We start from the raw sequence: 50,642 nt of genomic DNA on the forward strand, positions 1-50,642 counted from the left end.
GAAAGACAGGGGCTGTGGTCGGCCTGCCACAGGGACGTTCTTCATTTGGCCCTCCTCAGTTGTCTCTCCGCGTGATCCCGCGGCTCTCTCAAGGAGACTATCCGTGACGTGTCGTGGCGGCGAGCGATTTTCCGGTGGCGGCGGATCCGGCGAAATCACGCCACTGCCACCGCGGGCGCCGATTACCACTACCGGCCCTGTATTCGACAGGATGGGTGCCATGACCGAGATCCGCACCCCCCGCCTCATCCTCCGCCGCTGGCACGACGACGACCTCGCCCCCATGGCGGAGATCAATGCGGACCCGCAGGTCATGCACTGGATCGGTGACGGTTCGGTCCTCGACCTGGACCAGACGGCGGAGGCCATCGAGCGGTGGGAGGAGGAGTGGGACGAGGAGGGCTTCGGCCTCTTCGCCGTCGAACTGCTGGCCTCGGGCGAACTGGCCGGTTGTGTGGGGTTGTCCGTGCCCGAGTTCCTGCCGGAGGTGCTGCCCGACGTGGAGATCAGCTGGCGGCTCGGCCAGTCGTTCTGGGGCCAGGGATACGCCTCCGAAGCCGCCCAGGCCGCCTTGGACTTCGCCCTGACGGACCGCGGCCTCGACCGCGTCATCAGCATCAACCGGATGGGCAACGAAGCCTCCGAGAATGTGACGCGCAAGCTCGGTATGGTCCCCGAGCGCGAGACGGTCCACCCGGTGTACGGCTTCCCGCTGAGCGTTCACGTCATCGATCTGACCGAGTTCCAGGCCTGAATGGCGGCCGGGCCTTGTCATCCGTAAACCTTGGGCCTACAGCGACAGGCACCTCGTGCGGGCGGCTCGCGCGAGCGCGTCGGGGAAGCGGGCGCCCGGCGTGAGCCGGGTGCTCACTCCTCCTCGATGGCGCGTCCGTCCAGCGGCCGTGTCGCCGGGCCCTGGAGCACACTGCCGTCGGTGTCGAAGCGGGAACCGTGGCAGGGGCATTCCCAGGTGCGCTCGACGGCGTTGAAGGCCACCAGGCAGCCCAGGTGCGTGCAGCGCGCGGAGACGGCTCGCAGCGTGCCGTCGTCGTGCCGGTAGACCGCGCACCTCTCGCCTCCCGTCCGTACGAGGGCGCCCGTTCCCGGCGTGATCTCCTCGACGGAGTCCACGTGGGTGGGCCGCAGCCGGTCGCCGACGAAGTGACGGCCGACGACCGCCTGGTGCTTGAGGAACCCGGGTGCCTCGCGGACGGTGCTCCACAGCCGCCGGGGATCGTAGAGGTGCGCCCACGAGGGGGCGCCGTCGGAGATGAGGTCGGCGATGAGGCGGCCGGCCATGACGCCGCCGCTCATGCCCCAGCCGCCGAAGCCCGTGGCCACATAGGTGTGGCGGGCGCCCGGATGGAACGGGCCGACCAGCGGCACGGTGTCCGTGGAGTCGTTGTCCTGGGCCGCCCAGTGGTGGACGATCTCCGCGCCGGCGAAGTGCGCGCGGGTCCAGTCGGCGAGCGCCTCGTACCGCTGGGCGATGTCTCCGGTGCCCGGTGTGAAGCTCTCGCCGGTGACGATCAGCAACCGTTGCCCGTCGCCGTAGGGTGCGGTGCGCACCGATCGTTTGTTGTCCTCCTCCGTGATGTACATTCCGCCCGGATCGTCTCCGGCGGGGATCACGGCCGCCACGACCAGCTCGCGGCGTGGGGAGAGCCGGGTGAACAGCAGGGCGCGGTCGAAGACGGGGTAGTGGGTGGCCACCACCACGTCCCGGGCGGTGACCACGGTGTCGTTCTCCGTGGTCACGCGGCACGGTGTGCCCTCGGTCAGACCGGTGACCCGGGTGTGTTCGTAGAGATGGCCACCCCGCTCCCGCAGGTCCTCGGCGAGTGCGAGGAGATATTTGCGGGGGTGGAACTGGGCCTGGTTCTCGACCCGGACGGCGCCGGCGACGGGAAAGGGCAGTTCTGTCTCCTCGACGTAGGAGGCCGCCAGCCCTGCTTCCCGGGCGGCTTCGGCTTCCGCTTGTACCGCCTTCTGCCCGGCGGGATCGGTCACATAGGTGAAGGCGGGCCGGCGCTCCAGGTCGCAGTCCACGCCGAGCGCGGAGGCGACCTCGGCGACCCGTTCGACCGCCTCCTGCTGGGAGCGCGCGTACAGCCGCGCTCCCTGCGCTCCCCGGGTGCGGCGCAGCCTGTCGTAGACGAGGGTGTGCAGGGCCGACACCTTGGCGGTGGTGTACCCGGTGACCCCCGCGGCGATGCGGTCGGCCTCAAGCACCGCCACGGAACGACCGGCCTCGATGAGTTCCCACGCGGTGCTCAGCCCCGCGATACCGCCGCCGATCACCGCGACGTCCACCTCGGTGTCGGCGGTGAGGGTGGGGAGGGGCGTGGCGGGTGCGGTGGCCATCCAGTAGGACTCGGCCTGTCCGGGAAGTGCGGCGGCGGGGCCATGAGGGCGCGACATATCAGCCGGGTTCCCGTGATCGGGCGACTGAACCCCCGGAGTACCGGCATGTGGCCCGGATGGCCGCACCCGCGGTGGCGCGAGGCGACGCGTGGACGGCCTCCGGCCCGGCCCGGCCTACGCCGTTCGCGTCAGTGCGCCGTGCGGACGGATCAGCCTTCGACACCCGTGGCGGTGTGCGGCGCGCCGACGGGCTTTGATTCGGGTGAGCCGCGCTGGCGGAGATAGATGGAGAGAACAGCCATGGAGGCGACCGCCAGCAGTTCGGATTGCCAGTTCTGCAGGGTGCGGCTCCAGAACTCCGCGCGGGCCAGATATTCACCCCAGCTGACGGGCACCTGCAGCCGGCGCAGCTGTTGTTCGTTGTAGGCGGCTGTTCCGGTGACGGACTGGGCGAACCAGGACAGCAGGAAGATCACGCCCATGACCAGTCCGAGCGAGCGGGCGTACACGGCTTGGCGCCAGCCCCGTGCCGACGCCCAGCGGGGGGAGTCGGCCCGGGCGTGCTCGCCGGTCATCTGGTCGTGGTCGGATTCGGGACCGGCCTTGCCGGTCTCCTTCGATTCGGGTGAGCCGCGCTGGACGAGCCAGACGGTGACGAAGATGTAGAGGAAGAACTGCAGGTATTCCGACTGCCAGTTCTCGGTGACGTCGACGGCGAAGTCGGAGGACGTCAGATAGTCGGGGAAGCTGACCGGTGCCAGGCCGTCGGTGATGAGCAGGCTGTTGAATTCGGCACGGCCGGCCACGGCCTGGCCGGCGATCGCCAGCACGAAGGCGGCGCCGAAGCCGAGGCTGAGCCCGTTGTCGTGGAGGAAGCGCCCGATACGGCCCCTGTTCTTCTGTGTCGCTTTTTCGTGCTGCCCCGCGGCTCGGTTCATCGGTGCATCAGTCCCAGTGCGGTGAAGTACGCCAGGCCCGCGACGATCACCAGCAGGCACGAGCCGAACATCGCCTTCATGAAGGTGTCACCTGCCTTTGACGACGCACTGGTAGGGCTGGTCGGAGCGCGGCTCGCACCCGGCGGCGGTCACCTTCCATCCGGTGGGGAAGCGGGCCAGGAAGAGGGTGTCGTGCTCGAGGACCGCTCGGGCCTGGTCGCCGTAGACGTCCACGTGCCGGACAGCGCCGGCCACGGGCAGTTCCTGCCGGTCGAGTGCCTGCTCGCACGGGCGCTGTGCCGACTCCTCCAGCTCTTCGCGGGTGCCGGCGGCGAGGGCGTCGCACAATGGCGTCTGCTGTGCGGCCTGCAGGGCCTGCTCGAAGCGGACGGCCGCCGCTCGGACGTCGTCACGCCGTTCGGGCAGTGTGCCGCAGCCGGCCGTGGTGGCCAGGAGTGCCGCTGCGAGGACAGCGCCTGTCCGGCGCCGGGCGCTGGATCGCGCATCGTGGCGCCCTTGCGGCCCGTGGGCGGTCTTCGTGTCCTTGTCGACGGCCGCCCACACCCGGGGCCACCGTCCGTTCACGGCAACATCACTCGCGTAACACTAAAAGGCGTCGCCGCGCATTCAGGACATTTGCACGGCGACACCAGAAATGGTGATTCAGGGGCGGGCGAGGAATGCTGGGGAGTGAGGGTTCCGGGTGTGTGACGGCGCCCGGGCCCTCACCCCCTTGCGCGGTCCGGCGGGCCCCTCAGCACCGGTCTTCGTAGTGAGCCAGCGCCAGGCCCAGAGCGAACGGAAATTGCCTTTCCAGGGTGCGCAGCCGACGCCTGCCGCGCATCTCGGGCGCGGACCGGGCGCCGGTCGTCGCTTGCTCTGCGCCGGCGGAGACCGCCGGTCGTCTCACCCGACGCCGCGAGGGCGGAACTGGACGCTGATCCGGGGGCCGACGGGCTTGGCGGTCTTGGGGATCGAGTGGTCCCAGGTGCGCTGGCAGGTGCCGCCCATGACGATGAGGTCACCGTGCCCGAGCGGCTGCCTCACGTGCGGGGCACCGCCGTCGCGCGGCCGCAGCACCAGGGGGCGCGGCTCGCCTATGGAGAGAATCGCGACCATCGTGTTCTCCCGGGCGCCGCGGCCGATGCGGTCGCCGTGCCAGGCCACGCTGTCGTGGCCGTCACGGTAGTAGCACAGGCCGAGGGTGCGGAACGGCTCGCCGAGTTCCACGGCGTAGTGTGCGCTCAGCGCGTCCCGCGCCGCCGCCAGAACGGGGTGCGGCGGTTCGTCGCCCTCCCCGTAGTGGGCGAGGAGCCGTGGAACGTCCACCACGTTGTCGTACATGTGACGCCGCTCGGCGCGCCAGGGAACCGCGTCCACCAGCGCTTCGAAGAGGATGTCGGACCCGCTCAGCCAGCCGGGCAGGACGTCGATCCAGGCCCCGTGCGTGAGCGTCCTCCGGCGTGCCTCGTCCAGCGGGCGCCCGAGGCCGGCGACGTCCGCCACGTCGAAGAGTGAGCCCTGAAGCTGGCCTTCCATGACTTCAGTGTACGCCGAATATCGAACACATAAACGAATACATGGGGCGGTCCGGCGCGAGCGAACGCCTTGCCGGTTCCCTGTCGCCAGGGTCGGAAGGCAGACATCCGTTCGCGGCCGGCCGGCCCGTCCTCCTTGAATGCCCGGGGCTCACGTGACGGCGGGGCCCGCGTCCTCGGTTCCGGAGAGCTCCTTGAGGAAACGGTGGCACTGAGCCGCCCGGCGGGAGTCCTCCTCCATCACGGTCCGGAAGAACTCGGCGATCTCCTTCTTCTCCGCGTTCTCCGCGTCCCGGACGTACTGGCCGTAGTCGTGCCCGGCCTTGAGTGCGTGGTACTGCACGGAAATGAGGTCGTACACGACGTCACTGAAGCCGGTTTCACCGGTTGCCATGGCGTCTCCTTCCTGCGTCGGTCTCCGGCCCCGAGTACCCAGGCCCGGCTCTGTAACACAGCGCATGCGCACAAGGGCCGAACGGAACGCCGTCCGGCCCGCCCTCAGGGCGAGCCGACGGGCAGGGTCCACTCGTTGACGAGCCGCCTGGCACGCCCGGCGTCGTCGGCGAAGACCAGCACCTGGAGCCGCCACGGCGACCGGATGCGGCCGCGCCGCCGGCGGGCACAGGGTGCGACCGTCGACCGGATCCCGCAGGTGTCGAGGAACCGGCGGACCTCGTCGGCCGCGGTCACCGTGGCCACCCGCGCCACCGGCACCAGCAGTCCGTACGGGTAGGGGCGACGGCCTTTCCCGAACGCCGGCGAACGGATACCGAGACGGGACAGATATCTCACGCGTACCGCCCTTGGGAGGAGACCGACGGGTCAGTGGTGGCCTTCGGTCACCCGATGGGGCTCGGTGCTGCCATGAGCCGCGGTGATCCGCCGGTACTCGTCCGGGGTGGGCTTCAGGATCTGGCCTCCGTCCCCGAAGTAGGCCCTGGACAGACGGGCACGGAGCCGGTCCGACCAGGTGATTTTGCGGCGGATACCGTTCTCGTCCACCGCCGGGGGAAGCGCGTACGGCCTGGGCTGGTCGTGTGCCGTGAAGTAGTAGAGGTCGGCCTGCGTCAGCGGCTCGTGGATCTCCAGGTATTCGCCGTGGGGCTTGCGCAGGATGACGCCGGATTCACGCCCGTGCAGGACCTTCTCCCGGTCCCGGCGCTGGAGGCCGAGACACCACCTCTTGGTGATGACGAAGACCAGTACGGGCAGGACGAAGAACCCGACCCGGACCACCCAGGTGATCGCGTTGAGCGACAGGTGGAAGTGCGTCGCGAAGAGGTCGTTGCCGCCTCCGACCAGCAGGAGCGCGTATTCGGAGATCCAGGCGGCTCCGAACGCGGTGCGGGAGGGATTGTCGCGCGGGCGCTCGGTGATGTGGTGTTCACGCTTGTCGCCGGTGAGCCACGCTTCGAAGAAGGGATATCCCCACAGGACGAGCAGGATCAGCGGGAAGATCAGCAGGGGGATGAACACCCCGAGCACGAGGGTGTGCCCCAGGAAGTTGACCTCCCAGCCCGGCATGATGCGGATCAGGCCCTCGGAGAATCCCATGTACCAGTCGGGCTGGGCATCGGTGGTCACCTCGTCCGGCCGGTACGGCCCGTACGCCCAGATCGGGTTGACCTGCGCGACGGCGGAGAAGACGGCCAGCACACCGGTGACGAGAAAGAAGAAGCCGCCCGCCTTGGCCATGTAGACCGGCATCAGGGGCATGCCCACGACGTTCTTGTTGTTCCTGCCCGGACCGAAACCCTGAGTGTGCTTGTGGTAGAAGACCAGGATCAGGTGAGCCACCAGCAGGGCCGCCATGATGCCGGGGATCAGCAGCACATGGACGGTGAACAGCCGTGGCACCCAGATGGACCCGGGGTACTCACCGCCGAAGATGAACATCACCAGATAGGTGCCGACGATCGGCACGGACAGGATCGCGCCCTCCATGAACCGCATGCCCGTGCCGGAGAGCAGGTCGTCGGGCAGCGAGTAGCCCATGAAGCCGTCGAACATGCCGAGGATCAACAGGCCCGCGCCGAAGAGCCAGTTGAGCTCGCGGGGCTTGCGGAAGGCGCCGGTGAAGAAGACGCGCATCATGTGCACCAGCATCGCCATGATGAAGACGAGCGCCGCCCAGTGGTGCAGCTGACGGAGCAGCAGGCCACCGCGGATGTCGAAGCTGATGTCGAGCGTCGACTTGTACGCGTCGGACATCAGGATGCCGTCGAGCGGTGTGTAGGAGCCGTGGTAGACGACCTCGTTCATGCTGGGCTTGAAGAACAGCGTCAGATAGACGCCGGTCAGGATGATGATGACGAACGAGTAGAGGGCTACCTCCCCCAGCATGAAGGACCAGTGGTCGGGAAAGATCTTCCTCAGGTTCGCCTTGGCGAGTGAGAAGAGCCCGACGCGGCCGTCGGCCCAGGTCGCGAGCTTTTCACCCCCTGACGCCCGGGCGGTGGGGCCTGGCCCGGCCGTGGGGGTGTGTTGCGTGTTGGTCATGCGCTAGCGCTCCCGGCCCTGGAAGGGCAGCATGTCCCGGCCTGCCCCTTTGTCCTACAAAGATCGCCATCTCTGGCATTATGGGCCCCATCTTCCCCACACTTCATCCCGGGATGCGTGATTTGCGGGGAGTGTCGGACAAGGAAGAGCGGGTGGCAGGCCGCATCCTGAAAAGTCGTACCGACGGGCCGGGCGGCCGGGGCCCGCCGACCCTCGCCGGGAGAGCCGCTCAGTGATTCCGTTCCCCTCGGACCGTGTCCGAGGGGAGGTGAACGTCCAGGAGACAGATGTCGTCGCGCCGTTCGTACCGCAGCAAAGAGCTCAACAGCGGGCCGAGGGACCCGACGCCGTCGCTGCCGAGCGATCGCGTCGCGGCGTCGGCCAGCCGGGTGAAGCCCTCGTCCAGGTGCTCGCAGGGCCGTTCGACGAGGCCGTCGGTGTAGAGCAGCAGGTGATCGCCCGGCTCGAGCCGGCACCGGAATTCCCCGTACGAGGGGCTCAGGGTCGCACCGAGCAGGAGGCCCTCGGGCTGGGACAGGTACTGCGCCTCGCCCTGTCGCAGCAGCAACAACGGTGGGTGTCCCGCCTGGGCCCAGGTCAGGCACCGGTCGGCGGGATCGTAGCGGGCCAGGACCATCGTGGCGGTGCTGCTGTGGGCCTCGTGGGTGTGCAGGAGCAGGGCGTTGAGCCGTTCCAGCGCGCCGGTCAGGGACGATCCCGTGATCACCATCCCCTTGGCGGTGAAACGCAGCTGAGCCATCGTGGCCACCGCGTCGAGCCCATGGCCGGCGACATCGCCGACCGCGAACAGCACGTTCCCGTCGGGCAGTTCGATCGCGCTGTACCAGTCACCGCCGACATTGAGGTCGTCGTCGGAGGGCAGATAGGCGACGTCGACGCGCAGGTCGGCAAGTTTCAGCGACTGCTCGGGCAGTGGCAGGAGCGCGTGCTGCAGGCGCGCGGCGACCGTGCGCTCGGCCCGCAGCACACCCTGCTGCGCGAGGACCGCCTGCTCGCTCTCGATCAGGGCCAGTTCCGCGCGGCGCTGGGCGGTGAGGTCCTGGAAGAAGCCGTGCGCCTCGACCGGCGTGCCGTCGGCGTCGGTGACCGCTTCGGCCACGACGCGCAGATGCCTGACGCCCGACGCCGTGGTGATCCTGAAGGGTTTGTCGATGGGCTGTCCGTGGCGGAGGAGTCTTTGGACCGCCTGAGCGAGGGCCGGGAGGTCATCGGGCAGCAGATGGCCGGGAAGCTCCTCGAGCGTCATCGGGCCGCGTGCGGGGTCACGGTCAAAAATGGCGAAGACCTGGGGCGACCAGGTGATGGTGTCGGTGACCAGGTCCCAGTCCGCCCAGCCGAGGTTGCCCAGCCGCTGCACATCCGCCAGCCGCTGCTCCTGCCGGGCCATGACGTCGTGGCGGACCCAGGAGACCACCAGGGCGTCGCCCAGTTTCGCGGCCCGGACGGAGAACGTGGACGTCCGCGGAACACCGGCGACCACTTCCTCGTACGCGAAGGGCTCGCCCTCATAGGGCTCCCCCGTCGTGAGGACGTCGAGGTAGCCCTGCCAGAGCGGGGTACCGGCCAGCGTGGGGTAGCACTCGAGGATCCGCAGGCCCACGAGCTGCCGGCCGCGGCGCCCGGCGACGTCGACGGACTCCGGTGCGGCCGCGTCGACGCGGTAGTCCTCCACTTCACCCGCAGGCGTGCGCAAGGGAGTGAGCAGGACCACGGGTCCCGGCAGGACGTCGAAGACCGCCTGGGTCATCTCCGCTGTCCGGTCGGCCGCGCGCTCGCGGGGCAGGTCGAAGGCGCACAGTCGCCCGGCGCAGAGCGGGGCCACCGCCTGCAGGAGCTCCCGGACGCCGGGGGCGAAGGGTGCGTCCACCGTGCGGAACACGCCGATCGCCGTGGTGACCACGCCGCCCGTGACCACCGGGATCCAGGCGCGGGAGGGCCATCGCTCGGGCGGGTCGCCGATCAGGAGGTAGCGCTCCTTGTCGCCTTCGAAGTCCTCCAGCCAGAGGGCTTCACCGGTGCGGATGGCTTCCAGGGCGGCGATACCGCTCACCGGCGGCACGTGGCGCCACTGGGCGGCCACGGTCGCTCCCACACCGGCCTGCCCCACGAGCTCCAGTCCCCCGGCGGGCGGGCTCGAATAGATCATCACCGCGTCGATGTCCGCGGCCCCGCAAAGGTGTTCCAGCAGGCACCGGGCCAGCTCCTGCCGGGTCGCGGCAGCGGTCAGGGCCTCGCCCAGCCTGCTGAGGACGTCCGCCGTCCGGTCCGGGACGGCGGGCGAGCCGCCCCTTCGCGGGCCCGGCACGGTGCGCAGGGTGTACTGCCCGGAGTCGAACACCGAACCCCTCGCAGGCGGCACGACCGGTTCGGCGGGCCGGTCCGCCGCGGAGGCAGGGTGGAGCTGGATGTCGCCGAGAGCTATCCAGCACTCCTCCGTCAGCGTGCGGCCGGCCACCTGCGCGCGCCGCGCCAGCTCCTCGTACGCGACGGCCGCCGAACTGCCCGACCGGGCCATGACGACGCCCTTCGCCCGCTCCAGGACCGAAGTGGTCGAGGCCAGACGTTCAAGCCGTTCGTTCTCCGCCCGCAGCCGGGCCACGACTCGGGCCAGGGCGACGACGTCAGGCACGCCGCCGGGCTCCTCGCGATCGGCACACTCCCTCGTCACGCCCCTGAGCATGGCACAGGGCCCACCCGGCCAGGGACCCTGCTCGGCGATCTCGCCCGGTAGGTCGGCGCAGGCTTGACACACACCCGCAGGGGCCGTTAAGGCGAGCCAGGCCGCGATCGGCCGGACGGGCGTCGTCTTCCTGGACGGCGCCGGCCGGCAATACCGTGTGCCCTTGGGGGGCACCTCGTAGCGGGGAGGAACACCGCATGAACCGTCAAGAACTGTGCCGGCGCTTCGCGGCGCTGACCACTGCCCACCTGGCGGACGCCTGTCTACGGGCCCGGGTCCCGGTACGCTGCGCGCCCTCGCGGCTGCACGCCGTGGTACCGGGCGGTCGCCTGGCCGGGCGCGTGTGTCCCACGCGGCATGCCGGCAGCGTCGACGTCTTCCTGGAGGCGCTCGAAGGGGCCGCCCCCGGTGACGTGCTGGTGGTCGACAACGGCGGACGGCTCGACGAGGCATGCGTGGGCGATCTCGTGGTTCTGGAGGCCCGCAACGCCGGGCTGGACGGCATCGTCATCTGGGGGCTGCATCGCGACACCGCCGATGTACGAGCGGTCGGGCTTCCTGTCTTCAGCCTGGGGTCGCTCCCGGCGGGCCCGCAACGCCTCGACGGTCGTTCCCAGGACGCCCTGGAGTCCGCCACCGTGGGCGAGTGGCCGGTGGGCCGCGAGGATGTGGTCCTGGGCGATGACGACGGTGTGCTCTTCGTGCCGGCCGCGCGCGCCGATGAGCTCTTCACCCTTGCGGAGACGATCCGCGACACCGAACGGCGCCAGGCCGAGCGGATCCGTGCCGGTGTCTCGCTGCGCAGCCAGGTGCAGTTCGACGCCTACCTCGCCCGGCGCGACCGGACACCCTCGCTGAGTTTCCGTGATCACCTGCGAGCCGTCGGCGGGGCCGTCGAGGAGTAGCCCCGCCTCATCACGGAGTCCGGACGGGTGTGCTGCCCCTACGGCAAGTCGTACATCACCGTGTTGGTCGCCAGCTCGTCCGGGGTGATCTCGGTGGTCCAGCCTCCCGGCGGCTCCTGGTACGGGCTGCAGGTCCCGCACGCGGCGCAGGTCCACCGGCCGTGCAAGCCGTCCACGGTCGATCCGCAGCCGCTGCACGTGTCCGTGGTGTAGTACGGCTCACCCGGGTTCGAACGGTGCTGGCTCATGCCACCCAGACTGCCACGGGCGCGGCCGGCAAGGGACCGTCGTGCCGGGCAAGTTGGCCGCTGCCGCACGGCACTCGGGACGGTGGCGTACCGGGCGGGGTGGCCAAGCGGTCCTGAGCCGGGGAGATGCAGCTGAGGCCCCTGTGCGATCGTGTGGCCCGGTGATCGGACAGCGGGATCGGGGAGAGAACGGCAGTGGTATTCGGCAGGAACAGGGCCCCGGAAGCCCCGATCGATCCCGTGCCCTGGGAGCAGGCCGACCGCTTCACTGTCGGCGCGGTCGACCGGCCGGCGACGCTGCGGCGCAAGGCGGTGACCGGGCCGCGCGCCGTACGCGTCCCGTGCGGCAGCCAGTTGAAGAGGTTCTTCGCGCCGAGCGCCCTCGTCCTACCCGCTGACGCATCCGCACCGCCGTCGGCTGCGGGCTTCCGGCTGGACCAGGACGGGACGGCGGGGCACCTGATCTGCTCCGTCGACGCGCCGCAGGACGGGAACGGCGAGCGCCGCTACCGGGTGCGGGACGACCGGGGCGAGGAGATCGGCAGCGTCTGCCGGGGCCAGGTACAAAAGCGCCTGGTCCAGCACCCCTGGCGCATCGAGCAGCCCGGCCTGCCGCCGGTCGTGGCGCGCTACCACTGGGCGAAGGGCACGCCGAAGGAGATCATCGAACGAGGGGTGGGCAACGTCCTCGGCAGCGTCGCCGACTCCCTGCTCAGCTTCGGCGCGGAGGGCGGTGACTCCTCGCCCCGGCCGGTGACCTGGCGGGCGGCCGGGACGGCCGTGATGACGTGCGAATGGGGTGACGACTACGGCTACAAGGCGTACACGCTCCTGTCCGCGATACTGGACCGCCGGCTCGCGTTCGCTCTCGCCGTGCTGCGGGACGAGTGAGGTCACCGCCGCACGAGCTGCTACTGGGGGAACTTTCGTTCCCCGCGAGTCCTCGCCGCGTCCCGTCCCGGGGCTACCTGGGCCTCCGCGTGCTCCGCTGGTCCCGCGAGGTCAGTTCCTCCTCTGCCCGGCCGGCGGCCACGACGGTGTGTAGCAGTGACTCCACCTCGGCCGGGGTGGTGTGCGGGTTGAGCAGCGTGAGCTTGAGCCGTACCCGGCCGGGGCCCTGTCCGGGGAGTTCGGTGCGCCCGATGACGGCACGGCCTTCGCGCAGCAGGCGGCGGCGCAGCGCTGCGTTGAGGTGGTCCGCTTCGGCGGGTGTGCCGGAGGCCGGCCGGTAGCGGAAGACGGTGGTGGTGAGCACGGGGGTGGTGTGCAGCTCGAGCCGTGGATGTGCCGTGACCGTCGCGGCGGCGTGGTGGGCGAGGTCGTGGCAGGTGTCCACCAGCCGGCCGAGTCCGGACCGGCCCAGGGCCGCCAGGGTTGCCGTGATCTTGAAGGCGTCGGGGCGGCGGGTGGTGCGCAGGGAGAGGCCCAGCAGGCTGGGGTAACCGGCTTCCTCGTCGTCGGCGGGGTTGAGGTAGACGGCCCGCCGGGCCAGCGGGGCGTAGGTCTCGGCCCGCCGGGCCAGGAAGACTCCGGCGGGGGCGGGCTGCCAGCCCAGTTTGTGCCAGTCGAGGGAGAGGGAGTCCGCGCGCTCGATGCCGGCGAGCAGGGGGGCGAGCCGGTCGGAGAGCAGGGCCCCGCCACCGTAGGCGGCGTCCACGTGCAGCCAGATCCCGTACTGCGCGGCGAGGTCGGCGATGCGGGGCAGGGGGTCGATGCCGCCGGTGTCGGTGGTGCCCGCCGTGGCCACGATCGCTACCGGCGTCTCGCCTTGTGCGGCCGACCGTTTGAGCTGTTCCTCCAGTGCCCCGGCATCCATCCGCAGGTCGTGGTCGACGGGAACGCCGGTGACCGCCTGCTCACCCAGGCCGAGCACGGCGGCCGCCCGCTGGACCGAGAAGTGCGCGGCAGCGGAGGTGAAGATGCGGGGCGTCAGGTCGCGGGGAAGGCCGGCCAGTTCCGTCGGGCGTCCGCCCGCCCGGCCGAGGGCGTGGTCCCGGGCGAGCATCAGGCCCATCAGGTTGGATTCGGTGCCGCCGGAGGTGAGCACCCCGGCCGAGAGCGCCGGGTCGTAGCCGGCCATCGTGGCGAGGTCCCGTACCAGAGCGGTCTCCAGCTCGGTGGCGGCGGGCGCCTGGTCCCAGGAGTCCTGGGAGGGGTTGAGGGCGCTGACGGCGAGGTCCGCGGCGACCGCCACGGCCAGCGGCGGGCAGTGCAGGTGTGCCGCGCAGCCGGGATCGGCGGGGTCGGCGCTGCCTTGCGCGAGCAGGGTCGTGAGCGAGCGCAGAACGGCCGCACCGGGGCCGGCGGGTTCCTCACGCGCGCCGCCGGCCTCGGCGAGGGCGGTGGCCGTGAGTGCGGCGAGGTCCGCGGGGCCGCCGGCGGGCAGGGGTCCGTCGCGGCGTACGGCGCCTTCGGACAGGCCCTCCAGCACGGCGTCCAGCAGCGGCCGCAGGGCGTGCGGGCCTTTGACACCGCCGGACAGGGCCGGGGCCGTGCCGCGGGGCGTGTCGTGGGTGATGTGCTGCTTCACGCCCGCCCGCCCGCCAGGTCCGTACCGGCTTCCGCGATGGCGTCCGTGAGGCGGTCCAGTACGGACTCGGCCTGCTCGTCCGTGATGGTCAGGGGCGGCAGCAGGCGGAGCACGGCGTCGTGGCGGCCGCCGAGTTCGACGATCAGGCCGCGGCTGAGGCAGGCGGCGCGGACCCGGGCGGCGAGCTCCGGGGCCGGTGGGTGGGCACCGCAGCCGTCCGGCTCGCCGCCCGGGTCCACGAGCTCGACGCCGATCATCAGTCCACGCCCGCGCACGTCGCCGATCACCGGCAGTTCGGTGCGCAGTCTCTCCAGGCGGGTGGTCATCCGGGCGCCGACGAGCGCCGCCCGTGCGGCGAGGCCGTCGGCGGCGATGTGGCGCAGGGTCGCGGCGCCGGCCGCCATCGCGAGGGTGTTGCCGCGGAACGTGCCGGTGTGCGCGCCGGGCTGCCAGCCGTCGTAGTCCTCGCGGTAGACCACCACCGCCAGCGGCAGGCTGCCGCCGATGGCCTTCGAGAGCACCATCGCATCCGGGACGATGCCGCTGTGCTCCACCGCCCACATCGCGCCGGTGCGCCCGGCTCCGGTCTGCACCTCGTCCACCACCAGCGGGATGCCGCGCTCGGCCGTGATCCGCCGCATCTCGCGCAGCCATCCGTCCGGTGCCGGGATCACCCCGCCTTCACCCTGGACGGCCTCCAGGATCATCGCGGCGGGTGGCAGCACCCCGCCCGAGGGGTCGTCCAGCAGCCGTTCGGCATACGTCGCCGACAGCTGGGCCCCGCGCTCGCCGCCCACTCCGAAGGGGCACCGGTAGGCGTAGGGGTACGGCAGCCTGGTCACCTCTCCCCCGCTGGGCAGCGGCGCCTTCACCGCCACGTTCCCGGTCACCGCGAGGGCACCCGCCGTCATGCCGTGGTACGCCCCGGTGAAGGCGAGCACGCCGCGCCGGCCGGTCGCGGTCTGCATCAGCTTCAGCGCCGCCTCGACGGCGTCGGTTCCGGCGGGCCCGCAGAAGTGCACCCGGGCCCGGTCGCCGAACCCCTGCGGCAGGCTCTCGAAGAGGGCGCTGGTGAATTCGTCCTTCTCCGCCGTGGCGAGGTCGAGCATGTGCAGGGGGGCGCCGCTGTCGAGCGTCCGGCGGATCGCTTCGAGCACCACCGGATGGTTGTGCCCCAGAGCGAGCGTCCCGGCACCGGAGAGACAGTCCAGGTACCGCCGGCCGTCCGCGCCCTCCACCGTCATGCCGTGGGCGCGTACCGGCACGATCGGGAACGTCCGGGCGTAGGTACGGGCGGAGGACTCACGGCTGCGCTGACGGTGCAGGACGGCGTCCCTTGCGTCGAGGGCGTTGCCGGTGGCGAGGGTCATCGCGTAACTCCTGTGGATCCGGGCGAGCGAGGCGGCCCGATGTGCCGAGGGGCGAGAGGAGCGGGGGGGTGGGCCGGGGCTCGAGGGACGGTCAGCCGAGGTGCTGGTGGGCCCGCTCGGCGAGGTGGGCCGGGACGTCGATGCCCTTGGCCAGGTCAGGGTCGGCCTCCAGGGCGCCCCACGTCTGATGGAGCGGCAGTATGCCTGCCCAGACGTCGAGTTCGGCGTCCGGGCCGTCCCCGTCGTCGGGGGGTCCGGTGCGCACCTTCACCGAGGCCTCCTCCAGCGACAGTGCGAGCAGGGCGGTCGCGGCGAGCTCCTTGCGGTTGGGGAGGCGGGCGTATCCCCACTGGCCCGGGGTGACGTGCTCGGTGAGGCAGCGCAGTCCGGCGAGCTTCTCCTGCGGGTCCGTCACGATTCGCGGCACGCCGTAGACCATGGCGCTGCGGTAGTTGACGCCGTGTTCGAAGACGGACCGGGCCAGCACCAGGCCGTCGACGTGGGTGACCGTCAGGCAGACGGTGGCCTGCGGCGAGGCGGCCAGGCTCCGGCTGGCGACGGAGCCGTGGAAGTACAACGTGCCCGCGTCGGTCCCGTACACGGTCGGCACGACCATGGGTACGTCGTCCACCACCACGCCCAGGTGGCACACGAATCCGGCCTTGAGGATCGCGTCGAGGTCGGTCCTGCTCAGGCTGCCCTGTTCGTGCAGGCGGCGGTGGCGGGTGCGTTCGGTCTGGGGGAGGACTTCGGGCAGCACGGGGTCCGGCGTCTGCTCGGTCATATCGTGTCTTTCTCATCGGTGCGGCCCGGCTGGGCCCGCTGTCACGCTCGCGGCCGCCGGGAATGCGGGGCTACGGCATGTTCGAACACGATTCGTCAGCCTGCCTGACCCCCGAGACGTTTGGCAAGCGATGTCTTCATCACGGGGCAGCGGTTGTCACGGGACCCTTGGTGAACTCACCAAATGCCAAAGGATTGCTTGCCATTCGACCTCCCAGTGGGCAAAAGTGTTCGAGCGGGCCGGCCCATGACCAGCGCCTACTCCGCCGAGGACTTCTCGCCCCGGCGCGCCACCCGGCTGCTGTGCGAGCCGGTCCGCTGCGCCCAGGACTTCGCGGCGGCGCAGAGCCGTACCCGCGACGGCGGGCGGACCGGCGCCGCGCTCGCCGCCGAGGCCGCCGCCGCCCGTACCCTCGCCCAGCTGACCTGCCCGGTCATGCCCGAGTTCGCGGGTCTGCTGTGGACGGCGCTCGGTGAGGCGGGCACCCCGCGCTTCTCGACCGGTACCCGGGACGTCCGGACGTCTGACTGGCGGGCGGCGACTCCGGTCACGGGTTCAAACGCGGCCCGGCGTGGGGGGAGTTCGTCTGTGAGGTCATCGAGGGCCGGCGCGCGGCACCGGCACGATTCGCTCTCAGGTGAGGCGCGCCGCCTTGTCGCCGCGGCGGGCCGGGCCGGCGGCGGCGTCGCGCCTGCTTGTCGTTTCCGTCCGCGAGCGCTCAGACGCCGGCCCCACCGGCTTCGAGGGCATCGGCCCGCTCCTGCTCGGCGAGCCGCTCCATCGCATCCGCCCACGTGATCGGCAGCCGGTCCGCAGTGGCCTGCCAGAACGTGAACGTCGAGCCCCGCATGGTGGGCCCCAGGCCCTTCATGGCACTGCGGTGCGGCTCGGTCCGGGCGAAGGCGTAGACGGCGTCACGGTCCTGCCACGCGGAGAGCGTGTAGAAGACGCGCTGGAACGGACGGGCGATGAGCGAGGCGCCGTAGGCTCCTGGCGCTCGGCGCACCTGGCCCCACACGGAGAGAGAGTTCCAGAAGAAGCGCGGTACGTCCTTGAAGGAGCGCACCTCGAAACGGGACGCCATCACGTAGACCTCGGCGCCCGGCGGGGCCTGGTTCGGAATCGTCCAGGGGAGTGTGGGCATTGCTACGCTCGCCTCCATCGTTAGGTAGTGGCACTATCTAGATTAGAGAGTGCCACTACCTAATCCCGAAGGGAAGCGGGGACCAATGCGAATTTCCGAGTTGAGCCGGCGCAGCGGAGTGCCGATCCAGACCATCAAGTACTACCTGCGCGAGGGCCTGCTGCCTCCCGGCCGGTCGACGTCCGCCACCCAGGCCGAGTACGACGAGGCGCACGTGCGGCGGTTGCGGCTGATCCGTGCCCTGGTCGGCGTGCGGGGGCTCACGGTCAGCGCCACCAAGGAGGTGCTGGCCGCCGTCCGCGAGCAGGGCGGCGATGTGCACCAGGTACTCGGCCTCGTCCTCGGTGCCCGGCCGGCCGTCCCTGCGGGTGAGGAGGGGCAGGCGGAGCCCGAGGAGGCCGGCTCGGACGCCGAGGGCGGTGCCGGCTCGGAGACGGAGGCCGATGCCCTGCTGGCGGAAGCGGGCTGGCAGGTCTCACCGCACTCCCCCGCCAAAGCCGTGATCAACCAGACCCTCGAAACCCTGCGTTCGGTCGGGGTGGACTACCCCTGGCAGGCGCTGGTCCCCTACGCGGAGCTGGCCGAGCGGACGGCCGCCCTGGACCTCGACCAGTTGGAGGGCATGGACGATCCTCTCGAACAGGCTGAACGCGCCATGCTCCTGACGATCCTGCTGGAGCCGGCGCTGCTGGCCCTGCGCCGCCTCGCGCAGGAGGACGCGTCAGCCAGACGGTACGGCGGCTGAGGGGCCGGTCCCGGCGCACGGCAGGGCGCACCGCCTCCTCCCAGCGGCGGCAGGTCACCCGCCGAGCGGCCGGTCGTGCGTGGGTGAGCGATCACCCGACGATCATCGCTGCAGCAGGGACTGATCCGGTCCCTCGCCTGTGAACGCAGGCGTCGCAGAGACCGGACCGGCCTGTTCAGGCGACGACAACAGGTTCGCCGCTCAGCGTGACACCGGCCCGGCGCAGCTCCTCGAGCGCGGTGCGCGTGGTGTCGGCGGCGACGCCGGCGGTGTAGTCGAGCAGGACCCGCACCGTGAAGCCCGCGCGCACTCCGTCCAGCGCGGTGGCCTTCACGCAGTGATCGGTCGCGATGCCGACGACGTCGATGTCGGCGATGTCGCGGGCCTTCAGCCAGGCGGACAGTGCCGTGCCGTCCTGGGCCGAGCCCTCGAAACCGCTCTTCGAGGCGGAGTGCGCGCCCTTGAAGAAGACCTCGTCGACGTGCCCGGAGTCGACGGCGGGCGCGAAGTCCGGATGGAACTCGCCTCCCTCACTGCCGACGACGCAATGCACGGGGAACGAGTCCTGGAAGTCGGGGTGCTCGGAGAAGTGGCCGCCCGGGTCGATGTGGTGGTCACGGGTGGCGACGACGACGGCGTACTGCCCGTCGCCGCGCCGGAGCAGCTCGGCGATGGCGGCGGCCCGGTCCGCGCCGCCCTTCACCGGAATACTGCCGCCCTCGCAGAAGTCCTTCTGCACATCGACGATGATCAGTGCACGACGCACGGAAAAGCCCTTCCCTCGGGGGAACCCTCTCCCCGATGATCACCCTTCCGCCGAGGGAAGGGTGCGCCACTCGCCGGTCATTCACCCGACCGGCGCGGCGGCGACGAGCGCGGCGCCGGCTGGGAGGGCAACGACGGCTCGTAGGAGTGGATGCGGTGAAAACGTGCAGGCCACAGGCTTGACGGTTCGGGCGGATCGGCCCGGACCAGCGCCGTCGGGGCGTGGGTACCTCTGTACGGGGAAGGGCCGTCTCCCCCGCTACGGGCTCGGGGAGACGGCCCTGGCACGGGAGCCGTAGTTCCCAGGCCCTGGCACGGGAGCCGTAGTTCCCGGTGGCTGCTTGGCCGTGAGGTGGATGCCGCCCTTTAGTGCGCGGTGTGTGCCGCGTCGAGGAGGCGACGCAGGCGCAGGCTGTTCGGGGCGACGGCGGTGGCCAGCGCGGCAGGGCCGGCAAGTGGTGCCAGCACGCCCTGGCCGTCTTCCGGAGCGTCGCCGAGTAGGTGGATGGCGGGAGGCTTGTCCTCGAAGGCCGGGTCGACGAGGAGGAGTTGCCCGGTCGCGCGGTGGCCGGCGAGGACGGCCGGGCTGTCCCAGCCGGGTGTGTCCGGGCCGTATTCGGCCTGTTGGTCCAGCAGGGTGCGCCCGCCGCGTCGGACGGTCAGGCGGGTGGTCACATGGCCCGGGGGCTCGCCGGTGCGCCCGAGGATTTGTTCCTCGCGCAGGACGAGCCGTGCGGTGGGGGCGAGGTCGACGGTCCAGCTCTGGCGCAGATTGCTGCCGGCCGCGCAGATCAGCGGTTGGGGCAGCCAGTGGAGCTGCGCCTGTTCTTCTACGGTCAGGTGCACGTCGTAGGTGGCGTGTTCGGGGGTCGGGCCCCGCAGGGCGAGGGTCGCGGCGGCGGAGGTGACGTGCAGCGCGGCGCCGCGCTGGGCGATGGCTTCGATCCGCAGCCGGTCGCCGCCGAGCGGGGCGATCATGGCGCCGATGATGCACACCCGCGCCTGGCTGCCGTGCGGGCGCAGGCCCCGCAGGTCGAAGGGTCCGTCGCTGCTGAGGACGGGCAGGATGGTGGTGTCGCCCCGGGCGGCTGCCACGACGCGGGCGGTGGCATGCACGCCTGCGGCGGCCTGCTGGGGGGCGGATGGGGTGTGCCCGGTGGCGAGGATCATGCGGGGACCGTGGACCAGTCGGTGAGGCGTGCGCGGACCCAGTCGGCGACCGGCTGGACGCCGTCCTCGGTCTTGAGGGTGGTGAAGGCGACGGGGAGCCGGCCGCGCTGGGCCTTGGCGTCGCGGGCCATGTTCTCCAGGTCGGAGCCGACGTACGGGGCGAGGTCGGTCTTGTTGATGACGAGGAGGTCGGCGGTGGTGACGCCGGGGCCGCCCTTGCGGGGGATGTCGTCGCCGCCGGCCACGTCGATGATGAAGATCTGGTGGTCGACCAGGCCCCTGGAGAAGGTGGCGGTGAGGTTGTCGCCGCCGGACTCCACGAGGACCAGGTCGAGGCCGCCGCCGATGGTGTCCTGGAGGTCCTCGACGGCTTCGAGGTTGGCGGAGATGTCGTCGCGGATGGCGGTGTGCGGGCACGCGCCGGTCTCCACCGCGGCGATCCGCTCGGGCGGCAGTACCGCCTCGCGGAGCAGGAATTCGGCGTCCTCGCGGGTGTAGATGTCGTTGGTGACCACCGCGATGGACAGCTCGTCGCGCAGCGCTCGGCACAGGGCGGCGACGGTGGCGGTCTTGCCCGAGCCGACCGGCCCGCCCAGGCCGATGCGCAGGGCACGCCGGGTGCCGTCCGGGAGCTGGGGATCGGCACTGTGGGTGTGGCGCTGGGGATACGTCTCCGCGTGGTCGAGGTGCATCAAGGCTCAGTTCTCTCGCAGTGTTACGTGATGGTCGTCAGTGTGGTGGCGGTCAGGAGGCGAACAGGCGTACCGGCCAGGCCGCGTGCTGCTGCGCGGTGATGTCCAGCAGCGGCGCGCCGGCGGCGGGCAGCGCACTGATCCCCTCCTCGGGGACGCGTTCGGCAGCGGCGGTGGCCGCGGCGGCCACCTGGTCGAGGTCGCCGGCGAGGCGGGCGAGGACCGCGGTGGCATCGAAGGGGTCCAGGCTCAGCAGCCGGACCACCGCCGTGGCCGGCCCGCTGACCGTTTCGTACGCCACCGCATACGCGGCATCCAGCGGTGCCAGCCCGGCCGACCGCGCCGCAAGCCCCAGCACAACCGGCTGGTGCGCGCCCCGCGGGCGGCTGGCGGCCAGCGCATCCAGCTCGGCCGAGGGCCACGTCGCGCGGGCGGCCCGCATCATCTGCCGCCCCAGCCTGCGGGCCGTCTCCCGCAGCGCCGGCACCGGTGTACGGGCATCAGCAGCCTCCTCCAGCACCAGCGGATCGTGACCCGCGGCGGCCGCGGCGGCCAACGCCGCCGCGACCAGGCCCGCGGTATGCAGCCGCCCCCGGCAGAAACCCTCCAACGAGCGGGCATCCCGGATACGGCCCGCGGCCACGGCCGGTTCGGCTCCACCGGAGTGCGCGTGCCCTCCGGCGGGGAACCGGCCATCGGCCAGGACGAACAGCGCAGCGCGATTCATCTTCCGCACGTCACCCTTTCCTCACTCCTCTACGGCGCACCGTTCACCGCTCGCCTTCCGCGCCACGCCGTGGCCCTCTTCCGGGACGTCAGCAACCTTCAGAAAAGGAAGTACCGCTGCGCCATGGGCAGCCGTTCCGGAGGAGTCGGAGGAGAAGGAGGAACGATCGGATGGAGCGGAGGGTTATAGGGATTGTTCCGGTCATCCGGTTCGAAGGGATGGGGACGCTGGTATTCCGGAAAATCCCGATGGCCCGGATGGATCTCACTCTCTTTGGTCCGATCGACCTGGTAGATGTCGTCAAGGCCTGGGACGTCCGTCTCCACGTCCACCACCCCCGCGCCGCCGACGGCCACATTGAACGTGTCGGGGCCGACCTCGACCGTGGGTCGGAGCGTGTTCTCCTCCATGCGGTCCTTGCCGACGCCGCGTGTGTTCGTGATGGCCATGAACTTCTTGCCCAGCTTCAGGCGCTTCTCCAGCCCGTCGATGGCCCGTTTGTTCACGAAGTTGAACGAGGTGGAGCGGGGCGCCAGGCCCGTGGCGCCCCACACGGCGCGGGGCAGGACCGGCTGCGGGGTGGTGATGGAGGCGTTGGCGTCGCCCAGCTGCGCGTAGACGATCTGCCCGCCCTTGATGACCCGATGCGGCTTGACCCCGAAGAACTTCGGCTCCCACAGCACCAGGTCGGCCAGTTTGCGGGTCTTCACGGACCCGATGTACTTATCGATGCCGTGGGCGATCGCCGGGTTGACCGTGTACTTCGCGACGTACCGCCGGGCACGGTGGTTGTCGGCCTCCTTGGCGCCCGCCGGCAGGTTGTCCTTGTCCTCCTGCAGACGGCCCCGGCGAACGCTCATGACGTGCGCGGTCTGCCAGGTGCGTGTGATCATCTCGCCGATGCGGCCCATGGCGTGGGAGTCCGACGACATGATCGAGATGGCGCCCAGGTCGTGCAGGAGGTCCTCGGCGGCCATCGTGGAGGGCCGGATCCGCGACTCCGCGAAGGCCGCATCCTCCGGGATCTCCGGACTGAGGTGATGGGCGATCATCAGCATGTCGGGGTGTTCCGCGACCGTGTTGACGGTCAGCGGCCGGGTGGGATTGGTGGAGGCAGGCAGCGCCTTCTTCTCGAACACCATCTTGATCATGTCGGGGGCGTGGCCGCCGCCCGCGCCCTCGACATGGAAGACGTGGACGGAATGGTCCTTGATTTTGGCCCGGGTGGATTCGAAGAATCCTGCTTCGTTCAGCGAGTCGGCATGCAGCGCGAGCTGGACGTCGACCCCCGTCTCCGCGCAGACCTCCAGGCATGCCTGGAGGACGGCCGGGGTGGCTCCCCAGTCCTCGTGGATCTTGAAGCCGATGACGCCGGCGTTCAGCTGGTGGTACATGGACTTCTTGGACATGGTGGAGCCCTTGCCGAGCAGTCCGATGTTGACCGGGAAGGCGTCCAGCGCCTCGAACATCCGGGCGAGGTGCCAGGCGCCGGGCGTGACGGTGGTGGAGGTGCTGCCGTCCGCCGGCCCCGTACCGCCGCCGATGAGCGTGGTGACACCCGACGACAGCGCCTCGCCGACCTGCTCGGGGCACGTGAAGTGGACGTGCGTGTCGACCCCGCCGGCGGTGAGGATCTTGCCGTTGCCCGAGATGACCTCCGTCTCCGGCCCGATGACGAAATCCGTGGGGACGGGACGACCGTCGACGGAAGTGGCATTGCGGTGGATGGGCTTCATGGTCTCGGGGTTGTAAGCCTTGCCGAGTGCGCTGATGTAGCCGTCGCGGATGGCCACATCGGCCTTGACGATGCCCCAGTGGTCCAGGATGACGGCGCCGGTGATCACAGTGTCGGGAGGATCGGTCACGTCGACGGTGGGAGGATCGATCGCGCCGGTGTCGGGACTACAGGACGCGTGAGCTTTGTAGCGCCCCCGCTTGTCGCACTGGTCGCGCGGCTCGATGGACTGTCCCATCGACTCACGGATCACCTTCCCGCCGCCGAAGATCATCTCGCTGCCGCTGCGGCCGGGACCACCGGACCAGTCGTCATCGATCCGGATCCACAGCTCTGTGTCGGCGAGGCGGATACGGTCATGGAGCGTCGGGCCGAACCGGTCCGCGTACTTGTCGCGCGTCAGCGCTTCGAAGACTTCGGGATCAGACACCCGGACCGCCTCCCGCCCGTGCCGGATGACGCTGGGGGGATCGGCCGGCCGTCGGTCTCTTGGCGCAGGCCGTGGACCTGACGTTTGCCCTCGAGGGGCACTAGCTGCACTTTTACGGGCATGCCGGGTTCGAAGCGAACGGCGCCGCCGGCCGGGACGTTGAGACGCATGCCCAGGGCGGGCTTGCGGTCCGGGAACTTCACGCGGTTGTCGGCATCGCGGAACGTCAGCGCGGGGTTGGCCTCGTAGAAGTGGTAGTGGGAACCGACCTGGATGGGACGGTTGTTCCGGTCGTCGTTGGTGACCGTCAGCTCGATGACGTCGTGCTTGAGATGCTCGTTGTGGTGCACCTTCCCGTCGCTGCCCTGCGTGGCGTAATCCACTTCGCCCGGGATGACGGGTTGGACCGTGATTTTTTCCTCCTTGAAGATGGGGTTGCGGATGGTGACGAGCTTTGTGCCGTCGGGGAAGGTGGCTTCCACCTGCACGAAATCGACCATGCGGGAGACGCCCGTCATGACCTCCACATCCTGCAGCTCCGTCTTTCCGTGTTCCATCAGATGGGCGACGGTCTTGCCTTCCCGGGCCCCCTCAAGGACATACGCACTCAGCAGTGCCACTACCTCGGCATAGTTGAGCGCCAGCGGCGGCTTCCGTTCCAGGCGCTTCCTGGCGACGTCCGCCGCCACATGGATCATCAGGCGCTCTTGTTCATGTGCAGTCAGATGCATAGCTTCACCCTGCGTTTGCCTTCCCCCAGAGCTACTGCGCTGAGGCTCTTGAGCTGGGAGCTAGGGCATGCGCCATCGGCGCAGCACAGTGTCCGCGGCCATCGGCCCCAATCCTTACGAGAGCATCGTGATCACGTCGGCAGCTCCGGAAACGGCGTACGGCCCGCCCCCGCACGCATGAGTGAATCGGGCCGCCACATGGGCGACAGCCTGGCGCGGGGCGGAACGGCCCCGGGGTGATGTTCAGATGAGGATGTGTGCCGCAGGGTGACGGTGAAGGCATCGACGGCCTGCAGTCCCGGCTCGGCAACGCGGCCGGTCAGGGGCACGGGCCTCCTCCGCACGGACTCCGCACCGACTCCCCACGGACTCCGCGTGAAAGGGTCCGGGCAGTGCTGTCAGTGGTGGCTGGGAAGATCCCGGCATGAGCAATCCGACTGCCGCCATCACCGACTACTGGGACGCCGCCGCGCCGGCGTTCGACGACGAGCCGGACCACGGGCTCAGGGCGGCGCACACGCGCGCCGCATGGGCCCGGCTCCTGCGCACCTGGATTCCCACCGGCCCGGCCGACGTCCTCGACGTCGGCTGCGGCACGGGGTCCCTGTCGTTGCTGCTGGCCGAAGCGGGGCACCGGGTCACCGGTGTGGACCTGGCCCCGCGGATGATCGAACAGGCCGAGTCCAAGCTGACGACCTCGGGCCTGCCCGGCCGCTTCCTGATCGGCGACGCGGCGGAGCCGCCGACGGGTGAGGAGCGATTCGACGTCCTGCTGTCCAGACACCTCTTGTGGACCCTGCCCGACCCCGGGGCCGCCTTGCACGAGTGGGTCACCCGACTGCGTCCAGGAGGCCGGCTGGTCCTGATCGAGGGACGGTGGCGGGAATCCGGTCAGAGCGGCGTGCCGTACGTAGCCGGAGCCGAGTCGCTGCCGTGGCACCGCGGCATCGGCGCGGACGACTTGGCCGCCGCCGTACGCCCCCTCGTCACCGGTCTGCGCGTCGAGCCGCTCAGCGGCGACGCCGACCTGTGGGGCGGCCCGGTGGCCGACGAGCGCTACGCCCTCGTCGCCCAGGTCTGAAGCGCCGGTAGAGCAGGGATACGGACGGGCCCCCGGTCCAGGGGTAGACCGGGGGCCGCCGAGGGGTGTCCGAGGGGAGCGGACTACCCGAACGGAACACCATTGGGGCGACGAGGAGGGTGTCGTCCCTGGGCGTTCGTCCACGTTGGCGCCCGGAGGCTCGCCGTCGCGAGCGCTGTACCGGTTCCAGCCCGTGAGGGCCCGGGTGCCACTTGCAGTAAATATATATACCGCCAAGTAAGCAAGGGTATGAAAATTTTCATGCGGGCACAGGCCCAAAAATCTGGAGCGCTGACCGGCCGAAGCCGGGGCCAGGGACCGGCCCGGGTCAGTGCTCGAGGAAGAAGTCGTGGTGCTCCGCCGCCTGCTCGTACTTCTCCAGCCGGAGCTGTGTGCGCCCGGGGTCGGCGTCGGCCATGGCCTGGAGGATGGCCGCCGACAGGACGCCCGGTGCGGCGTACGAGTCGAAGACGAGGCGTGAGCCGGTGCCGGCGGTGAGCGCCACGTCGGCCTCCTCGACGAGTGGCCCGAGCGTCTGGTCGGTGATCAGCGCGATGCGCAGCCCCGTGCTGTGCGCGGCCCGCATCGCCGCCAGGGTCTCCTTGGCGTGCCTGGGCATCGCGAACGCCAGCACCCACGTGCCGCCCGCCTCCCGCGACTGGAGCAGCGCGTCGTAGGCCACGCTGCCGCCGCGGGACACCAGGCGCACGTCGGGATGGATCCGCTTCGCCGCATAGGCGAAGTACTCCGCCAAGGAGACGGAGATCCGCAGGCCCAGCACGGTCAGCGGAACCGACCTGGCCAGTTCGCGGCCGATGTCGAGCACGCGGTCGGTGTCGGCGAACACCCGGCGCAGGTTCTCCAGGTTCGCGATCTCCGCATCGACCGCCGCCTGCAGCTCGTTGCGGCGGTTCTCCTCCCGCGTGTCCGGGGAGCCGGCGACCGCGCTCAGGGCGATGGGCTGGAGCGCCTCCCGGAGCGCGGGATAGCCGCTGAAGCCCAGGGAGGAGGCGAAGCGGGTCACCGAGGGCTGGCTCACGCCCACGCGGTCCGCGAGGTCCGTGATCGACAGGAACGCGGCCTCGGTGAGGTGATCGGTGATGTACTGCGCGATGCGCCGTTGCCCGGGGGAAAGCCGGTGGCCGCCGAACAGGGCGCGAACCTTGTCCGCGGGGGGCGGCTCCGCCTCCGGAGACCGTCGTCCGGGTGTGATCGCAGACGCCTGCGCGCGTGCCTGTTGCCCTGATGGCACCGGTGCGCCTCCTTGTAGTCCCTCTCCCGCTCAACATAGCCCACGCGCTGTGGCCGCCAGGGGCGGACTCCGGCCACGGTGCCGTGGCCATGGGCCGCTTTAAGGCCGGACCCGGGCGGAACGCGGGATCGGGCGCGTCAGCCGGCCATGTGCCAGCTGGGGGTTCCCTGTGCGGCGGCGAGCACGGCCAGCAGAATCAGGTCGGCGCAGCCGAGGGTGCAGCCCAGGAGGGCGCGGGGGCGGCGGTCTGTGCCACGCGCGAGGGCGGTGGCTCCCAGGACGAGGGCACAGGGGCCGAGGACGACGTTGAAGACGAGGAGTCCGACCAGCCCTGCCACGAAGGAGGCCACCGCCATGAGGTCGGCGTCCTTGCGGGGGCCGTCCGTGCGGGGGCCGTCCGTGCGGCGGTGTACGGTCGTCGTGGTGCCGGGAGGGCGGTGGTCGGTGTCGCGGGGGCCGGTGTCACGGCGGTCGGTCGTACGGGGTTCTGCCGAAGGGTTACCGGTCGTAGGGGCGTCGGTACGTTCACGGCTGTGCGCCGTCGTGGTGGCAGGGGGATTCATCGGTCCTCCATCCCGGCCGGTGCGTGGTTCGGTCGGTGGGCTGCCGCTCGGTGTGACGTGCGGTCAGTGGTCGCGCCGGCGCGTGCGGCGCTCGCGCTCGCGCTCGGCGAAGACGAGCAGCCAGGCGGCGACCACTGCCGCCGCGAGGAGGCTCACTGCCGGCGGGATGTGCGCGACGGTGCCCGACAGGAGGCCCAGAAGAAGGAGAGCGGCGACGAGGAACACCATGTCGTTATATCTCCTTTCGCATGGCTTCCGTCATCATCTCTTCTCTGCGTCGTCTGCCCCTCACCGGATGATGAAAACGATGAACCGGTGAAACGGGGACACGATGAACCGGTGAGGACACCGCCCCGTTCAGCGGACCTGTATGCCGATGACGCAGGTGTCGTCGTCGGTGTCGGAGTCGCTGCGGGCCAGCAGGTCGTCCAGGCGTTGCTCGAGGGAGCCGGTGGCGCGGTCACCGGTGGCGAAGAGCTCCCTTTGGGAGTCCTGCAAGGAGCGGTCCCTGCACTCGATGAGCCCGTCGGTGTACATGACCAGGACGTCGTCCGTCCGCAGCCGGAGCCTGCCCTCCTCGTAGCGCGTCTCGGGCACGGCGCCCAGGAGGAGCCCCTTGACGAGCGGGAGCACGTCGGCGCTACCGCTGCGGATGAGCACAGGGGGCAGGTGACCGGCCCTCGCCCAGCTCAGTTCGCGGGTCACGGGGTCGTAAAGACCGCAGACGGCCGTGGCGGTCACCCGTTCGGTGAGGTGGAAGGTGACCACGTTCAGCCAGGCCAGCAGCTGGGCGGGGCCGGCTCCGGTGGCGGCCAGGCCCCGCAGGGCGTTGCGCAGGACGACCATGTCGGTCGCCGCGTCGATGCCGTGCCCGGCGACGTCACCGACGCACAGCAGGACCCGGCCCGTGGGCAGGGTGACGACGTCGTACCAGTCGCCTCCCACGAGGTGGTCCTTCTCGGCGGGCCGGTAGCGCACGACGATGCGCAGGTGCGGGGTGTCCATGGGGCCGCGCGCGGGGGGCATGATGGCGTGCTGCAGCTGCAGTGCCAGGCGGTTCCGCTCGTCGGCCCGCTGTTCGGTGTGGGCGAGCTGGTCCCGGGTGGCGGCCAGCGCGACCTCGGTCCAGTGCTGGGCGGAGATGTCCTGGTAGGCGCCGCGGACCGCGAGCAGCCGGCCGCCCGCGTCCAGGACGGGCTCGCCGACGACGCGGATGTGGCGGGCGATGCCGTCGGGCCTCTGCAGCCGGAAGCCGGTGGACGCGGGGCGGCGATGGTGCAGCAGGGTGCGCAGGAAGCGGCTGATGGTCGCCGAGTCGTCGGGGTGGGCGAAGGCCGGCAGCCGCCGGAGGGGGACGGGTGCGGCGGTGGGCGGCAGGCCGTAGAAGGCGAACAGCTGCCGGCTCCAGGCGATCTCGCCGGTCACGGCGTTCTCCTCGAAGCCGCCGATGCGGCCGAGGCGTTGGGCGTGCTGGAGCAGGTTCGCCAGCCGCACGGCCTCGTCCTCGACGCGCCAGATGAGCAGCAGGCTCTCGCCGTGGCGGCTGATGCTGATGTCGGCGAGGGCGGTGACCGGAATCTGGTTGTCGACGACGGCGGTGAGGGGGATGCGTTCGGCCCGGAAGGGTTCCCCCGTGGCGTGGACGCGCTCGATCTTGTGGAACAGCCCGTCGTCACCCGCCGCCATGGGGTAGGCCTCCAGCAGCAGGGCTCCGGTGACCGCGCTGCCCGGGCGCCCGACGGGGTCGGCGAAGTGACGGTTGACGTGATGGATGCGGAAGTCGCAGAGCTTTCCGTGGCTGTCCAGATGCGGCAGCAGGACGACGGCGGGGTCGCGGATGCCGTCCGAGAGGCCGACGAGCTCGTCGGCACCGCCGCCGGCGCGGGGCGACGGCAGGGCCGTGCAGGCTCCGGCCACCGCGGGGGAGGCATGCTCCAGGGTGTGCGCGCAGAGCTCGGCGAGGGCTTCGAGCTGGCGCCGGATCTGCGGGGACTGCGGCGACTGGGGGCCCGGCCAGCAGATTTCCAGCACGCCGAGGATACGCCCGCCGGCCTCCGCGGGAACGGCCGCACGGCCGCCCTCGGGAAATTCACGGTGTCCGACGGACGGCAGGCACGTGTCCTTCAGGGCCGCGAGGAACACCGAGCGCCGCTCGGCGAGAGCCCGCCGGGCGGGGGTCGCCACGCCCGGCGGAACGTAGTGCCAGCGGGCCGCTTCCTCCTGCGAGAACCCGGCGCATCCGGCCAGGGCGAGGGAGGCGTCGGTCCGCGCGGCCCAGATGGCCACGGCCACCGCGCCCAGCGGCGCGAGGGCGTGTGCCAGGAGCGATTCGGCGACCGCCTGGGTGTCGTTCGCGGCCAGCACGCCGCTTTCGGCGGTGCGCAGCCGGACCGCCACGGAGGCGGCGTCCGCCGCGGGCGGGCGGCCGCCCGCGGGGGACGCCCCCACACTGGCGACGAAGTGCTCCGTCACTTCGGCGAGGCGGTCGTGGGCGGCCTGGCTGACGATGTCGGCGGCCAGTTCCAGCCGCGTGAGACCGGCCCGGTCGGAGAGAGCGATCAGTTGCCGGTCGGCGTGTGCGGGGCCGCAGCGCAGGCGTTCGACGAGGATGCCCTTGGCCATTTCGATCAGGGCGCGGCCGTCGGCGGCCGCGTGCGCCTCCTGTACTTCCCGGCGCAGGCGCTCGACGGTGCCGGCCAGCCTGCCCAGGGGGGAGGCCGCGGCGCCGGCGCCGTCCGGCTGCGCCTCTTCGTCGCCCTCCGCCGCTTCGCTGTCGCGGTCGCGGCGTTCGGACTGTCGGGGGGTGCCCACGTGGTTGCTCCTCGGTCGTGGCGACGGTGCCGGCCCCGGGACGCACGGAACCCCGGGGGCGCGAAGGGCCTACAGGTTCAGTGAGCGGTGGATGCAGGCGATGAGGTCGTTGGCGTCGAGGGGCTTGGTGATGTAGGCGCTGGCCCCGGCAGCCAGGCTCTTCTCCTGGTCGCCCGGCATGGCCTTGGCCGTGACGGCGATGATTGGCAGGTCCGCGTAGTGCGGCATCGCCCGGATGGTGGCCGTGGCCGTGTAGCCGTCCATCTCCGGCATCATCACGTCCATGAGGATCAGGTCGGTCTCCGGGTGCCTGGTCAGGGTCTCGATGCCCATGCGGCCGTTCTCCGCGTGCAGCACCCGCATTCCCTGGAGTTCGAGGATGCCGGTGAGCGCGTAGACGTTGCGGGTGTCGTCGTCGACGACGAGCACGGTACGGCCCGCCAGCGCGCCGCCGCGCTCGAGGGGGTCGCTCTGCCGTGAGCTGTCCGGGCGGACCAGGGGCAGGACGTCGCCCGGTGCGTCGGCGGACAGGTGCAGGGCGATGCGCTCGCGCAACTCGTCGAGGCTGGAGAGCAGTTCGACCGGCCGGTGCGCGGCGTGTTCCTGCAGGGCCTGTTCCTGGGCGGCGTCCAGGCGCCGGCTGTTGTGCGCCAGGACGGGGACGCTGCGCAGCGCGGGGTCGCCGTCCATGGCTTCCAGCAGGCGCATGGCCGCCCCTGCGGACATGCTGACCTCCAGCACCACGCAGTGGCACGGCTCGGCGGCGAGCAAGGCCACGGCTTCCTGTGCGTCGACGGCCGTGACGACCTCGGCCATGACGCCCGGCCCCGGCGAGTGCCGGCCGGCCGTGAGGTCGGCCACGGCGCTCTCGGCGACCAGGGACAGCAGTGCGCGCGGCCGTTCCTCCATCACCAGCAGTCGTCGTCGCGCGGGGACGAGCGGTGCGGTGAGGAGTGCCTGGTCGTCGGCGGCGTCCGCGCCGGCCTCGGGGCCGGTGCTCGGCGGGCCGGCGATCACCTCCGCGAAGTCCGCGCGGGCGACGGGAAGGAAGAGGGTGAAGGTGCTGCCGTTCCCGAGTGTGCTCTGTGCCGTGACGGCGCCGCCGAGGAGGTAGGCGATCTCGCGGCTGATGGAGAGCCCCAGACCGGTTCCGCCGTACTTGCGGCTGGTGGTGCCGTCGGCCTGCTGGAACGCGCCGAAGATGGTCTCCAGTTGCTGTTCGGCGATGCCGATGCCTGTGTCTTTCACCTGGAAGGCGATGGCGGGGCCGCCCCGGTGGACCGGCTCGGGCAGCTCGGCCTCGGTGACGGGTGTGATCAGGAGTTCGATGCTGCCCTCCTCGGTGAACTTGACCGCGTTGGACAGCAGGTTGCGCAGGACCTGCCGCAACCGGGAGTCGTCGGTGAGGAGTTCGGCCGGCAGCCCGGGGTGGGTGCTGATCCGGAAGTCCAGGCCCTTCTGGGCCGTCATGGGGCGGAAGGTGGCCTCGACGTAGTCCAGCAGATGGCGCAGGGAGACCGGCTCGGGCGTGATGTCCATCTTGCCGGCCTCGACCTTCGACAGGTCGAGGATGTCGTTGATCAGCTGCAGCAGGTCGGATCCCGCGGAGTGGATGATGCCGGCGTACTCGACCTGCTTGGGGGTGAGGTTCCGGGTGGGGTTCTGGGCGAGGAGCTGGGCGAGGATCAGCAGACTGTTGAGGGGGGTGCGCAGTTCGTGGCTCATGTTGGCCAGGAACTCCGATTTGTACTTGGAGGCCAGGGACAGCTGCTGGGCCCGTTCCTCCAGCTCCTGGCGGGCCTGCTCGATCTCCAGGTTCTTGTGCTCGATGTCGCTGTTCTGGGAGGCGAGCAGCGCCGCCTTCTCCTCCAGCTCGGCGTTGGACCGCTGCAGCTCCTCCTGCTGGACCTGCAGTTCCTCGGAGCGGGCCCGCAGCTCCGCCGCGAGCCGCTGGGACTCGGCGAGCAGCTCGTCGGTGCGGGCGTTGGCCAGGATGGTGTTGACGTTGACGCCGACGGTCTCCATCAGCTGGTCGAGGAAGTCGCGGTGCACCGGGGTGAACACGGACACCGACGCCAGTTCGATGACGCCCAGGACCTGGTCCTCGACCACGAGGGGCAGCACGATCAGGCCGGCCGGCTCGGCACGGCCCAGCCCCGAGCTGATGGTGACGTAACCGGCCGGGAGTCCGTCCACGGTGATGGTGCGCCGCCCCCGGGCGGCCTGGCCGACCAGCGAGCACCCCAGGGGGATGCAGGGCGGGCGATCGTCGCCGGCCGGGTAGCCGTAGGAGCCGATGAGCCTGAGGACCGTGCCGTCGTCGCCGTCCTCGGCGAGGTAGAACGCGCCGTACTGCGCGCCGACGAGGGGCGTCAGCTCGTCCATGATGAGCTCGGCCACCACCGCCAGGTCGCGGTGGCCCTGCATGAGGCCGGAGATGCGGGCCAGGTTGGACTTGAGCCAGTCCTGTTCCTGGTTGGCCCGGGTCGTCTCCCGCAGGGAGCCCACCATGGAGTTGATGTTGTCCTTGAGCTCGGCGACCTCGCCGGAGGCGTCGACGTTGATGGACCGGGTCAGGTCCCCCTCCGCCACGGCGCTGGCGACCTCGGCGATCGCCCGCACTTGGCGGGTGAGGTTCCCGGCCAGTTCGTTGACGTTCTCGGTCAGCCGCTTCCAGGTGCCGGAGACGCCCTCGACCTCCGCCTGGCCGCCGAGGCGGCCCTCGCTGCCGACCTCCCGGGCGACCCGGGTGACCTCGGCGGCGAAGGAGGACAGCTGGTCGACCATCGTGTTGATGGTGTTCTTCAGCTCAAGGATCTCGCCCCGGGCGTCCACGTCTATCTTCTTCGACAGGTCCCCCCTGGCGACGGCCGTGGTCACCTGGGCGATGTTGCGCACCTGGTTGGTCAGGTTGTTCGCCATCGAGTTGACGTGGTCGGTGAGGTCCTTCCAGGTGCCCGCGACGTTGGGCACCCTGGCCTGGCCGCCGAGGATGCCCTCGGTGCCCACCTCGCGCGCCACGCGGGTCACCTCGTCGGCGAACGCGGACAGGGTGTCCACCATGACGTTGATGACGCCGGCGAGCGCGGCGACCTCGCCCTTCGCCTCGACGGTGATCTTCTGGGAGAGGTCGCCGCGGGCGACGGCGGTGGCCACCTGGGCGATGGAGCGCACCTGCCCGGTCAGGTTGGAGGCCATGACGTTGACGTTGTCGGTCAGGTCCTTCCACGTGCCGGACACGCCGCGCACGGTCGCCTGACCGCCCAGGTTGCCCTCGGTGCCCACCTCACGGGCGACGCGGGTGACCTCGTCGGCGAACGCGGAGAGCTGGTCGACCATCGTGTTGATGGTCTCCTTCAGCTCCAGGATCTCGCCCCGGGCGTCCACCCGGATCTTCTGCGACAGGTCGCCCTGGGCGACGGCGGTGGCGACCTGGGCGATGGAGCGCACCTGCGCGGTGAGGTTGCCGGCCATGGAGTTCACCGAGTCGGTCAGGTCCCGCCAGGTGCCGGAGACGCCCTTGACGTCGGCCTGGCCGCCCAGGATGCCGTCGGTGCCCACCTCGCGGGCCATGCGCGTGACTTCGTCGCCGAAGGAGGAGAGCTGGCCGACCATCGTGTTGATGGTGTTCTTCAGCTCCAGGATCTCGCCCCGGGCGTCGACGGTGATCTTCTGTGACAGGTCGCCCTTGGCCACGGCCGTGGTGACCTGGGCGATGTTGCGCACCTGGTCGGTGAGGTTGCCGGCCATGAAGTTGACGGAGTCGGTGAGTTCGCGCCATGTCCCCGAGACGCCGGGCACTTGTGCCTGGCCGCCGAGCCGGCCCTCGCTGCCGACCTCCCGGGCCACCCGGGTGACCTCGGCGGCGAAGGAGGACAGCTGGCCGACCATCGTGTTGACGGTGTCCTTCAGCTCAAGGATCTCCCCCTGGGCGGCCACGTCGATCTTCTGCGACAGGTCGCCCTTGGCGACGGCGGTGGCCACCTGGGCGATGTCCCTGACCTGCGTGGTGAGGTTGCCCGCCATGGCGTTGACCGAGTCGGTGAGGTCCTTCCACGTCCCGGAGACGCCGGGCACCTGTGCCTGGCCGCCGAGCCGGCCCTCGCTGCCGACCTCCCGGGCCACCCGGGTGACCTCGGAGGTGAACAGAGACAGCTGGTCCACCATCCCGTTGAAGACAGTGGCTATCTCGCCGAGCAGGCCCTCCCCGCCGTCGGGCAGGCGGGTGCCGAAGTCACCGTCGCGTACCGCGGTCAGCCCTGCCAGCAATTGCCGCAGCTCCGGCTCCACCGCGTCGGCGGAACGGCGTGGCATTCTCCCGCGCGCCTTGGGCAGGGAACCGTCCAGCGTGCCGTCGCTCATGTACCGGCCTCGTTCCACTCGTCCAACACAGGTCGAAGAGCACCGTGCGCGCACACACGCGCTGGACTTTCGGCGCCCGTGCCGTCCACTCGGTCCGGGTCCCGGTCGCCCGGTGCGGCACACGCGCCGTTGCGAGGCTATCGCAGGTGGGCCCGGTGCGATCGGGTGATGGTGCCCATGTGCGGGCAGGCGCCCGGGGGTTCGTCCCCGCGTCGGCCGGGGGCGTCGGCGGGCCGGGGCGCAGGGGTCAGCTCGCGGGGGCGGCGGCCACGGTGCCGGTGTCCCGTCCGCCCGGGTGGCGGTGGCGCCAGATCCAGAAGACCGCGGACGAGAGGGCCGCCCACAACCCGAGCACGGCGAACGGGAAGACGTGCTGGTGCCCGCCGAAGTAGACGGCCGTGTGCTGGGCGTTGACGGAGGCCCCCGGCGGCAGCCAGCGGCCGATCGAACCGAGCAGCGAGGGCAGCAGCGGCCAGGAGACGGCCCCGCCGGAGGACGGGTTTCCCAGCAGGACCATCAGCCCCCACGTGGGCAGCATCGCCCACCGCCCGATCAGGGCGTTGAACATCGAGAAGACCATGCCCGAGGTGAACATCGTCAGGGCCAGGATCATCCAGGACTCCCCGAAGGGCAGGCGCAGCGCGCCCAGTCCCCAGTCCACGACGGCGGCGATGGTGAAACCGCCCAGCAGCGCGTAGCCGGCGGTGAAGGCGATGCGTTCGGCCGGGTTGAGCTCGCGGGCGTGGACGCTCAGCTGGATCGCGCCGACGAAGCCGACGATGACGGCGGCGAGGGAGATGTAGAAGAGTGCGAGGCCGCGCGGGTCGCCCTTCTGCAGCGGGTTGATGTCCCTGACCGTCACCGGCACGCCCATGGCCCGGCCGACCCGGGGTGCGGTCTCGGACAGCAGTTGCGCGACGGTGGCCCCGGACGCGCCGGAGACGTCCAGCTCGGCCGCGCCGGAACGCTCCTGGAGGATCGCGTAGACCCGCTGCTCCTCCACCGCGTCCCTGGCCGACTCGTACGTGGCGTAATGGTGCAACTGGAGCTCGGCGCCCAGCGCCTTCTCCATGCCCTGGACGAATTCGGCCCGCTTGACCTCGGGCGCGGGTACCCCGGTGACGGCGGCGGGGACGCTGTGCGGCGTCGGATTGGCCATGGCGTAGGTGTACGAGCCGGCGAAGAGACCGGCGGCCGCGGCCACGATGAGGGCGAGCACGGTGGCCGGGAAGAACGGCGAGTGGCGGAACGCCCTCCAGCGCCCGCCGGTGCCACGCCGTCTCCCGACGGTGGCAGGGTCGCCGCCGTCACCGCTCGCTCCAAGCACAAAGCCACCATAAGCTGACATCGCGAACTCAGCGCGGCCGGTGCCCCGGGCCCCCGGGCGCCCGGGCAGGGAGCGCCCGGCGCGTCACCCGCCGTGCCGGGGCGGGTGTTCCCCCTCATCCGTACGGCCGTCACCGCCACCCTGCGACGCCTCCTGCGCCCGCCTGCTGGGGGTGAGGGCGTCGGCCGCGTCACCCTCGTGCCCGCTTCCGGGCCGCTTCTCCGCCTTCTCGAACTCCTTGAGGACCTCGCCGGTGGCCGTCTCGGTCTTCTTCCTGCCGCTCATCGCGTCTCCTCCTCACCGCGTGCATCCGCGGACGACAGCCGTGGCCTTCCCACTGCCCAGGCTCTCCCGGTTCCCCGTGACCGGCAGCTCATGCCGGCCCGGGCCCCGCCGAAAGGGGGACGTCTGACGGCACGGATCGGGGGAAGCCGCTTGGCGACCACCCGATACGCCACGCAAGAGGAGGCAGTCAGGATGACGCAGATCGAGGAGTCGGTCGAGGTCGCCGTGCCCATCACCACCGTGTACAACCAGTGGACGCAGTTCGAGGAGTTCCCCCGGTTCATGGAGGGCGTGGAACGCGTCGAACAGCGCACTCCGACGCTCACCCACTGGGTGACGAACACGGACGGCGTCAAGCGGGAGTTCGACGCCGTGATCACCGAGCAGATCCCCGACGAGCGGGTGGCCTGGACGACTGTGGCCGGCGAGGTCCGGCAGGCGGGCGTGGTGACCTTCCACCGCCTGGACGTGGCGCGCACCAAGGTGATGCTGCAGTTCGACCACGACCCCGAGGGGTTCGTCGACACGGTCGGCGACAAGCTCGGTTTCGTCCGCCGCCAGGCCAAGGGCGACCTGGAGCGCTTCAAGACCTTCATCGAGTCGCGCGGCTTCGAGACGGGCCAGTGGCGCGGTCAGGTCTGAGCGTCCGGACGCCTCCGGCAGGACGAGCCGCACGCCGCCGCCCCCGGCCGACGGGCCGGGGGCGTCGGGCGTCGGCGGGGCAATACCCGAAAAGCGTAAGGAAACCGGTCCGAAAACGTAAGCGAACCGGGCGTGAAGAAGGACGGGAAGCCAATCAAATAGGGGCGGGGCCACAGCCGGAAGGCTGCGGCCCCGCCCTTCGCGCTATGCGTTCTAGTCAGTCCCGGAAGGCGTCCTTGGCCTTTTCCTTCGCTCCGCGCAGATTGCCCTTGGACTCCTTCGTCCGGCCCTCCGCGGTCTTGCTCTCGTTGCCCACCGCGCGACCGGCTTCCTTCTTGACCTTGCCGGTGAGCTGCTCCTTCTTCGCCTTCGCCTTCTCATTGGCGCTCATCGTCAACTTCTCCCGTCTGCGGTTCATCGCGGTCGGTCCGTCGCGTGCATCCGATCGGCTGCCCCTGGCCCCGGCAGGCAAACACAGCAGCAACACCGATGGGGGCCCGGCCGAACCGGAAGGCCCGTCATCCGGAAATTTCGCCGAGAGGGGAATGAGGACCCGGGCCCAGGGCAGAAGCGGCACTGACAGCAGAGCTAAGGAGGGGTACGCGTGACCACCACACATGCGACGCGGTCGGCGAAGGCCGAGGGGAGCGGCACGCACGTGTGCGAGCCGCAGGCCGACGGGCCGGTGAGGATCGAGAACGCGGGCAGCATCGACCCGCGGGACGCCCGGTCCCTGACCAAGCTGTTCCTCGATCGTCTGGTGGTTCTCGAGGAGGGCACGCATGAGTACCAGTACGTGCGCAACACGCTCATAGAGATGAACCTTTCCCTGGTCCGCTTCGTAGCCGGCCGCTTCCGGTCCCGTGCGGAGCAGATGGAGGACATCGTCCAGGTCGGCACCATCGGTCTCATCAAGGCGATCGACCGCTTCGACCTCACGCGGGAGGTGGAGTTCACCACCTTCGCCATCCCCTACATCACCGGTGAGATCAAGCGCTTCTTCCGTGACACCAGCTGGGCCGTCCACGTGCCGCGGCGGCTGCAGGAGCTGCGGGTCGAGCTGGCGAGGGCGACGGACGAGCTCTCCAGCCGCCTCGGCCGCTCCCCCAGCGTCAAGGAGCTGGCCGACGTGATGGACCTGTCGGAGGAGGAGGTCATCGAGGCCCAGATCGCCAGCAACGGCTACCGGGCCAACTCCCTCGACGCGTCCGCCGAGGACGACACTCCGCGGGGCGGCGGCCACACGGGCTCCCGGCCCTGGTCCGACCGTATCGGCACCCTGGACGAGAACCTGGAGAAGGTCGAGAACCTCCAGGTCCTCAAGCGGCTGCTGCCCCGGCTCGACGACCGGGAGCGGCGGATACTGCGGATGCGCTTCGGCGAGGAGATGACACAGTCGCAGATCGGCGCGGAGCTCGGCGTCTCCCAGATGCACGTCTCCCGGCTGCTCAGCCGTACGCTCGCCAAACTGCGCGAACACATGCTGACCGAGCAGTGACCCGAGGGCGGTACGGGGGAAATACTGGTTCCATGACGACGAGTTCCATGACGACGAGCCCGACGAGCCCGGAAGCACGCACATGACGGAACCGGCCGCCCGGTCCGGCCCGGCACCCGGCGGGAGCGGTGGCGTTCCGTGCTGCCGGGCGGCCCTGGACGTCCGGCTGCTCGTGGAACGGCCGGGCCTGCGGTTGTCGGGGGAAGTGAGCCTCAACACGCACAGGACGTGGGAAGGCGCGCTCGAATCACTGCCGGGCATGGGTGGCGCCCCCTGCCTGGAGCTGGCCGCCGTCACCTTCGTCGATGTCGCCGGCGCCGCCGCGCTGGCGCTCACGGCTCAGCGGCTCGAAAGCGGCCGGCGGATCATCGTGGACCGGCCCCCGCCCTCGCTTCGCCGTACCTTGGAGGCGTTCTGGTCCGGCTTGGCAGCGATCGAGGTGACAGGGTGAGGGAAGTGGCAGCCGGGACCGAGGCGTTCACACACCCGGCGCTGTTCTACCGGGACCAGTCCGAGTACCTGTCCGCCAACGTGTCGTTCATCCGTGCGGGGCTGGAGGCCGGGGAGCCGGTGGCGGTGGCCGTTCCTCAGGACAATCTGAAAATGCTGCGCGGCGAGCTGGGCAAGGACGGCGCGGCGGTGCGGTTCGTCGACATGGAACAGGCCGGCCGCAACCCGGGGCGGATCATCCCCCGGGTCCTGCGGGCCTTCGCCGACGCCCACCCGCAAGGGCGCGTCCGCCTGATCGGCGAGCCGGTCTGGGCGGGCCGGTCCTCCGCCGAGTACCCGGCCTGCGCCCAGCACGAGGCCCTGATCAATCACGCCTTCACCGGGCGCCGGGTCACCATCCTGTGCCCCTACGACGCCGCCCGTCTGGCCCCCCAGGTGCTCGCGGACGCGCACGCGACGCACCCCGTCGTCATCTGCGACGGCCTGGAGCTGTCCAGCCGGTCCTACGCCCCCGACCACGTCATCGCCACGTACAACGAGCCGCTGACGCACCCGCCCGGCGCCTTCGCCTTCTCGTTCGACAGCGCCCTGCTTCCCGACGCCCGGCACCTGGTCCTGGAGCGTGCCGTCGCGCTGGGACTATCGCCCGGCCGCCGGGACGATCTCGCGCTGGCCGTCGCCGAACTGACGACCAACAGCGTCGTGCACGGCGGTGGCCGCGGCACGGTACGGATCTGGGCCGAGGGCGAGTACGTGGTGTGGGAGGTCGAGGACGGCGGGCACATCAGTGACCCGCTCGCGGGCCGTTGCCCGCCGCCGCCCGACCGCCCCGGCGGCCGGGGGCTGCTGCTCGTCCATTACGTCAGCGACCTCGTCCGCACCCACACCCTGCCGGGCGGCACCACCATGCGGTGCTATCTGCGGCGCTGACCGCGGTTTCGCGGAGAGCCGGGGATCCGGGCGCCGCACGGACGCCGTTCCTGCCGCCCGTGCGGCGCGGGGCACGCATACGATGCCGGCATGACGCCCTTCCTGGTCCGGCACCGTTCGGGGCTGCCCGTCGGCGAGGCGTGGCAGCGGCTGACCGACTGGGAGCGGCACGCGGCACATGTTCCGCTCACCCGCATCGTGGTGACGACTCCGCCCCCGACGCGCGTGGGTACGCGGTTCGTGGCACGGACCGGGCTGGGGCCCCTGGCCGTCGACGACGTCATGGAGGTCGTCCGCTGGCAGCCGCCCTCCGGCGGCGCCCCCGGCCGTTGCCGCCTGGAGAAACGCGGCTCTGTGATCACCGGCTGGGCCGAGCTGGAGGTGGGCGCGCACGGGGCGGGCTCGTGGGTCGTCTGGCGCGAGGCGCTCCGTGTCAGGGGGCTGCCGCCCGTGTTCGGCGCTGTGACGGACCGGGGCGGCCGCCGGCTCTTCGGCCGGGTGGTGAGGCGTCTGCTGGACGAGTGACGCGCGGTGTCACTGCCGGGCGTCCGTCGGCTCGTCCGTGATGACGCCGGGGCCGACGGGGCCGACGGGGCGGTTGACGTCGTCCGGGAGGTGGGCGCAGCCGACGAGGTAGCGCAGGACGTCGCGTACGGCGACCGGCTGGATCCGGGGTGCGTACTCAGTCGGGGGTGACCATGACCGGCCAACCGCTCGGTGAGGTACCGCAGGATCTCGAACGAGGCCGAGCCGGAGCCGATGATGACGACGACGCGCAGGACCGCGGTCGGTGCTTCCGAGACGAGGAGCACCGTGCCGGCCTCGGCGCGCGAGCGCAGGTGGGGCGAGAACCGGTTCGCCGGGAATCCGGCCGGGGCGAGACCCCCAGGTACACGATGCGCCGCACTCCCGCGGCGCGCGGCTGCCCGCCGCGGATCCGGGCGGTAGTGCTGTCGGTGCGTTCGAAGCCGGAACCGGTGCGGAGGGCGTGGTCCAGGCAGTACGCCGTGTCGATGCCCTTCATCGCCTCGGCGACCGATTCCGCGTCGGTCACGGCGCCGGGCCACTTCCGTTCTCTTCGGCCTCCGAAACGCCGCGACATTCGAACTGACAGGCGTTCACCAAACATCCTTCTGGGCGAATTGTCCGGTCCTTCGACCATCATCGAATGGTGTGGCCACAGCGTGCGCACAGGGTCCAACCTGACGGAAGAGGCAGAAACACCCATGATTCGGCCTCCCTGTCGAAAGGAATCCCTCATGCGATCACGTGAACTCTCCTCCACCGAACGGCCTCGCCGGACCCGCCTGCTCGCCCTCGTCCCCTTCGCGGTCGCCGGCGTGCTGGCCTGCTCGCTGGCCACTCCGGCCGATGCAGCCGCTGAGCGGATCAACGCCTGCGGCTGGAACAAGTCCAGCGGCGGCGAACACGCCTACTACGAGCACTGCGCCACCAACACCAACGTGTGGATCCAGGTCACACGGTGGCCGCGGTCCGACTACCACCGCTGCGTAGGCCCGGGCAGGACGGTCCTGGACAGCGACGCGACCGGCGCCTGGTACGACAGCAACTACCGGGGCGGCCTGTGCTCCCACCCCGGGGACACCGGTCCCTGACCGGCTCCGCCCGCCGCAGTAGTACCGGCACCCGCTGCCTGCCCGGCCTCCCGGGCAGGTAGCGGGTGGAGCTCCTCATGCAGACCGGTTCCGCCTCACTGGGCGCTCTTCCCGCTCCACGCATCGGGCGCCTCCCGGTTGGCGGATAGGCTCGGTCCGCTCATCACCACTCGCAGAAGGGCCACGGGCATGCACAGGTGGGACAGGACCCTCACCCTCGCGGGCATCCACGACGCACAGCTGCGCGGCGACTACACCCGTCAGCGCGACCTGGTCTCCGCCTACCGGCGCCATGCCTACGCCGCGGTCCGGCTGCTGCTCCCCTCCCCGCTCGTCCCGCACGTCATCGCCGCCACCGCTTTCATGCATCACACCGACACCCTTCTCGAGGCGAGCCCCGCGGGCGGCCGGGCAGAGGACGCCTGTGCGGCATGGGAGAAGGAGGTCCGTGACGCCCTGGCCACCGGCAGGAGCGGAGAGCCGGTGCTCCGCCCGCTGCTGCACACCGTCTCCGTCCACCCTTCTCTGCGGGGGCATGTCCAGGAGTTCCTGGCGGGGGCGCACATGGACCGGGACTTCACCGGCTTCGCGGGCGAGGCGGACTACCAGCGGTACGTCGACGCCTACTCGTTGCCGGCGTTCATGCTCATCGCGTGTCTGCTCCTGGAGCCGGACGCCGAGCCCGCTGCCGTACGCAGGCTGTGCCGTGCCTACATCGACGGCAGCCAGCGGCTCGACTTCGTCAACGACCTCGCCGAGGACCTGTGCGAGGGCCGGCTCACCCTCCCCGAGGAAGCCCTGAAGCACCACGGCGTCTCCCGCGGCGACCTCGCCCAGGGCCGCGACACCCCGGCGGTACGCGCGCTGCTCACCGAACTCCTGGCCCAGGCCCGTCGTGACCTGCTCGCGAGCCGGCGTCTGCCCCGGTTGGCGCCGCCCGCCCACCGCGCGTTCACCCGGGCGGTCATCGCGCTGGAAGTTCTCACCGCCGATGCCGCCATGGCCAAGGGTGCGGGGTTGCTGCGCTCTTCGGCGCGGCCTTCGCTGCCGACCGCGCTGGGGATCCTGGTCCGCGAGTTCGGCCGGCGCGGCCGCTGACGAGAGCCGGCGGGCGGGACCCGCGGGCCGCGCTCGGCACGTTCAGCACTCGACGAGCAGCTCCCGCAGCCCCCGGATCACGAAGCCCGGCTTCCACTCGGGCTCCGCCACCAGCCGCAGTTCCGGTGCCCGGCGCAGCAGCGCGCCGAAGGAGGCGATGAGTTCGAGGCGCGCGAGGGGCGCACCCAGGCAGTAGTGGATGCCCGCGCCGAAGCTGAGGTGGGGGTTGTCGGTGCGGGTGACGTCGAGGCGGCCGGGGTCGGGGAAGCGGGCCGGGTCGTGGTTGGCGGAGCCGAAGAGGAGGGCGACCTCGCTGCCGCGCGGGATGAGGGTGCCGTCGACCTCGATGTCCTCGAGCACCCAGCGTTCGAAGAGCTGCAGCGGGGTGTCGTAGCGCATCAGCTCCTCGACCGCTCCCGGCAGGAGCGCGGGGTCGGCGCGCAGGGCGGCGAGCTGGTCCGGATGACGGAAGAGGGCCCACCAGCCGTTGCCGGTGGTGTTGACGGTGGCTTCGTGGCCCGCGTTCAGGAGCAGGACACAGGTGGAGACCATCTCCTGTTCGGTGAGCCGGTCGCCCTCGTCGTGGGCGACGATCAGCGCGCTGATCAGGTCGTCGCCGGGGCGGTCGCGGCGGTCGGCGATCAAGTCCCGCAGGTATGCGGAGAATTCGACCGAGGCCCGCACCGCGCGCTGCGCCGTCTCCTCGTCCGGGTTCAGCTCGTACATCCCGCAGATGTCCGCCGACCAGGGCCGCAGCAGACCGCGGTCGGCGGCGGGGATGCCGAGCATTTCGGCTATGACGGCCACCGGCAGCGGTTCGGCCACCGCGCCGATCAGGTCCCCTCCGCCGTCGGCCAGAAGGCCGTCCACCAGCTCGCGGGTCAGCCGCTCGACGGTGGGAGCGAGTTCCTCGACGGTGCGGGGGGTGAACGCCTTCGACACCAGGCGCCGGATCCTGGTGTGGCCGGGGGCCTCCAGGTCGAGCAGGCCGTTGCCGTTGAGAACGTGGAAGGGCTCGTGCTCGGCGGACGGCGCGGTCCGCCCGAACTCCTCGTGGCTGAAGCGGTGCAGATACGTGCGCCCCAGCCGCCGGTCGCGCAACAGCGCCCGTACGTCCGCGTAATGGGGCACCAGCCACTGCCGGGTGGGCGCGAACCAGTGGACGCGACCGGCGGCCCGCAGCTTCGCGTAGCCGGGGTACGGGTCGGCGACGAAACGAGGGGACCACGGATCGAAGGCGGGACTCGTGTCCATGCCCGGATGCTAGCGCCAGGGACGGCGTCACCGCGTGCGATGGTCACGGCACCCGGGGCAGCCCCGTCACTCCCGTCACGAGCGAGTACAGGGACGTCGTGGCTGAGATGAACAGCCGGTTGCTCTTCGGGCCGCCGAAGGCGATGTCGGAGACCGGCTCGGGCACGTGGAGCACGTGGAGTCTGTCGACGAGGGTGCCGTCCGGGTCGTAGCAGTGCACACCGTCGTCGAACGCGGCGGCCCGCAGCCGCCCGTCTTCGTCGAAGCGGATGTTGTCGAAGCCGCCGGTCCTGCCTCCGGAAAGGCCGGCCGGCTCGATCGCTCAGCGGCCCATCGTGGCGTCAAAGGCCGCCGCGTGTCAGCCTTGACCCGGCGCCCGACGGGACGGGAAGCAGTGGCCCCGCCGCCCTGGCCGGTGCCGGCCAGGCTCATCGGGAGGATGCGGGATGACCGGTACCACGGACGACTTCCTCGCCACGGCCCGCTCGGCGGCGAAGCTGCTGCGGGAGCCGGCGGTCGCCGCCGCGTGGAGCGGGCCGAGCGCGTTGCCCGCGTTCAGCGTGGGCGGTCTCGCCGGTCACCTGGCCTATCAGGTGCTGGCCGTACCCCAGGCCCTGGCCGCTCCCCCGCCGCGGGAGCCGACCGTCCCGCTCCTCGAGCACTACGACCGGGTGGAGTGGATCGGCGCCGGCATCGACGACGACATCAACGTCCGTATCCGGCGCGGCGGGGAGGACGCCGCGGCGGAGGGCCCCGCGGCACTGGCGGCGCGCGTCGGTGCGGCCGTCGGGGAGCTGACGGGCAGCCTGGCGTCGGCGGCCGGCCGGCCGGTGCGCATCCCGTTGTGGGGGCCGTGGTCGTTGACGCTCGACGACCTGCTGACCACCCGGATGATGGAACTCGCGGTGCACAGCGACGACCTGGCGGTCAGCGTCGGCATCCCGACGCCGGCGCTGCCGCCCGGCGCCGTCGACGCCGTCGTCGGCCTGCTGTCCCGCCTTGCCGTACGCCGCCACGGCCCGACGGGCGTCCTGCGGGCGCTCAGCCGGGCCGAACGCGCCCCCGCCACCATCACGGCCTTCTGAGCACCCCGCGGCGCGCCTACCGCTGTTGTGCCACGACCCGCTCCGCCGCCAGCCGCTCGTCCAGGAAGCCGGCCAGCTTCGCCACGAATCCGTCCGAGTCCTCCGCCGGCGCCCCGTGCCCGGCGTCGATCTCGGCATAACGGGAATCCGCGATCCCCGCGAGCAGCGCCTGCTGCTGGTGCGCGCCGATGATGCGGTCGTGCGCACTGGCCAGCACCAGCGTGGGCGCCGTGACACGGCCCAGCAGCGGCCGCACATCCACCAGCCGGTCCATCTCCGTCTGCCGGACCGCGCCGGGGGTGATCATCCCTACGAGTGCGTGGACGAGTTCTTCGTTGGCCGCCGCGTCCGTGCGCTCCCAGTACCGGGGCCCGAACGCCATGAGGGGCAGCATTCTGGGGAACAGCATCGTTCCCTGCGCGGCGTCCGCGCGCAGCATCTCGAGCCAGTAGCGGAACTCGGCGTCCATCCGTACGTCGGTGTACGCCCATCCGGCGTGCAGCGCGAGCGAGCGGACGCGCTCCGGCCTGGTCGCGGCGAGGTGAGTGGCGACGACCGAGCCGAGCGAGTGGCCGGCCAGATGAAAGGTGTCCAGTCCGGCGGCATCGGCGGCGGCGATGACCTCGTCGGCGAGGTCGGCCTGGGTCAGGGCGCCGCCGTGATCGGTGGTGCCGCCCGAGCCCGACAGGTCGGGGGCGACCACGGTGAACCGGTCGCAGAGCGCCGCGGTCAGCGGCAGCCACTGCTGGCGGGTGGCCGCGGTGCCATGGACGAGGACGAGCCCTGGTCCCGTGCCCGTCACGTCGTACTCCACGGTGGCTTCGCCGCCGCTGATGCGCAGGGTTGTCTTCGGCATCGGTCCGGTGCTCCATCGGTCTTCTCGGAAGGACCCGCGAAGGCGGCTCCTGGGGTCCCCATCCCATCGAGGCCGCGGTCCGCGACCAATGGGCGAAGTGCGCTTACACTCATCACGAAAACTGATCAATGGGGTGGGTGTGGAGATCCGGCAGTTGCGCTACTTCCTGACGGTGGCCGAGGAATTGCACTTCGGGCGGGCCGCGGAGCGGCTGCACATCGTGCAGTCGGCGGTCAGCCAGCAGGTGCGCAGGCTGGAACGCGAGCTGGGTGCGGCGCTGTTCGACCGGACCACCCGGTCCGTCGGGCTGACCGAAGCAGGCAGCCGTCTGCTGCCGCACGCCAGAGAGGTGCTGGCCGCGGAGGCGCGGGCCCGCGCGGCGATCGGCGAGCTGCGCGAGGGCCGGGCCGTCACCCTGCGGCTCGGTACCAGCTCGGGGCTGGGCGCACGGCTGGAGACCATCCTCGCCGAGTTCGCCCGGCTCGCCGGGGACGCCCACCTGGAACTGGTCACGGCGGCCACCGACGCCCGGTTGAAGGCCGTGCGCTCCGGCGGGATGGACGCGACCCTGCTGCGGGGAGAGCGCGCCGGAACGGGCCTGGAGTTGCTGGCGTTGTGGCAGGACCCGCTGATGGCCGCCCTGCCCGCCCGGCACGACCTCGCCGTACGCGCCGTGATCGACATGGCGGATCTGGCCGGGCTGCCCCTGCGGCTGGCCGGCCCCTCCCGTAACCCCGCGTTGTACGAGCTGGTGGTGGGCTCCTGCCGGGAAGCGGGCTTCGAGCCGGTCCTGGGACCCGAGTTCACCACCGCGCAGGACACCCTGGCGAGCATCGGCTTCGGCAAGCCGTCCTGGACGGTCTTCTACGCTCCGCACGCCGACCAGCTCCCGGTGCCCGGCGTGGTCTTCCGGCCCCTGCGCAACCCCGCCCCGGTGATGCGCAGCTACCTCGCGGTGCGGCCGGACCCGCCGTGCGCCGGGCTGCGCGCCCTGATCGAGGCGTGCCACGCCGCATAGCGCCACCGCAGGACGTGACCGGTGGCTGGACGTCAGCGGATGTGGAAGAGGGGTCCGGTGAGCGTCAGGCCGAGGTCGTGGCCGGTGTGGGAGAAGAAGGCCAGCAGCATCAGGCACGCGCCCGCCAGCGCCATGTCCTTCTCGAAGTGGATCATTTCCTGCTGGCGCGCCATCGGGTCGCTCTCCTGCCAGAAGCGGTGCATCAGCAGGGCCGTCGGCACCAGGAACACCGCCAGCAGCAGCGCGCCCAGATCCGCCCACACCCCGAGGAGCACGCTCAGCGCGGCGACCAGGAGCAGCAGTCCGCTGCCGGCCGTCGCGGCCGTGGCGGCGGGCAGCCCCTTGGACGTGGCGTATCCGGCCATGACCTTGGTCTTGGTGAGGTGGCCGACGGCCGATCCGAGAAACAGGAGCACGAAGAGAATCCGGCCGATGAGAACCAGGATGTCCATGACGACCTCCGGTCGGGGGACGGCATTACTTGAAGCCGGGACAATCCACTCCTCAGCCTACGTCCGTCGCCCCGTGCGGGCTCACCGAGCCCGCCGGCGGCGTCGCTGTCAGGCCTCCATCCGCTCGGGGGCGGGGCGGCAGGATGGCGGGATTTGGCGGGGGTGAGGGCGCCGGCAGGGGTGTAGACGGGTTCCGACGAAGTCCTCGAACCGGCGTGAGGTGATGACGTGAAGAAGTCCGCCACGTTTTCGGCTGTTCCGTTCGCCCTGGGTGTGACGCTGGCCGCGGTGGCGTTCGCCGGGCCCGCGTCCGCGACGGCCAGGGTGACCGTGGACGAGGTCGTACTGACGAACAAGGACAACGGCAGGACCGTGACCGTGCGAAGCGGTGACAACGTCAGAGTCCAGCTCACCGGGACCCGCACCCCCGGTGCGGTGTGGGCGTGGAGCACACCCGTGACCGGCGATCCCTGGGTCGTCTTTCCGACCGGTTCCGTCAACTCGCCGGACGGCAGTGTGACGACGGACTTCCGGGCGAAGGACCCCGGCACCACGACCATCGACTCCTACAAGAGATGCATACCCGATCTCGGTCACCTCTGTGCCCAGGTCATCATCCCCTGGAAGGCCACGGTCGTCGTGAAGTGAGCGGCGGGCGGCCGGCGGGTCGTACGGGCCCGGTCGGCGTGTTCCGTGGACGGTGCCCCGGGTGACGGCCTCCTTGAAGCGTGCAGCGGTGCCGCCGGTGAGCACGGACCCGGCCGGGCGGCATACGGCAACGGGCTGTCGTCGCCGCGGCCGAACCGGACAGCCCCGGCCGCCCGGGTGCCGGGCGCGCACACCCGGCACCCGGGACTGCGGGTGGCAGACTTGGCGCATGTCCTTTCGGCCGCCGACCGGCTTCCGCCGTTCCTGGGAGCCGGGCCACGCGCCGGCGCGTGTGGTCATCCCGCTCGGGCTGATCGTCGCGGTCTGCGTCATCGACATCCTCGCCCCCTCCCACATCCACCTCGGTCCTCTGCTGGTGGCGGCGCCGGCCCTCACGGTGGCGTTCGCCGGGGCGCGCCTGACGGCGCTGGTCGGCGCGCTCACCGTCGTCGCCCAGGTGGTGATCGGCGCCCTGAGAGGGGTGCTGACCACCGCCAACATCCAGACCCAGATCGCCGCGCTGATCGTCGTCTCCACGCTGCTTGTCGTCTTCTGCCTGGTACGGGACCGGCGGGAGCGGGAGCTGTACCGCGTGCGGTCGGTCGCCGAGGCCGCCCAGCACGTGCTGCTGCAGCCGCTTCCCCGCCGCAGCGGCCCCCTGCGGATCGCCTGTCTGTATCTGCCCGCCGAGACCGAGGCGGAGATGGGCGGCGACCTCTACGCGGCGGCGCGCACCGTGAGCGGCAGCACCCGGCTGCTCATCGGCGACGTCCGCGGCAAGGGCCTGCCCGCGATCAGTCGTGCCGCCCTGTTGCTGGGCGCGTTCCGTGCCGCCGCCCACCGGCAGGCGACGCTGCCCCGCCTCGCCGTCCACCTGGACGGGGCGTTCCGCTGGGACACCGTCCAGTGGCGGACCGGGCAGGAGCCGGACGACGAGGAGTCCTTCGCCACCGCCATCCTGCTGGACATCCCGGACGACGAACCGGTGGTCCACCTGATCTCCTGCGGCCATCCTCCGCCCCTCCTCCTCCGGCGGAACCGCGTCATCGCCCTTGAGCCCACGGTCAGCCACCTGCCCCTTGGGCTGGGCGGCCTGGAAGGCCCGGCCGACCACGAGGTGCAGACGTTCCCGTTCGAGGAGGGCGATCTGCTGTTGCTCTACACCGACGGCGTCATCGAGGCACGTGACGCTGCGGGCGCCTTCTTCCCGCTCTCCGAGCGAGCGGCCGGCTGGAACGGCGACAGCCCCGAAGCGCTGGTGCGGCAGCTGCGCGACGAGCTGATGAGCCACGTCGACGGCCACCTGGGGGACGACGCCGCGGTCGTCGCCGTCCACCGCCGGGCCTCCTGAGCCTTCGGGCCCTGTCGGCGGCCCCCCGAAGGCCGTCACGGCCGCCGCCTGGCTGCCGGAACGTTCGGGGCCGGTGCCTGCGATTCCTGGCAAAATGACCGGAGACGGTACCTTTGGCCATGGGCTGAGGGTACGGCCGGTTCGTCGCCGGCTCGCGCCGGCGCCGGAAGCGTCGGGGCGCGCCTTCCGGTGGCAGCCCTTTCTGCTGCGCTCCGAAAGATCCATTTCACCGCTGTTCAGCTGAGCAGAGTTTCTTGTCGACCACAAATGAAGACGTCGAGGCATGAACGTTTCTCAATCCGACCACCGCACCGGGGACCGGACCACCGGGTCGCCGGGCGGCCGTACCACCCGGGTGGCTGTGCTGGTCGCCGCGCTCCTCACGGCCTGTATCGCCTTCCAGCTCAACGCGAGCATGCTCAGCCCCGCGCTGAAGAGCATCGAGGACAGTCTCGGTGCCACCTCCGCCGAGATCGGGCTCACACAGACCGCGTTCTTCACCTCGGCGGCCCTGTTCTCGCTGTTCCTGCCGCGGCTCGGTGATGTCATCGGGCGCCGCAAGGTGCTGGCCGGGATGCTGGCGCTCATGGCCGTCGGCTGTGTCGTGGCCGCACTGGCACAGAGCGTGCCCATGCTGTTCGTCGGCCGCGTCATCCAGGGAGCCTCCGGTCCGACCGTCCCGCTGTGCCTGATCATGCTGCGGGTCGAGGTCACCGAGCCGAAGCGGTACGGCACCCTGCTGGGAGTGATCACCGCCGTCAACGGCGGCATCGCCGGTGCCGACTCCCTCGCGGGCGGGTTCCTGGCCGACAACCACGGCTTCCAGGCGGTCTTCTGGGCGATGGCCGTCGTGGCCGCCGTCGCCACCGCGCTGGTGGCGACCCTGACGCCGGAGTCCAAGGTTCCGGCCTCGAACAGGATGGACTGGCCGGGCGTCGCCCTGATCGTCGTGTCGGTCGGATCGCTGCTCATCGCCCTCAATGAGGCCGGGAAGCTGGCGGCCGCACGCTGGACGCTGGTCGCCGTCCTGGTGGCCGTCTCGGCGGTCGCCTTCGCGCTGTTCTGGCGAACCGAGGACCGCACGGACCACCCGCTCGTCGCCACGCGGCACCTGAAGCAGCGCGCGACATGGGCCACCCTGCTGACCACCGTGCTCACCATGACGGGCGTGTTCGCCGTCATGAACGGGCTCATACCCTCGTTCGCCCAGGACGCCCGGGCCGGGCTCGGCATGAGCGCCCAGGAGTCGGCGTGGTGGACCCTCACGCCGTACGCGCTCGCCGGCCTGGCCATGGGCCCGGTCGCCGGCCGGCTCGCGGCCACGTTCGGATACGGCCGCGTCCTGAGGCTGGGGCTCACCGGATCCGTGGCGTCCGTGGTCCTGATGATCGTCACCCTGCCCTCGCACTCGCGCACCATGCTGCTGGTGGCCTCCGTCCTCGTGGGCATCACCTACGCGGGCGTGGCGAACATCGTCCTGAACGGGCTCGGGATCGTCCTCTCCCCCGGCGAGAACCCCGGCTTCCTGCCCGGCCTGAACGCGGGCGCCTTCAATCTGGGCGCCGGTCTGAGCTTCGCGCTGCTCTACGCGGTCAAGACCGCGGTCCTGCCCGGCGACGCCGCCTCGGCCGGCGGATACACCGCCGGCATGATCACCGGGGTGCTCATCCTGGCCGCCGCCATCGCGACGTCCTTCATGATCCCGAAGCCGGTGGCAGCTGAAGCGCACCACTGACCAGGTCGACGCGGGTGAGGCCACCCCGGCCCGGTCCCTCGGGTCCGGGCCGGGACGCAGGCCCTGTGGGACCTTTGGCAGTAGTCAGGAGACGGCACGGACGAGGAAGGGCGGCGACACCCCGTGAGGGTGCCGCCGCCCTTTTCGTACCAGTGCGCCTTTTGATCAGTAGGCGGAGTTGACGTTGTCCATCGAGCCGTACTTGCCGGCCGCGTAATTACACGACGCGGTGATGTTGGCAACCGGGTCGAACGGGTCCCACGAGGTGCCCTCGACATGGAACGCCTTGAACGTCGGGTCGATGATCTGCAG

48 protein-coding genes and 3 pseudogenes are annotated in these 50,642 nt (G+C 71.1%); 17 read left to right on the plus strand and 34 right to left on the minus strand.

The annotated features are described in order from the left end of the window. The first annotated feature begins 220 nt into the window (after window positions 1–220). Window positions 221–754 (plus strand): GNAT family N-acetyltransferase, encoded by a 534-nt coding sequence (locus AB0F13_RS21085; protein WP_362084293.1) that lies wholly within the window; start codon window positions 221–223, stop codon window positions 752–754. A gap of 113 nt (window positions 755–867) precedes the next feature. Here the strand turns inward: AB0F13_RS21085 and AB0F13_RS21090 are convergent, their stop codons facing one another. The 8 genes from AB0F13_RS21090 to AB0F13_RS21125 form a co-directional block, all read right to left on the minus strand. Beyond that, window positions 868–2,421 carry an FAD-dependent oxidoreductase gene (locus tag AB0F13_RS21090; RefSeq protein ID WP_362084296.1) on the minus strand — a complete coding sequence of 518 codons (1,554 nt, stop codon included), beginning with the start codon at window positions 2,419–2,421 and terminating at the stop codon, window positions 868–870. A gap of 152 nt (window positions 2,422–2,573) precedes the next feature. Then, on the minus strand, window positions 2,574–3,302 hold the full coding sequence (locus AB0F13_RS21095; protein ID WP_362084299.1) for a DUF6766 family protein: 729 nt from the start codon (window positions 3,300–3,302) through the stop codon (window positions 2,574–2,576). 87 nt (window positions 3,303–3,389) lie between these two features. Beyond that, window positions 3,390–3,887, minus strand: a complete 498-nt coding sequence (locus AB0F13_RS21100; RefSeq protein ID WP_362084302.1) for a hypothetical protein — start codon at window positions 3,885–3,887, stop codon at window positions 3,390–3,392. A 321-nt stretch (window positions 3,888–4,208) separates the two neighbouring features. Beyond that, entirely contained in the window at window positions 4,209–4,841 is a 633-nt protein-coding gene (locus AB0F13_RS21105; protein WP_362084305.1) for an alpha-ketoglutarate-dependent dioxygenase AlkB, read from the minus strand. A 150-nt stretch (window positions 4,842–4,991) separates the two neighbouring features. Further along, window positions 4,992–5,234, minus strand: coding sequence for an acyl carrier protein (locus tag AB0F13_RS21110; protein ID WP_362084308.1), 243 nt, complete (start codon window positions 5,232–5,234; stop codon window positions 4,992–4,994). A gap of 104 nt (window positions 5,235–5,338) precedes the next feature. Then, window positions 5,339–5,632: a hypothetical protein gene (locus AB0F13_RS21115; RefSeq protein ID WP_362084311.1), complete on the minus strand. Its 294-nt coding sequence runs from the start codon at window positions 5,630–5,632 to the stop codon at window positions 5,339–5,341. A 30-nt stretch (window positions 5,633–5,662) separates the two neighbouring features. Beyond that, entirely contained in the window at window positions 5,663–7,339 is a 1,677-nt protein-coding gene (locus AB0F13_RS21120) for a ubiquinol-cytochrome c reductase cytochrome b subunit (protein ID WP_362084314.1), read from the minus strand. A gap of 229 nt (window positions 7,340–7,568) precedes the next feature. Next, entirely contained in the window at window positions 7,569–9,989 is a 2,421-nt protein-coding gene (locus AB0F13_RS21125; protein ID WP_362084317.1) for a SpoIIE family protein phosphatase, read from the minus strand. 248 nt (window positions 9,990–10,237) lie between these two features. On the opposite strand from AB0F13_RS21125, the gene AB0F13_RS21130 reads away from it, so the two are divergent. Continuing rightward, a complete protein-coding gene (locus AB0F13_RS21130) occupies window positions 10,238–10,945 on the plus strand; it encodes an RraA family protein (RefSeq protein WP_362084320.1) in 708 nt (235 codons plus the stop codon). A 38-nt stretch (window positions 10,946–10,983) separates the two neighbouring features. Here AB0F13_RS21130 and AB0F13_RS21135 read toward each other — a convergent pair whose 3' ends face one another. Beyond that, window positions 10,984–11,193, minus strand: coding sequence for a hypothetical protein (locus AB0F13_RS21135; protein ID WP_362084323.1), 210 nt, complete (start codon window positions 11,191–11,193; stop codon window positions 10,984–10,986). A gap of 240 nt (window positions 11,194–11,433) precedes the next feature. Here AB0F13_RS21135 and AB0F13_RS21140 point away from each other — a divergent pair, with 240 nt between their 5' ends. Next, complete coding sequence (locus AB0F13_RS21140) at window positions 11,434–12,084, plus strand: hypothetical protein (RefSeq protein WP_362084326.1); 651 nt, start codon at window positions 11,434–11,436, stop codon at window positions 12,082–12,084. Window positions 12,085–12,157: 73 nt separating this feature from the next. Here the strand turns inward: AB0F13_RS21140 and AB0F13_RS21145 are convergent, their stop codons facing one another. The 5 genes from AB0F13_RS21145 to AB0F13_RS21165 form a co-directional block, all read right to left on the minus strand. Beyond that, window positions 12,158–13,723, minus strand: a complete 1,566-nt coding sequence (locus AB0F13_RS21145) for an aspartate aminotransferase family protein (RefSeq protein ID WP_362084329.1) — start codon at window positions 13,721–13,723, stop codon at window positions 12,158–12,160. Then, window positions 13,720–15,093 carry a diaminobutyrate--2-oxoglutarate transaminase family protein gene (locus AB0F13_RS21150; RefSeq protein ID WP_362084332.1) on the minus strand — a complete coding sequence of 458 codons (1,374 nt, stop codon included), beginning with the start codon at window positions 15,091–15,093 and terminating at the stop codon, window positions 13,720–13,722. Before AB0F13_RS21150 ends, AB0F13_RS21145 begins: the two co-directional genes overlap by 4 nt. A 91-nt stretch (window positions 15,094–15,184) precedes the next feature. Further along, a complete protein-coding gene (locus AB0F13_RS21155) occupies window positions 15,185–15,877 on the minus strand; it encodes a pyridoxamine 5'-phosphate oxidase family protein (RefSeq protein WP_362084335.1) in 693 nt (230 codons plus the stop codon). 257 nt (window positions 15,878–16,134) lie between these two features. Then, window positions 16,135–16,362 (minus strand): hypothetical protein, encoded by a 228-nt coding sequence (locus AB0F13_RS21160; protein WP_362084338.1) that lies wholly within the window; start codon window positions 16,360–16,362, stop codon window positions 16,135–16,137. Between the two features lie 233 nt (window positions 16,363–16,595). After that, window positions 16,596–17,021, minus strand: a complete 426-nt coding sequence (locus tag AB0F13_RS21165) for a DUF3291 domain-containing protein (RefSeq protein ID WP_362084341.1) — start codon at window positions 17,019–17,021, stop codon at window positions 16,596–16,598. An 85-nt stretch (window positions 17,022–17,106) separates the two neighbouring features. Between AB0F13_RS21165 and AB0F13_RS21170 the strand changes: the two genes are divergently transcribed. Then, on the plus strand, window positions 17,107–17,766 hold the full coding sequence (locus AB0F13_RS21170; protein WP_362084344.1) for a MerR family transcriptional regulator: 660 nt from the start codon (window positions 17,107–17,109) through the stop codon (window positions 17,764–17,766). Window positions 17,767–17,941: 175 nt separating this feature from the next. On the opposite strand, the gene AB0F13_RS21175 is transcribed toward AB0F13_RS21170, so the two are convergent. From AB0F13_RS21175 to AB0F13_RS21200, 6 genes are all read right to left on the minus strand, one after another. After that, window positions 17,942–18,532 carry an isochorismatase family protein gene (locus tag AB0F13_RS21175; protein ID WP_362084347.1) on the minus strand — a complete coding sequence of 197 codons (591 nt, stop codon included), beginning with the start codon at window positions 18,530–18,532 and terminating at the stop codon, window positions 17,942–17,944. Window positions 18,533–18,897: 365 nt separating this feature from the next. Further along, window positions 18,898–19,701 (minus strand): urease accessory protein UreD, encoded by an 804-nt coding sequence (locus AB0F13_RS21180; protein WP_362084350.1) that lies wholly within the window; start codon window positions 19,699–19,701, stop codon window positions 18,898–18,900. Beyond that, a complete protein-coding gene (gene ureG / locus AB0F13_RS21185) occupies window positions 19,698–20,393 on the minus strand; it encodes an urease accessory protein UreG (protein WP_362084353.1) in 696 nt (231 codons plus the stop codon). Before ureG ends, AB0F13_RS21180 begins: the two co-directional genes overlap by 4 nt. A 52-nt stretch (window positions 20,394–20,445) precedes the next feature. Next, on the minus strand, window positions 20,446–21,120 hold the full coding sequence (locus AB0F13_RS21190) for an urease accessory UreF family protein (RefSeq protein WP_362084443.1): 675 nt from the start codon (window positions 21,118–21,120) through the stop codon (window positions 20,446–20,448). A gap of 98 nt (window positions 21,121–21,218) precedes the next feature. Then, entirely contained in the window at window positions 21,219–23,285 is a 2,067-nt protein-coding gene (ureC, locus tag AB0F13_RS21195; RefSeq protein WP_362084355.1) for an urease subunit alpha, read from the minus strand. Continuing rightward, the gene (locus AB0F13_RS21200) at window positions 23,255–24,016 is read right to left on the minus strand and encodes an urease subunit gamma (RefSeq protein ID WP_362084358.1); all 762 of its coding nucleotides are present in this window, start codon (window positions 24,014–24,016) and stop codon (window positions 23,255–23,257) included. The genes ureC and AB0F13_RS21200 overlap by 31 nt, the downstream gene beginning before the upstream one ends. Before the next feature lie 424 nt (window positions 24,017–24,440). On the opposite strand from AB0F13_RS21200, the gene AB0F13_RS21205 reads away from it, so the two are divergent. Beyond that, window positions 24,441–25,097, plus strand: coding sequence for a class I SAM-dependent methyltransferase (locus AB0F13_RS21205; protein ID WP_362084361.1), 657 nt, complete (start codon window positions 24,441–24,443; stop codon window positions 25,095–25,097). A gap of 328 nt (window positions 25,098–25,425) precedes the next feature. On the opposite strand, the gene AB0F13_RS21210 is transcribed toward AB0F13_RS21205, so the two are convergent. The 7 genes from AB0F13_RS21210 to AB0F13_RS21240 all read right to left on the minus strand — a co-directional run bounded on the left by AB0F13_RS21210 (window position 25,426) and on the right by AB0F13_RS21240 (window position 35,697). Then, entirely contained in the window at window positions 25,426–26,349 is a 924-nt protein-coding gene (locus AB0F13_RS21210) for a MurR/RpiR family transcriptional regulator (protein WP_362084364.1), read from the minus strand. Window positions 26,350–26,486: 137 nt separating this feature from the next. Next, on the minus strand, window positions 26,487–26,912 hold the full coding sequence (locus AB0F13_RS21215; protein WP_362084367.1) for a DUF4190 domain-containing protein: 426 nt from the start codon (window positions 26,910–26,912) through the stop codon (window positions 26,487–26,489). Window positions 26,913–26,975: 63 nt separating this feature from the next. Further along, entirely contained in the window at window positions 26,976–27,140 is a 165-nt protein-coding gene (locus AB0F13_RS21220; RefSeq protein ID WP_362084369.1) for a hypothetical protein, read from the minus strand. Between the two features lie 129 nt (window positions 27,141–27,269). Beyond that, the gene (locus tag AB0F13_RS21225; RefSeq protein WP_362084372.1) at window positions 27,270–29,723 is read right to left on the minus strand and encodes a SpoIIE family protein phosphatase; all 2,454 of its coding nucleotides are present in this window, start codon (window positions 29,721–29,723) and stop codon (window positions 27,270–27,272) included. A gap of 69 nt (window positions 29,724–29,792) precedes the next feature. Further along, a complete protein-coding gene (locus AB0F13_RS21230; RefSeq protein WP_362084446.1) occupies window positions 29,793–34,037 on the minus strand; it encodes a HAMP domain-containing protein in 4,245 nt (1,414 codons plus the stop codon). Between the two features lie 295 nt (window positions 34,038–34,332). Further along, window positions 34,333–35,412 carry an ABC transporter permease gene (locus tag AB0F13_RS21235; protein ID WP_362084375.1) on the minus strand — a complete coding sequence of 360 codons (1,080 nt, stop codon included), beginning with the start codon at window positions 35,410–35,412 and terminating at the stop codon, window positions 34,333–34,335. 84 nt (window positions 35,413–35,496) lie between these two features. Next, window positions 35,497–35,697, minus strand: a complete 201-nt coding sequence (locus AB0F13_RS21240; RefSeq protein ID WP_362084378.1) for a hypothetical protein — start codon at window positions 35,695–35,697, stop codon at window positions 35,497–35,499. A 192-nt stretch (window positions 35,698–35,889) separates the two neighbouring features. Between AB0F13_RS21240 and AB0F13_RS21245 the strand changes: the two genes are divergently transcribed. Then, entirely contained in the window at window positions 35,890–36,339 is a 450-nt protein-coding gene (locus tag AB0F13_RS21245) for an SRPBCC family protein (RefSeq protein ID WP_362084381.1), read from the plus strand. Between the two features lie 217 nt (window positions 36,340–36,556). Here AB0F13_RS21245 and AB0F13_RS21250 read toward each other — a convergent pair whose 3' ends face one another. Continuing rightward, complete coding sequence (locus AB0F13_RS21250; protein WP_362084384.1) at window positions 36,557–36,730, minus strand: CsbD family protein; 174 nt, start codon at window positions 36,728–36,730, stop codon at window positions 36,557–36,559. Between the two features lie 267 nt (window positions 36,731–36,997). On the opposite strand from AB0F13_RS21250, the gene AB0F13_RS21255 reads away from it, so the two are divergent. The 4 genes from AB0F13_RS21255 to AB0F13_RS21270 all read left to right on the plus strand — a co-directional run bounded on the left by AB0F13_RS21255 (window position 36,998) and on the right by AB0F13_RS21270 (window position 39,742). Next, window positions 36,998–37,837 (plus strand): RNA polymerase sigma factor SigF, encoded by an 840-nt coding sequence (locus AB0F13_RS21255; protein WP_362084449.1) that lies wholly within the window; start codon window positions 36,998–37,000, stop codon window positions 37,835–37,837. An 82-nt stretch (window positions 37,838–37,919) separates the two neighbouring features. Further along, window positions 37,920–38,288 carry an STAS domain-containing protein gene (locus tag AB0F13_RS21260; RefSeq protein WP_362084387.1) on the plus strand — a complete coding sequence of 123 codons (369 nt, stop codon included), beginning with the start codon at window positions 37,920–37,922 and terminating at the stop codon, window positions 38,286–38,288. After that, window positions 38,285–39,217, plus strand: coding sequence for an anti-sigma factor RsbA family regulatory protein (locus tag AB0F13_RS21265; RefSeq protein ID WP_362084390.1), 933 nt, complete (start codon window positions 38,285–38,287; stop codon window positions 39,215–39,217). The genes AB0F13_RS21260 and AB0F13_RS21265 overlap by 4 nt, the downstream gene beginning before the upstream one ends. A 90-nt stretch (window positions 39,218–39,307) precedes the next feature. Next, window positions 39,308–39,742 carry an SRPBCC family protein gene (locus AB0F13_RS21270; protein WP_362084393.1) on the plus strand — a complete coding sequence of 145 codons (435 nt, stop codon included), beginning with the start codon at window positions 39,308–39,310 and terminating at the stop codon, window positions 39,740–39,742. A gap of 69 nt (window positions 39,743–39,811) precedes the next feature. Here AB0F13_RS21270 and AB0F13_RS21275 read toward each other — a convergent pair. Next, window positions 39,812–40,319: pseudogene (locus AB0F13_RS21275) on the minus strand (DUF2867 domain-containing protein); the annotation flags it as partial. 157 nt (window positions 40,320–40,476) lie between these two features. Between AB0F13_RS21275 and AB0F13_RS21280 the strand changes: the two are divergent. Next, on the plus strand, window positions 40,477–40,833 hold the full coding sequence (locus AB0F13_RS21280) for a DUF6355 family natural product biosynthesis protein (RefSeq protein ID WP_362084396.1): 357 nt from the start codon (window positions 40,477–40,479) through the stop codon (window positions 40,831–40,833). A 189-nt stretch (window positions 40,834–41,022) separates the two neighbouring features. Then, on the plus strand, window positions 41,023–41,931 hold the full coding sequence (locus AB0F13_RS21285; RefSeq protein ID WP_362084399.1) for a squalene/phytoene synthase family protein: 909 nt from the start codon (window positions 41,023–41,025) through the stop codon (window positions 41,929–41,931). A gap of 42 nt (window positions 41,932–41,973) precedes the next feature. Here AB0F13_RS21285 and AB0F13_RS21290 read toward each other — a convergent pair whose 3' ends face one another. Both AB0F13_RS21290 and AB0F13_RS21295 read right to left on the minus strand, forming a co-directional pair. Beyond that, window positions 41,974–43,185, minus strand: a complete 1,212-nt coding sequence (locus tag AB0F13_RS21290; protein WP_362084402.1) for a cytochrome P450 — start codon at window positions 43,183–43,185, stop codon at window positions 41,974–41,976. 43 nt (window positions 43,186–43,228) lie between these two features. Next, window positions 43,229–43,465, minus strand: a pseudogene (locus tag AB0F13_RS21295) (SMP-30/gluconolactonase/LRE family protein); the annotation flags it as partial. A gap of 166 nt (window positions 43,466–43,631) precedes the next feature. Between AB0F13_RS21295 and AB0F13_RS21300 the strand changes: the two are divergent. Continuing rightward, complete coding sequence (locus AB0F13_RS21300) at window positions 43,632–44,270, plus strand: maleylpyruvate isomerase N-terminal domain-containing protein (RefSeq protein ID WP_362084405.1); 639 nt, start codon at window positions 43,632–43,634, stop codon at window positions 44,268–44,270. A 16-nt stretch (window positions 44,271–44,286) separates the two neighbouring features. Here the strand turns inward: AB0F13_RS21300 and AB0F13_RS21305 are convergent, their stop codons facing one another. Beyond that, on the minus strand, window positions 44,287–45,126 hold the full coding sequence (locus AB0F13_RS21305; RefSeq protein ID WP_362084408.1) for an alpha/beta fold hydrolase: 840 nt from the start codon (window positions 45,124–45,126) through the stop codon (window positions 44,287–44,289). A gap of 139 nt (window positions 45,127–45,265) precedes the next feature. On the opposite strand from AB0F13_RS21305, the gene AB0F13_RS21310 reads away from it, so the two are divergent. After that, a complete protein-coding gene (locus AB0F13_RS21310) occupies window positions 45,266–46,144 on the plus strand; it encodes a LysR family transcriptional regulator (protein ID WP_362084411.1) in 879 nt (292 codons plus the stop codon). A 32-nt stretch (window positions 46,145–46,176) separates the two neighbouring features. Here the strand turns inward: AB0F13_RS21310 and AB0F13_RS21315 are convergent, their stop codons facing one another. After that, entirely contained in the window at window positions 46,177–46,596 is a 420-nt protein-coding gene (locus AB0F13_RS21315; RefSeq protein ID WP_362084414.1) for a DoxX family protein, read from the minus strand. Window positions 46,597–46,824: 228 nt separating this feature from the next. Between AB0F13_RS21315 and AB0F13_RS21320 the strand changes: the two genes are divergently transcribed. The 3 genes from AB0F13_RS21320 to AB0F13_RS21330 all read left to right on the plus strand — a co-directional run bounded on the left by AB0F13_RS21320 (window position 46,825) and on the right by AB0F13_RS21330 (window position 50,330). Continuing rightward, on the plus strand, window positions 46,825–47,244 hold the full coding sequence (locus AB0F13_RS21320; RefSeq protein WP_362084417.1) for a hypothetical protein: 420 nt from the start codon (window positions 46,825–46,827) through the stop codon (window positions 47,242–47,244). Window positions 47,245–47,473: 229 nt separating this feature from the next. Next, window positions 47,474–48,595 (plus strand): PP2C family protein-serine/threonine phosphatase, encoded by a 1,122-nt coding sequence (locus tag AB0F13_RS21325; RefSeq protein WP_362084419.1) that lies wholly within the window; start codon window positions 47,474–47,476, stop codon window positions 48,593–48,595. A gap of 283 nt (window positions 48,596–48,878) precedes the next feature. Next, window positions 48,879–50,330: an MFS transporter gene (locus AB0F13_RS21330; RefSeq protein ID WP_362084422.1), complete on the plus strand. Its 1,452-nt coding sequence runs from the start codon at window positions 48,879–48,881 to the stop codon at window positions 50,328–50,330. A gap of 165 nt (window positions 50,331–50,495) precedes the next feature. Here AB0F13_RS21330 and AB0F13_RS21335 read toward each other — a convergent pair. Next, window positions 50,496–50,642 (minus strand): annotated as a pseudogene (locus AB0F13_RS21335) (lytic transglycosylase); the annotation flags it as partial.

The sequence above is a fragment of the Streptomyces sp. NPDC026206 genome (assembly GCF_040638465.1).
Classification (GTDB): Bacteria; Actinomycetota; Actinomycetes; order Streptomycetales; family Streptomycetaceae; genus Streptomyces.

Excerpts from the sequence above, each read along its gene's own strand:
- AB0F13_RS21085 (WP_362084293.1), top strand. The coding sequence starts at position 221 with ATGACCGAGATCCGCACCCCCCGCCTCATCCTCCGCCGCTGGCACGAC.
- AB0F13_RS21090 (WP_362084296.1), bottom strand. The coding sequence starts at position 2,421 with ATGTCGCGCCCTCATGGCCCCGCCGCCGCACTTCCCGGACAGGCCGAG.
- AB0F13_RS21095 (WP_362084299.1), bottom strand. The coding sequence starts at position 3,302 with ATGAACCGAGCCGCGGGGCAGCACGAAAAAGCGACACAGAAGAACAGG.
- AB0F13_RS21105 (WP_362084305.1), bottom strand. The coding sequence starts at position 4,841 with ATGGAAGGCCAGCTTCAGGGCTCACTCTTCGACGTGGCGGACGTCGCC.
- AB0F13_RS21110 (WP_362084308.1), bottom strand. The coding sequence starts at position 5,234 with ATGGCAACCGGTGAAACCGGCTTCAGTGACGTCGTGTACGACCTCATT.
- AB0F13_RS21120 (WP_362084314.1), bottom strand. The coding sequence starts at position 7,339 with ATGACCAACACGCAACACACCCCCACGGCCGGGCCAGGCCCCACCGCC.
- AB0F13_RS21130 (WP_362084320.1), top strand. The coding sequence starts at position 10,238 with ATGAACCGTCAAGAACTGTGCCGGCGCTTCGCGGCGCTGACCACTGCC.
- AB0F13_RS21135 (WP_362084323.1), bottom strand. The coding sequence starts at position 11,193 with ATGAGCCAGCACCGTTCGAACCCGGGTGAGCCGTACTACACCACGGAC.
- AB0F13_RS21150 (WP_362084332.1), bottom strand. The coding sequence starts at position 15,093 with ATGACCCTCGCCACCGGCAACGCCCTCGACGCAAGGGACGCCGTCCTG.
- AB0F13_RS21155 (WP_362084335.1), bottom strand. The coding sequence starts at position 15,877 with ATGACCGAGCAGACGCCGGACCCCGTGCTGCCCGAAGTCCTCCCCCAG.
- AB0F13_RS21165 (WP_362084341.1), bottom strand. The coding sequence starts at position 17,021 with ATGCCCACACTCCCCTGGACGATTCCGAACCAGGCCCCGCCGGGCGCC.
- AB0F13_RS21170 (WP_362084344.1), top strand. The coding sequence starts at position 17,107 with ATGCGAATTTCCGAGTTGAGCCGGCGCAGCGGAGTGCCGATCCAGACC.
- AB0F13_RS21180 (WP_362084350.1), bottom strand. The coding sequence starts at position 19,701 with ATGATCCTCGCCACCGGGCACACCCCATCCGCCCCCCAGCAGGCCGCC.
- ureG (WP_362084353.1), bottom strand. The coding sequence starts at position 20,393 with ATGCACCTCGACCACGCGGAGACGTATCCCCAGCGCCACACCCACAGT.
- AB0F13_RS21190 (WP_362084443.1), bottom strand. The coding sequence starts at position 21,120 with ATGAATCGCGCTGCGCTGTTCGTCCTGGCCGATGGCCGGTTCCCCGCC.
- AB0F13_RS21200 (WP_362084358.1), bottom strand. The coding sequence starts at position 24,016 with ATGCATCTGACTGCACATGAACAAGAGCGCCTGATGATCCATGTGGCG.
- AB0F13_RS21205 (WP_362084361.1), top strand. The coding sequence starts at position 24,441 with ATGAGCAATCCGACTGCCGCCATCACCGACTACTGGGACGCCGCCGCG.
- AB0F13_RS21215 (WP_362084367.1), bottom strand. The coding sequence starts at position 26,912 with ATGAATCCCCCTGCCACCACGACGGCGCACAGCCGTGAACGTACCGAC.
- AB0F13_RS21220 (WP_362084369.1), bottom strand. The coding sequence starts at position 27,140 with ATGGTGTTCCTCGTCGCCGCTCTCCTTCTTCTGGGCCTCCTGTCGGGC.
- AB0F13_RS21230 (WP_362084446.1), bottom strand. The coding sequence starts at position 34,037 with ATGCCACGCCGTTCCGCCGACGCGGTGGAGCCGGAGCTGCGGCAATTG.
- AB0F13_RS21240 (WP_362084378.1), bottom strand. The coding sequence starts at position 35,697 with ATGAGCGGCAGGAAGAAGACCGAGACGGCCACCGGCGAGGTCCTCAAG.
- AB0F13_RS21245 (WP_362084381.1), top strand. The coding sequence starts at position 35,890 with ATGACGCAGATCGAGGAGTCGGTCGAGGTCGCCGTGCCCATCACCACC.
- AB0F13_RS21250 (WP_362084384.1), bottom strand. The coding sequence starts at position 36,730 with ATGAGCGCCAATGAGAAGGCGAAGGCGAAGAAGGAGCAGCTCACCGGC.
- AB0F13_RS21260 (WP_362084387.1), top strand. The coding sequence starts at position 37,920 with ATGACGGAACCGGCCGCCCGGTCCGGCCCGGCACCCGGCGGGAGCGGT.
- AB0F13_RS21270 (WP_362084393.1), top strand. The coding sequence starts at position 39,308 with ATGACGCCCTTCCTGGTCCGGCACCGTTCGGGGCTGCCCGTCGGCGAG.
- AB0F13_RS21280 (WP_362084396.1), top strand. The coding sequence starts at position 40,477 with ATGCGATCACGTGAACTCTCCTCCACCGAACGGCCTCGCCGGACCCGC.
- AB0F13_RS21285 (WP_362084399.1), top strand. The coding sequence starts at position 41,023 with ATGCACAGGTGGGACAGGACCCTCACCCTCGCGGGCATCCACGACGCA.
- AB0F13_RS21290 (WP_362084402.1), bottom strand. The coding sequence starts at position 43,185 with ATGGACACGAGTCCCGCCTTCGATCCGTGGTCCCCTCGTTTCGTCGCC.
- AB0F13_RS21300 (WP_362084405.1), top strand. The coding sequence starts at position 43,632 with ATGACCGGTACCACGGACGACTTCCTCGCCACGGCCCGCTCGGCGGCG.
- AB0F13_RS21305 (WP_362084408.1), bottom strand. The coding sequence starts at position 45,126 with ATGCCGAAGACAACCCTGCGCATCAGCGGCGGCGAAGCCACCGTGGAG.
- AB0F13_RS21315 (WP_362084414.1), bottom strand. The coding sequence starts at position 46,596 with ATGGACATCCTGGTTCTCATCGGCCGGATTCTCTTCGTGCTCCTGTTT.
- AB0F13_RS21325 (WP_362084419.1), top strand. The coding sequence starts at position 47,474 with ATGTCCTTTCGGCCGCCGACCGGCTTCCGCCGTTCCTGGGAGCCGGGC.
- AB0F13_RS21330 (WP_362084422.1), top strand. The coding sequence starts at position 48,879 with ATGAACGTTTCTCAATCCGACCACCGCACCGGGGACCGGACCACCGGG.